Source organism: Mesobacillus subterraneus (assembly GCF_023715485.1).
Taxonomy (GTDB): Bacteria; Bacillota; Bacilli; order Bacillales; family Cytobacillaceae; genus Mesobacillus; species Mesobacillus subterraneus_B.
The window spans coordinates 1-56265 of the sequence record NZ_JAMBOF010000012.1 but is presented as its reverse complement, the minus strand read 5'-3'; the positions used below and the strand labels follow the sequence as shown (position 1 = coordinate 56265).

Below are 56265 nucleotides of genomic sequence, written 5' to 3'. Positions count from 1 at the left end.
ATTAATATTACAGCTGCCAAATTGGCGGCTGTTTTTTTGCTTGAAAAGCATAAAGCTGTATATTTAAGCAGGAATTCTCTTCCATTCTTTAGAATATGTGTAAGGATAAAAATAGAACTGGATAACCATGTAAATGAAAGATTGAATCTTGATAACCAATGTAATCAAGCAATTACAATAAAGTTTAAAGGGGCGGCCTTGTTGAAATATATTGAATTTGGCGTAGGGAATACTTGGTTAGTCCGAACAGAATTCGAATGTGATGATGGACATGAATTCGAAGTGAAGGGTGTAAGTGGAACGATTAATTTCCACTCAATTTATTTTAGAATTTGGATTGGAAAAACCGTCTTCATAATCGATTCAAAGGATGGTTTTAAGCGGGTAAGAAAAAGCTCTCGAAAGCTTAAATTGATTATGGGTATAGTCAGTAGATAGAACACTTTGTTATGGTCTGAAAATAATGGTTGTCCCAAAAAGAAATTTTAAAATCTTCAGACCAGTCAAATCTGAAGATTATATTGCAGGACTCATTAATATATCCTGCCATTAGTTAGTCCCGGCTGTTGTAAAGTAAATCTGATGTTAAAAAAACACCTGCTGGCGGTAAGGTTCCAGTGTAAATTGCCGGACCTGTAAGTACGGTGTCAGTCGTGGCGATCCAATTTCCATACTCACCGGCCTGTAAGGATGGTGGTTTCATCATAAACCGACCACTTAAAATTAAATGCCTGATTTTAATGGCTGCATCATCAAAGATGGATAGCTTACCAGTAAAAGAAGCATATGGTGAATCAAAATTTAATTGCTTTGTGTTTTCATTCCAGGATCCCTGAATCGGTATTGGTGTTCCGCGGAAATTTGCTGTTCCTATTACTGTATTACCTGAAATTGAGTTGATTGTAAGTATCCCTCTGACCATAGGTCTCCCGGCTATTTCAGCATCTAGTCCCCATCGAGAAGGGAAGAGTAAGCTGATTGAGGTGTTATTTGGTGTTTGCAAGACAATCTCTCCTTTTATCCACTTTTTAAAAGATTGGAATATCCCTTTTTAAGTTAATGGCCTAATAAGAAGTATATGCAGCATATTACTGATTGGGGAATAGAGGTTAAACTTTATACTTTAATAAGAAAGCGGCGATCCTAAATGTCAATTGTCGAAAAAGAAACCGTCTCATTACAGTTTTACAGTCCAGAATATAAAGGTTTATTAGAGAATTACAGTTTATTAAATGAACAGAAAAGGTACACTGCATTTCCATTGGATGCCTTGCAAAAATGCGAAACAGAACCTGATCGCCATCCTGTTGTGATTCTTTACGGTGCTTACCCTGCAGGATTCTTTGTTCTCCATGGCTGGGAGGGTGTAAAGGAATTTAGCGATAATGAAAATGCGATTCTTTTAAGAGCGTATTCGATCAATTCGACATTCCAAGGAAAAGGAATCGCAACGGATTCAATGAGGTTATTGCCGTTGTTTATAAAAGAGAATTTTCAACAAAAAAATGAAATCATCTTAGCTGTAAACCATGCGAATTTGATTGCCCAAAAGGTATATAAAAAGGGCGGATTTATTGATAAAGGGATAAGGGCAATGGGAAGAGAAGGGGAAATGCTGATCCTTCATATGGATTTATAGGTTTAATTAAAGAAAAGAATATTGAGAAAATGGCATTTAGTAATTTTCCATGGATGGGCAGATCCTAATAATGTAGATGTTGAACTTTTGGATACTGTTGACACTGAAAAAGCAAATTAAATATTTCGAATCTTTTCTGGTGTTCTACGTAAACATTAATAAGATTTCTAATGATTATTTCAACAGTAATTTGTTACTCTGAGGGGAAGGGATATTATGGTTGAAGCTCTGGGAGACTTTATCATTTCCTGAAATTCTTCTCCGACCTCAAGGAATGTGAAGAGCGTAGCCCAATGAGTAGGTGGAAGATAAATGTCGGTTGGCATTAGCCAAAACAGACCCTGCTATAGTATAATGGGAACATACATTCCCAGTGTGTGAGGTGTGTGGTAATGCGAGTCAAAAAGGCATTCAGGTTTCGCATCTATCCTACAAAAAAGCAGGAGATCCTCATTGCCAAGACCATCGGGAGCAGCCGTTACGTATTCAATCATTTCCTGGAACAATGGAACAACACATACAGGGAGACCGGGAAAGGACTAACCTACAATACCTGTTCTGCTGGTCTGACACAGTTAAAGAAAGATTTGACGTGGTTAAAAGAAGTGGACAGCATCGCCCTCCAATCCTCACTGAAGAACCTGGCTGACTCATTTGCAAGATTCTTCAAGAAGCAGAACAAAGCACCACGGTTCAAATCCAAAAGAAACAAAGTGCAGTCCTACACAACCAGACAGACAAACGGGAATATCGCCCTTGCTGGAAACAAGATCAAACTGCCCAAACTTGGCCTTGTCCGGTTCGCCAACAGCCGCGCGGTAGAAGGACGCATCCTTAATGTGACGGTCAGACGGAATCCAAGCGGAAAGTATTTCGTCGCCATCCTTGTAGAAACTGAAGTGAAGTCCTTTGAAAAGACAGGTTCTTCCATTGGTGTTGACGTTGGACTGAAAGACTTTGCCATCCTGTCGAATGGGACGATTTTCAGGAATCCTAAATTTTTCCGTACGATGGAGAAGAAATTAGCGGATGCCCAGCGTATCCTTTCCAGGCGTGTGAAAGGTTCTTCCAATTGGGACAAGCAGCGCATTAAAGTGGCAAGGATCCATGAAAGCATCACAAACGCACGGACAGATTACCTGCAGAAAATCTCCACTGAGATCATCAAAAACCACGATGTGATCGGTATCGAGGATCTGCAGGTAGCGAATATGCTGAAGGATGGCAAGCTAGCCAAAGCCATCAGTGAAGCATCATGGTCACGGTTCCGTGCGATGCTAGAATACAAAGCAAAATGGTATGGCAAAAAAGTGATTCCTGTAAGCAAGACATTCGCCAGTTCCCAGCTATGTTCGTGCTGCGGATACCAAAACAAAGACGTCAAGGACCTGAGCCTCCGGCAGTGGGATTGCCCAACTTGCGGCACCCAGCATGACAGGGATCTGAACGCAGGACAAAATCTGAAAAATGAAGCGATAAGACTTCTAACCGTAGGGACTACGGGGTTAGCCTAATCAATTAGGAGCCGATAGGCTTCCGTACTTAGGAATCTCCCACTTCAAAAACACCCGTAAGGGTGTAAAGTGGTGAGTAGTTCAAGTTTACGGCTGTACCAATATTTATCGGCATCATTTTTTTCTTCGTAATCGGTCTGATTATTTTTCCGATCATTAAAGGAATTTCAATATGGAGCAATAATAACCAGCAGCCAAGGGTGAATGCCCAGGCAAAGGTAGTGACAAAAAGAACGAGTGTGCATGGCGGGGGCGAAACAAATGCACACAACAGCTATTTTGTTACCTTTGAATTTGACAGTGGTGACAGGCTTGAATTGCAGGTCAAAGGCCAGGAGTATGGACAGTTGGTAGAAGGGGATAATGGAGAACTGCAATTCCAGGGGACGAGGTATTTGGGCTACACCCGCTATCGGAATTATATTTAAGATAATTAAATGAATGGGGGAGTTGCACAAGCAGCTCTTTTTTATTTGGAAATTTTAATGGTGAAGGTTTTTTAAGGCAATACTAAATAAAAAAAGGAGAAAGAAGGTGAGATCTTGCCACGGAAGACAGCAGCAAATAATGGGGAATTAGAGAGTGACATTCAGGAAGGGCAATCGGTTCCGGATATTAAAAGGGATGAAATAGAAAATCTGAATCGGTTATTAGGGGCTGTTCTGAATTATTTATCTGATGATGAAGTTGAGGTAATCGATATTGAGTATTTATTAAATAACACTGAGGGGTTGCAAGAGTGGTGGGATCAATATCGCGAGAGGAACAGGAAACAGATCGAAGAGGAAATAAAAAAATCACTTGGAGACCTTTCCATTGAGGAGCTAGAAAGCTTGCGTGAAAAGATCAAGGGGATAGATAAGTAATATAGACGATTATGTATCAGAAAAAACTAGTAAAAGGGTATGCACATGATTGGACTAATAGTCTCAGTAATCATTTTCAATCTAATAGCATTCAAAACGAATAAACGGCTGACACCTAGCCAGATTGTGCAAATTTGGACGTTCACCATTGCGTTTCAATTGTTGTTTGATTTAATTGTGGAGTTCAAGTACCACAGCTATTGGTACTTTGACCAAGGTGTCGACTGGATTGGTTTGGTACCTAGAACAATCCTAATTCCGCCGGTGAATATCATATTTTTAAATTGGTATCCGTTTGAAAACAGTGTACTCAAACGGATTACATACTTCGTTGCTTTTGTCATTTTCATTTTATTATATGAACTCGCCGTGTTACTCCCTGAACCTTGGGGCTATTTTCATTACGGTTCGTGGAAAATAGAGTATTCTGCAATTGTTAATCCTATTATCCTCTATTGCTTGTTAAAATTTTATAATTGGATTCGCTGGCTTGAAACTAAAGCTGCACCTGAGAAACAAGGTGGTTAATAGTATGTATTGGGCACCATATCTTGCTTTAGCAGTTAATCTTCTTATTATTTGGTTTATGCCAAAGCGCCTGACAAACAAAGAAATTTATATAACTTGGTCTGTAATTGCATTAGTTAATTTAAGTACAGATGTAACTTTAAGTTTATATTTTAAATTATATGAGCTGGCTGGACCTGGAGTACAGCTTGGGGTTCATTTTATCGAAATCACACTTGGAGCATCGTTCGGAATTATTTTTCTTAATTTCATGCCAAAACAACTGCGCCCATTTTTGCTCTACCTGGCAGCTTGGGTAGTCTTATCCATGTTATTTGAACTGCTAATGGTCAAAGTCAAGTTTCTTAACTATATATCATGGGAGCCTTGGTATTCAGTACTGTATTATATTGCAGCATTATTTTTTATGAGATGGCATTTAAAATTCATTAGAGGAAAATGAGGTACTTCTCAAGCAGAAGCACCTCATTTTTTAATTTGTAAGGAATGAATGCAATAGGATTTGATCGTCTTTAAGGATGAATTCAAAATGATACTCTGCGGGCATTTCTGCATAACCCACAGTAATGATGTCATTCTCCAAATTATGAAATCGGTATTCCAGCTTGCTGAAGTTAATCGTTTGGAGGAAGTCCTGGATGTATCCATCTTCGAATTGAAAGGAGCTTGTATCTTTATTGATGGTGACATTTGAATCGGCAATGGATTCGAGGTACTCGTAATCCTTTTCAGCCATGGCGGCAAATGCTTTCAACGAGAGATTCATTGTTTCCCTGAGCTGGTCTGCATTTAGAGGCGGTCTTTCGTCCAGTTTATCTTGGAGTAATGTGTTTTCTTTGACTAGCAATTCCATTTTCGGATCGACTGAATCCTGGTCAGAAGTACAGCCTGCAAGCATAAATAATGCAGATAAGGTTATTAAAATCTTTTTCATCTCGTCATCCACCTTCCATTAATTGGATTTTATCATTTTTAAATGGAAATTAATAGATAGATAGGAGGGGAAGGAAGGGGAAAAGGAGAATTTAATTTTAGAAAGGTGTGGAAGCGATGAAAAATCAACTCTTAAGGGTAGGGACAATTTACATCCCTGTACAGGACCCAGCACGATCTTCCGAGTGGTATTCAGACAAGCTCAGAGCCAAATTAAAATACCTGGATGAAGACAAAGCGATTCTGGACTTAACCGACATAAGCTTGTTTTTAGTTAAGTCTATAAATCAGAGCTCGAATTTTTTTGATTCAAACGGTAATGAGCGATTTGTCCTTACATATGAGGTGGATGGCTTGGAGGCCCTCCTTTCGATTCATAAAGATTTTAAAGAGCGAGGAATCAAAGTCGAGGAAATCGAGAACAGAGGGCATGCAGGGCGGAACTTTGTGTTTTACGATTTGGACGGCAATCAATTCGATGTATGGAGTGAGTTGAGCAGGAATTTTAAGGAGGAATTATGAAGTTTGTTTTGATTTTTGGCCCACAGGCTGTCGGTAAAATGACGGTCGGGCATGAGCTGGAAAAAATAACGGATTTAAAGCTGTTCCATAATCATATGACAATTGATCTTGTAAATCCGTTTTTTGATTATGGCACGAAGGAAGGGAAGCGGCTGGTTTCTCTGTTTCGCCAGGAAATCTTTGAGGCCATGGCAAAAAGTGATCAATACGTATTGATTTTCACGTATGTCTGGGCGTTTGATCTGAAGGAAGACTGGGATTACGTTGAAAAGGTCAGCCGGATTTTCGAATCAGAGGGGGGAACGGTGTATTTTGTGGAGCTAGAAGCAGATATCGAAGAAAGGTTGCAGCGGAACATAAGTCCCCATCGTCTTGAACATAAGCCGACCAAAAGGAATCTGGAATGGTCGGAAAGGGACTTAGTGATGTCCATGGAACAGTACAGGTTGAATTCTTTTGACGGTGAGATTCAGAGGGAGAACTATATGAAAATTACTAACACCAATTTGAGCGCGGCTGAGGTTGCAAAGCGCGTTAAAGATCATTTTAATTTGTGATGAAAAGGGGAGAGTTCACTTGGTTTCTATTAAACAATTAGAACAGGAAATAGAGAATAAAGAGCAGGAACTAATGCGGGTAAAACAAGAATTGGCCGCGTTACGAAAACAGCATCCTGCTTTTATCGTTGAAGATTATTCACTCACTACAACAGAAGGCGAAATGGTCCAATTAAGTAAGCTGTTTGGGGAGAAGCAGGAATTGATCGTGATACATAATATGGGTAAATCCTGTTCTTACTGTACTCTTTGGGCGGATGGATTCAACGGATTCACGGAGCATCTTGAAAATAGGGCAGCATTTGTCTTGACCAGTCCGGATGATTATCAAACTCTTTCGGAGTTCTCAAAGAATAGAGGCTGGACATTCAAAAGTGTTTCTACTAAGGGTACGACTTTTAAAGAGGATCTCGGTTTTAAAGATGAAAAAGGCTTATGGCCCGGAGTCTCCATTTTACTTAAAGAAGAGGATGGAACAATTAAGCATTTTACAAAGGCTGCTTTTGGGCCTGGTGATGATTACTGCAGTATTTGGTCATTGTTTGAATTGTTGCCTGAAGGAACGGACACCTGGGTGCCCCAAAAAAGATATGAGGATTAGTCAGAATTTGCTTCAGGATATAGTTGGAGAGCTTATCACGCTAGAAAAACTGCCTGAACAAGGGTGGACATCGGAAGTAAGCCGGATTGTTACCAAAAACGGTACATACCTGATAAAGAGTGCTTTTAAGGAAAAGTATCGAGACTGGCTAAGGGCGGAAGCGAAAGTGTTAATGAGCCTGGCGGATGGAAGAGAGATACCAGTTCCTGCATATAAGGGTTTTATTGAGGAAGACGAGACAAGCCACTTAATTATGTCTTTCGAAAAAGGAATCACCTTAACCGCAGCATTAAGGGAAGCCATGCATCTTTCCGATAAAGAAAGGCTGGTCCGCAGTTTTGGCTGCTTTATTCAAAAGCTCCATGAACAAGAGCCTGTTTCCAATAGGGAAGGTGACTGGCTGGACACACAGCTTAACAAAGCTCAGTTATATGCTGAGAAAGGACAATCAGAGGGCAGCCTGGAATTATTGGAACAGCTGAAATCCTGTAATCCTCAGGTTGTAAAACAAACCATGATTCATGGCGATTATACAACAGATAATGTCCTGGTGATTGATGGTGAAGTTCAAATGTTTATCGATGTTGCTGGAATGACTGTAGGTGATCCGCGATATGATGAAGCATTGGCAATTCGAAAGTTCAGACACCATCCTGAATTGTTGGCTGCGTTTTATAAAGGGTATACTCGCTACCGGGTTTCGCAGGAGGAAATTCAATATTTTGAAGGTTTATATGAGTTCTTTTAGGAGGGTTATAAGATGTGCCAAATTGTCACGAAGGAATTTAAAGTTGTCGGATTGAAAAATAAAGGACTATTTGAAGACTATGCAGAACTAGTGCCTCGGGCTGCACATCATTTTTTACAGAATGCAAATCGCATTCAGCACAATACAGGAATAGAAGTGACGGTATACGAACCAAAAGCGAACGAGAGTCATGCAGAGGGAACCTTTTATGTAGGCTTATTAGTGAATGAACAGATGGATACCTTGCCAGAGGGAATGGAGTACCTTCATTTTCAACATTCGTATGCAATGATAAAAGGAAAGGGTAATCAAATAAGCAGCTTGTATTCGACGTTGGATCGGTGGATTGAAGACGAGGGGTATGAACGGGATACGCCAAAGCATTACATTGTTGAAGTGTATCATCCTCTCGGGAATGATGTAGAGGATATAGAAATACATATTCCGGTAAAGAATTAGGGGCAACGTTGATACGTTGTCTTTTTTTGTAAAAATAGTTATTTTATTAAAATGTATGTTAAAATATTGAAGATTTGCGATTCTTTAACTGTTGGAGGGGATAGGGATGGAGCTCAGAGGTGCGTCAGCTTATGATGAAGGCGAATTTTTCGAGAATTACATGAAGCGGAGAAACCGCCCGGATAGCCCAAATAATATCATCGAAAAACCTATTTTGCTGGAGTTGCTCGGTAGTGTGGATGGGAAAAGGATTTTGGATTTAGGCTGCGGTGATGCTGCGATTGGAGTTGAGCTTCTAAAGCAAGGAGGAACTTCTTATCTTGGCTTGGAGGGTTCGGAGAATATGGCGCGTGTAGCAGCTGGAAATCTGGAAGGTAAGGCCGGACAAGTCCAGCAATCTTCGATGGAAGAGTGGGTACCGCAACCAGAGCAATATGATTTAGTGATCTCCCGTTTTGCTTTACATTACCTAGCCGATTTAGCGAGCGTTTTTAAGAAGGTGCACCACTCATTAGCACCAGGCGGAAACTTTGTTTTTAGCGTGCAGCATCCCGTACTGACTTCATCTGCCAAAAGTGCAGAAGGTTCCGGCAGGAGGACGGATTGGATTGTCGATGATTATTTTAATCATGGAGAACGAGCTGAACCTTGGATCGGTAAAAAGGTGATCAAATTTCATCGAACAGTAGAGGAGTATTTCCAGCTCCTATTGCATGCTGGTTTCAGGGTGGATGACCTGCGAGAAGGTACCCCGAAAGCCGAAAACTTCAACAGCCAAGAGGAATATGAGCGGCGGATGAGAATTCCTCTGGTTCTGATGTTTGCATGTACGAAGGCAGGAGAATGAGAGGATGGAAATTGCTTTAGCGGAGCAAAAGGACCTTAAGGATATTCTTAAGGTACTAAATGGCGCGGCCTTGGCTTTACATGAACCAGATGGAATTTTTGTATGTCATTATAGTAGACAAACAGGTAATTGGAACATTTGGGATTAAAGATATTGATTGTTTAAATGAATACTTGGTTGAGCCCAGCAGCAAATATTTATATCAAATAGCTATTGTACCGGAGTACCAGGGTAAGGGGTACGGACCGGCGATTACATCCTGGGCTCGTGAATATGCGAAGGGTCTGGGTAAACCATTGTATCTGGATTGCTGGGCAGGGAATCCGAAGTTAAAAAGCTTTTACCAGGAGAATGGCTTTGATTATGTCGGCGATTTTCCTGAAGAGGATTATTACATCAGTATTTTCAGATGTGCTCCGGAAAGGTGATTAGGTAGGGAGTCGTTATTAGAGACGAATTTTGCCTCATTACTATAGGGAATACCGTATAAAGTTTACAAAATAGACGTATTTCATTTAATCCAGCTTTACAATGCTATGTTAAATTAAAGATGTAAGGGAACTCTTGAAATAAGGAGTGTTGACGATGATCTACAAAGTCATCATTAATTTCTTATTGGTATGTACCCACTTCTATCTGCTTTAACGAACATTAAAAAAGCTTTAACATTTTCCGGCAATAATCTTAATATTTATCTATTAATATAATACTAGGCAGGATAGCAGGTGTGGCTATCAGGGCAATCGGCGAAGGTGGGGCTGGTTGCTTTTTTTTCATATTTATTGGACAAAACGGAGCTAGGAAACGAGAGGAATGTCCGATAGAAGGTCTCTAACGGACAAACCGAGGCAGGAGTACGAGAAAAATGTCCGATAGAAGGTCTCTAACGGACAAACCGGAGCTATGACAAGGAAATAGTGTCCGATAGAAGGTCTCTAACGGACAAACTGGAGCTATGACAAGGAAATAGTGTCCGATAGAAGTTCCCTACCGGACAAACCGAGGCAGGAATACGAGAAAAATGTCCGATAGAAGGTCTCTAACGGACAAACCGCAGCTATGACAAGGAAATAGTGTCCGATAGAAGGTCTCTAGTGGACAAACTGGATCGAGGTTACGAGAAAAAATTAATTAAAAAGAGGTATATCTATATACAAGATGAAAGTTGTTAGGTCTTTATACAAACCATCAAATACTTTTATTTATAACTAGTCCATTTTCTTGAACCTTCTATCTCAAGATGTTTTACCAGTATTCTTCTAATCCTTTTACTGTTCTTAATCACTACACACCATTCATAAATTGCCTGAGTTGTGACTTTTCTTTCCGGAAATAGAATTATAAACTCACGGACATTCCGCATAACAGCTGTTTCTACAACCTCTTTACTCCCACAGGCGTTACAATCTAAATACTTATGTGTAACCGTCACCGAAAAAGAATCGCATTCATTGCAGGTGATTCCTTTCTTTAGTTGATTGTAGTCAAATTGAGGCGATTTATTGAAGGACGAATCTGTCTGATGCAGTTCTACGAGTTTGGATGCCAGTTTTTTATGACCAGTGTTTATTTTCCCTTGCTGTGAATTGAGTTCGTTGAAGAGTCTTTTAAGTTGTGTGGGAAAAATGAAGGGGAGATCTGGTGGTGTTTGGTAAAGGGTGAATTCGGGGTTGTTGAATACAACATAAGCTTTAAATGGGAGGTTATAGCCAATTTTACTAAGTAGTTTTTTGAAAAGAATTTTGCTGCGGTTCAGTTGGTCGAGGGGATTTTTGATTACTGTATCCTTGGTGATTGATGTCAGACCGTCTGCTTTGTAAATGTAATCTCCTGAGTTATGCTTTATTTCGAAAACATACATGGTTTCGGCGAAGATAATCAACGTATCGATCTGGAACGTAGTTTTTTCTACTTCAAACAATAGTTCGTTTAAAATGAGACAACTAGTTGTAAGTTTCTCTGTCAGCAGGTCAAATTGGACCTCTCCTTTATATCCTTTGTCCAATGAATGGAAATACCTGTTTTCTTCCTCCGTGAGTTTCATTCTTTTTTTCAGGATTCTTAGTTTCGTCAGAACGATAGGTTCAATTCTCTCTTTAAAAGCCATTCTTAACATCCTTTCTATAAAATCTACCAGTCAATGTTAATCATACTATTTTCTCAAATCAAAAATAATGAACTTTTAACGAATATTGGCGGGTCTCAGCAATACAATGATAAAACCACTTATTTTCAGACAGGAGGAGAAGGGATGTCATTGAAGCACTCTGCAATTTTGCTGAAAGCCTTTGGTCTTGCTATTTTCCTTGTGCCGCTGTTTATGAAGGGGATGGGTTATCTCGCGGCGATTTCTCATGGGATTGTCATTGTGTTGATGATCATCGGGGTGATTTTGCTGATTATCGGGAATGTGTTTGAAGCGAAGGCGATGCGAGCGGATGCAGCTGCGGAAAAGGGTAAAAACTAGTTTCAGCTGCTGAAACTTGTTTTTTACAAAGAACGAAACGAACCAGTACAACAGGTAGCCTGCAAGAGTGAAGATTGCCCAAAGTGCACCAAGCTTTAATTGCGCTGCTAAAACTTTGAATTCATTTGTATCCACTGGTTGCCGATACTGTTAATCAAACTAATCATCGGTACAGAAATAGTTAAAAGGATGGCAATCATAAACATTGTCATTCTTCTTTTTTTAATTACGGAGATAATTGCTGTGGTAAAAATCAATAAGATAAATAAGTAGTATCCAACCCAAAGCCAAGCCGAAAGTGTTTCCCAATACATATTTCTACCTCCCAAAGTTATTCTATCATTTTTACGCAGGAAAGTTTCTAGAATGTGGTAAAATTGGATTTGAGGTGATTTCGTGATCGTTAACAGTCTATGGCTAGCAATCATATTAGGAATTACTGCTTTAACGGGAATCGGGCATGGATTAATACTAGAATCATCATGAAAGATTTGGCTGTAATTAAAGCAAGTTTAGGGATCAACGATGAAAGAAAACCATCAGTATTTGATAATGATCTTGATAAAGATTGAACAGGGTGGAAGACAGTGACAAGAATACATATAATCGGTGGACCCGGCAGCGGGAAATCATACCTTGCAAATAAACTATCAAAAATGCTAAAAGTGACTAAGTACGACCTGGACAACATCTTTTGGGACAATGAGTCGGAATACTTTGGTTCCCAGACTCCTGCCGTGAAAAGAGCAGAAATCCTCAGGAATGTTTTAGTTCAGGAAAAATGGATTATCGAAGGTGTCTATTACAGCTGGTTGGAAGAGAGTTTCCGCCAAGCCGATTATATATTTGTGCTTAAAACAAATGTTTATGTCCGCGACTGGAGAATCGTGAAGAGGTTCATCTTAAGAAAAGTAAAACTGGCTTCCTCTACAAGAAAAGAGAATCTTAAGACCCTTGTCGATTTGCTTAAATGGAACCATAGCTATGACGGCAACAACCTGGTCGAAGCAGTAAAACTAATGAAACCATACAAAGATAAAGTCATCATCCTGACTAAGAATGATGACGTTTTCAGGCTTTTTAAGAAACGGAAAAGAAAGAAGTAAGTCTTAAAGAGGGAAAGAGTAAATAAAAAACTGCCTGTTCAAAGGCAGTTTTAAAATAAACTCTCAAATGGTCTCGTACTGATTTGTAATTCAGAAAGCTTTTTTCGTAAAAATTTATGGTCACGCTTTGGAGTTGCCAGGATATAACCGCGGATGACAAGTTCCTGGGTGATCTTGTCCGCTTTTTCCTTCAGCGCAAGCTCGCCGATTTTTCCGGCTATTTTATGTCTCGCCACATCCCTGAACAATTCAGGAACCGGGCTGACAAGATCCTCAAGCAATGACTTCTGGTCATCCGGCCATAAATGCAGCGTCTCTTTCACATAATACTCTTCCCAGTCCATATCCGATTTCCCATCATTCTTCGGAAGCTTTTTCAAAAACTTGCGGAACATGAAAAATCCACCGATCGCGAATAATCCAACCAGAACAACGACCCAAAATAAAATAAACCACAAAAACCAACCTTCAAGCTGATACATGAACCTTCACCCACACTATTCTAATATCTTTCCTTATTATAGTATCAGCCATCAAGGGAAGACAAGTCTTGTGACAATTTGAGTAACTCTCTTGTAAAATAGACAGCTTGTAAGTATAATAGACCTTGTTCTTCAATACGGGGCTGAATGGGGTACTGGTGTCCTCCACGGTCTTCAAAACCGCTTGTGACCTGCGTGCCAGGTTAGCTGGGTTCGATTCCCAGGCGGTCCCGCCAATATACATAGTTAAACCACACAGGTGAGTAGTCATTTGTGTGGTTTTTTTATTGATAACTCCAAAAAAATCTAAAAAATACACGTGCCAGTGTTTCTTATACATATTCACAGTGGCTTTCCATTACCAATGGAAGTAATAATCCTGGGAATTTGTACGTACCAAATGGGTCTTCTGGAAACGAAATTGGGTGAGCCTTCTGGGTATATGATGATTTAGCGAGGACTGAAGGGAGACTTGATGATTATAAGGCTCCTGGCACTTCAACAATTGTCTGGTATTCAGGTTCTACTCTAAAAGCTCAATATAGTCATGGTGGCAAAATAACTCTTAATGACAGGTCCGCTAATAGCCCATACTGCTATTCATGAATTAGGTCATAATTATATGTATAACCTCTATGGTGGAAACTATCCGCCAACTGATTGTTCTTCTGGCCATTGGAATGACGGAGAGTCAGAGCCAGGTTGTGCGTGGAGTGAAGGCTGGGGACATTTTCTAGCCCTTTATATGAATAATAGTCCTGTATATACTTACACTGATGGATCAACCTGGAATGCAGAAAACACTACCGGCTACCCTACAGGAGATGATTGTGAGGGAAGAGTAGCAGGTGCACTATGGGATGTGTATGATAATGTTAATGATGGTTATGATACGTATACCTATTCTTTCAGTTCTATTTATAAAGCAATGTATTATACTGTAAATGATACCCTTAAAGGCTGGTGGAATGATTGGGTTGCTAACGGTTATTCCTCTTATGCCAAGAATTGCTTAAGACAAAATTCTATTATTTATTAAGTCTTGGAATGCTGACTAAATACGATTCTTCGTTTCGTCAGCATTTTGCATAGGTTAGAATGTTGCAAAGAGGGGTGAAAAGCAATGAAGAAACACCGATATCTTATTTCGCTCATTATTTTTATGTTTCCCTTTCTCGTTTCATGCAATGTGCCCAAAATAGTTGACCAGGATTATAATAAAGTGATCCTTTACAAAATAAGCAATAATAAAAGTGAAATAGTTTCTGAACTAAAAGATAAAAAGAAAATAGAAAAGTTATCTGATTTAATAAATGATAGTGAAAGAAAAGATGCAAAGAAAATAGCTTTTGAAAAAGGGCCGGATGGCATACTTGTGTTTGAAAAGAAGGATAAAAAACTTGAATTGAATATTTTTACCGATACGGGTGACATTTTAACTGAAGAGTACTACTTGACTTGTAATATTGATTTGGCAAAATACTTTGATTTCTAATTATGGTAATAACCCTGAATAAGAGATTCAACTCTTTTCCCTAATGAAAAAGGCAGCAAATTTAGCTGCCTTTTTCATTACCTTAATTCCGTTTAAACTCTTTAAAAGTCAACTGGGACAGTTTATTTGCTACCTTTACTATCATCATTTAAGTTTTTAACAACAGTTATTTTTTGGTTTAATCCCAGGTCTATTACTAACTTGGGGATTTATTATTCCATCCATATAATCAACGTATTTAGCGTCACCTAGAGGATATATACCTCCGAACTACAGTATAGAAAGCTGTGGGTCAATTTATTATTTAAGTGCTTTTGGTGCCATGCTTGGTGCCCAAATTTTTAAAATTAGAAATCACAAGGAAACATCAGAAAGTAAGAAACCTTGATTTATCAGTATTTCTGCGTATATGAAGGTACTAGAATTACAGATGCTAGCAAACTTCAAAACCGCTTGTGACCTGCGTGCCAGGTTAGCTGGGTTCGATTCCCAGGCGGTCCCGCCAATAAAAATTAGTATTATCAACGGTTTGAACAGTTTTTGTACTGTTATTTGTATCGTGATATGTTTTGATAAAGTAATAATTGTTTTTTCGGAAAATCACATAATCCTAGTGTGACCGAGTGTCGGTATACTATAAATCCACTAATTTCTGTAAAAGAAGGGTGGATTTTTTTATACAATCTCTTACTGAGGTTTTTTATTTTTCCAATGGGGTATTAACATAAGAGACATAAAAGGATGGGGGATTTTCATTTATCATGAAAGTACTTTTGATTTTGGCAGTAATTGCTGTTGCATACATAGCATATAAGAAATTTGTAAAACAAAGATAGAAGGTTCAGCTCCTGCAAAGGGGCTTTTTCTTTTAGGATGAATTTTAGGATAAAAACGATGTTTATTTATAATTATTTTGAGAACTGAAACCTTTCTTGATTTTGCTTCGTATGACATATGGAAAGCAATTTAAGGAAGGAGGTCCGGGTATGAAAAAATTACATTTGCTTTTTATAATTGCAGTCTCAATGATTCTAAGCGCATGTTCATTTCTAGGTGAAGTTAATGAATCAATTGATTATGTAAATCAAGCTACTGACCATATAAATAGATTGAATGGTTTTGCAGAAGAAGCTCCTCAATTGATCGAGAGTGCTGCCAATGATTTAGAGAGACAGAAAGAACTCGAAACTAAATTGGTAACTCTTAAGCAAGATATAGAGGACTTTATTAAAATTAAGGATGTCCCTTCCATAGCAAAAGACATACATCAAGAATTAGTTGTAAAAAATGAGCTATTACTTGCTGAGATAAATGAAGTGTTACAAAACGGACATTTGGCATTGGATAAGTTAGAAAACTCACAAATATTTAATACGGTTAATGAAGTAACAAATTTATTAAATAGAATAGAAAATCTAGGACAATAAAAAGGAGCCTATAAATGAAGGGAACCAAAAGTTAGACACTTATTTTAGCGATGGTGTTGGACATGAGTTTGATATTCTACTGGACTCATGTCCTTTTACTTTTGTTTCGTTCTCTTATTGTTGTAGTAACCGATATAGTCGTTTAGTTACTTTATTAAATACTCAATATTGTCGAATTCCTGGAAGTAGAGAAGCTCTGTCTTTAGGATATCAAAAAAGTTCTTCCCTGGCGGTCTCGCCAACTACACATACTAAACCGCACGGTGAATTCACTCGTGCGGTTTTTTGTGATTTAAATAAGGTTTATGCTTTCATTGGCATCAAAGCATAGGTTTTAACTATCTAAAAACTCATTAAGTGTTCTTCTATTCTCATCCAAGTCGACTTCTAGAACTTCACCTATGTCTTCATAACGTTCATTTGTAAAGCTGCCATCTTCAGGGATTCTTAAAGTCTGGATATCCTGGGTTTTGTTTGTCAAAAGGTCTTTTCCGATTGTTAAAAGTGTGGAGGTGTCGATATCTGTATCGACATATGTATTTAAAAGCTTCAACAATTCAGGGAGTTTCCCTACACTTTCTATACTTACAGCTTCGTCTTTCAATTTTGTAATCACTTCTTGCTGCCTTTGTACCCGTCCGAAGTCACTTAAACGGTCCTGGCGGAAGCGGACATATCCTAACAGTTCTTCACCATGCAGCTGCTGCTGACCTTTCTCTAATGTCATTCCTATACCATCAGACATCTCGTATGGTATATCTACTTGTATTCCATTGGGAGCGAGGATATCTACTGCTTTTTGGAATCCTTTAAAATCAACAATGGCATAGTGGTGAATATTTAGTCCGAGATTCAACTTAATGGTTTTCCTTAATAATTCTGGGCCTCCATAAGTATAGGCAGCATTTAATTTTTGCTGTCCATGTTCAGGGATCGAGACGTACATATCACGCATTAGTGAAATTAACATTACCTTATTGGTTTTTGGATTATAATGTGCAACCATGATCGTGTCTGTCCGAGATTGTTTTTCTCCTCGAGTGTCACTTCCAAGTAAAAGGACATTGATTGAATCAATTTTATTCTTCTCTCCCTGAAACGAGTGTTTTGCTTCTACATTTTTAAGTGGCTTGTTAAATGCTTTTATACCGTTTTCTATGTACTGAACTGTATTGAAAAGCCCGACCAAAAAGATTCCTATTAGTAGAAGGGCGCTAAATACTCTCCTCCATCTTATTCTTTTCCTTTTTTTACTTGTCAAAATTTGCACCACCTAGACTGAAAAAATGAGCATAACTAGTAATTTTTAATAGATTTCAATGTATAACTTGAAGTAGCCATTATCCCATAATCAGATTTCATTCCTTGGAATATTATGTTACAGTTGTTTGAAATTCTCTTAACAATCTTTCTCTTTATTTGAGCCAAAATGATAGATTCCCTGAAACCATTCGTTTTTTCTCTCCGAGTCAAAGTGGAGAGGGCTGCCTATACATATTCACCACTCAGGGAATTCTCAAACCTGAGTTTTATTATAGTAAAGATTTATGTGTTTATAGAGATCCACTTTCAATGTTATAATTCTTTATGTTGAAAAGAGGTGTAACATATGCGTAAAACAACGATTGGCAAATTTCGCACGATGGGTTTAATAGAGGGTGCGTCATTGTTAATTCTATTATTCATTGCAATGCCGCTTAAGTATTGGGCAGGGATTCCCGAGGCTGTGCGTCTAGTGAGTTCTTTGCATGGTTTGTTTTTCATTTTGTATGTGCTCATGATTGTATATACTACGTATAAAGTTAGATGGTCGTTTATTTGGGTGGTCAGTGCGTTCGCAGTGGCGTTTATACCTTTTGGCAACATCATTTTGGATCGTTTTTTACAACGGACTTATTCGGTAAAGGAAGTTTAATTCATGAATATGATTCAAAAGCTTTTCTCCAAAAAGAAGAAAGCGAAAATCGAATTCTGCCAGCGGAATCTTGAGCAGTTTTTACAGGAAGAGAATTATGCTTCTTATAATGAATTTTTGAGCCGCAAGAATGTGACGTATAAGGAATATGAATGCCAGAGCAGGTGCAAGGAATGCCGCATGTCTCCATATGCAGTGGTGAATGGGGAATATGTGACGGCTGAGGATTCTGGTGTATTGCTGAAGAAAATGGCTGAATATATAGAATAAAACCGCTCATGGATGACTCCAGAGCGGTTTCTTTGTATTATTTTGATGTGCTAGTTTTACCGAAAAACTTCAATAACTCTGAGAGGACCTGGCTGTAGCTGGTCAGGCGTTCCTGGATTCGGCCAGGATAGGCAGTTTCTATGAAGGCGAGTGTGTCATTCTTAGTGTGCCAAACACCGCCGTACTCTTCAGTCTGTTCATAGCCATCCAAGTCGCCAATTTCCCAGTTCGTAGATTCAAAGTAAGCGAAGGGAATTCCCAGTTTGTTAAAGGGTGCGTGGTCGCTCCAATCACCTGTTGTTCCTGCTGGATAATCCGGGTGAAGGCCAGGATTCATGCCGATATCAAGTTTCTTCTTTTCAGCGATGTTCAAAGCTTGTTCACGGATGAAGCCTGCCTCACCAGCACTGCCGTGTACATACATTTTGTCACCGACTGCAAGGCTGTCGAGGTTGATCATTCCGATTGTATTTTTAACTTCTTCTTCTGACATTTGACTTGCATAATGATTTGATCCGTTCAATCCGCCTTCCTCAGCGCCAAAAGCGATGAAGACGATCGAGTATGGAGTTGAAACCTTTTTCAGCACCTCAGCGACTTCGAGCATCACGCCAACGCCAGATGCGTTATCATCAGCACCTTTGCCGGCAGCGACTGAATCATAATGGGCGCCAACAATGATTTGTTTATCGGATTTTCCTTGTTTGTATGCAATCACATTTGCAGATTCAAAAGTTGTTCCTCTTCTTGTAAAATGAAACTCCTGAATGGATGGGGTATATCCCATTTGCTCAAATTGCTGTTCGATATAAACTTTTGCCAAACTTTCTCCTTCAGTTCCGTATACACGGCTTCCAATTTCCTCAGATAGATACTTAGTATGTTCGTATGCCATAGTTCCTGTCTTATGTACTAAAGATGGTGAATAGGCAGAAGCACTTGCTGCAGTTGAGATTAATAGAACGAAAATGGTCACCATAGTCCAAATAGATTTTTTCATAGTAATGTCCTCCTTTTATATAAAAATTCAACAACATGTATAATTATAAATATAGATTAGTAGTTTTAAAACAGACTATTGTCCTGGATTTGTATTAAAACTCCTAATTAAAACATATTTTGTTTTAAGGGAGGCGAGTGGATTTGAACTTCGAAATGCAAAAAGCAAACCTGCTGGCGGAAAATATCAAGGCTTTTGCCGATTTTGTTCAAAAATGTCATAACCAGAAAACGGGTTTGATTTTAAATCATGATAAATTGTATCAAGTCAAACTATGGGTGGAGGAGTACAAATTTCAATCGCTGGCTGATGAACTTTTGAGGATCAATATGTTTGATTGGAATGAAAAATACACGCTTTTGCTGGTAGGCCGCTTTTGGAAGGGGTTGTGTATCATTGATGAATTTGTGAAACACAACTATGCAGAGTTATTCATCTTAACTGCGAGAATTCACACGTTGAAGAGTTTAAGTGCTCTTTTTATTAAATAATAATAATTACAGTTTTTACCCTTGTTGGCATTACTTTAGAATCCTGCCAGTGATTAACTAGTGTGTTCTGCTTGTAAACCTGTTAGCCTATTATAGGGCCTGTTGCTTACTAATAAAATAAACAGGAGGTTTACATTGAAAAAAATAATCTTGTTAGTCACTACCGCACTTTTACTAATTGGTTCTTATACAGTTTTTGCAGAAACAACGAAAACGAATCAGACTGTTGATACTTTAAAAACGAAAAAAGTTGATGACAATACGAAGGAATCTTCTTTGACTGATAAACGATTTATAAAGGAAGAAGAAGTGAAGCTGCTTGCTCGCCTGGTCCACGCGGAAGCGAAAGGTGAGCCATATGAAGGAAAAGTAGCGGTGGCAGAAGTTGTGCTTAACCGCGTCGAGCATGAGCAATTCCCAGACACTGTAAAAGAAGTCATTTATCAAAAAAATGCATTTGAACCAGTCCAAAATGGAGCAATTCAAGAGCCCGCAGATCCAGAAGCAATTGAAGCAGTGGAAGATGCACTGGAAAATGAAAATAATGTAGATTGTCTATATTTTTTTAACCCTGATACAGCAACAAGTGATTGGATTTTCACTCGTGATGTAGTCAAAACAATTGGGAATCACTCATTTGCTATCTAAAAAGCGCGAACAGCATTGCAGCTGCGCGCTTTTTTGCGTTTAAGAAGGTTCGGATTTGATTTTATAGCGAAAAAATGAAATTTATAGCGAAAATCAACTTTTTATTGCGAAAATCACTTTTTTATAGCGAATTGGAAATTATGAACGAAAATTCCCAATTTCGATTACAGCACATTGTCATAGTATTATCATTTTTATTAACCGGAAAATTATTATAAAATAAAGCTTACCAATTAGTGGAACAGGGAGTGGTCAGGTGAGGAAGTATTCTGTTCAAATGACGCTGATTTTTTCAGTGCTTTCATTTTTATTGATGATGTTCGGTCTCGGTTGGACGATTCAGAATCAATTTTTCAGTAATGGTGCTGCTGAAGTCATTGAAAAAGCGAAGCCTGAGAAAGAGGCATCCAAGAAAGATGGTAAAGTGGTCGTTGCCTTGGGGGATTCACTGACCCGAGGGACCGGGGATGATAGCGGAAAAGGGTATATTGGATATTTGGTTGATGAGCTTGAGGAGAAATCTAAAGAAAAAATCACTCTGCACAACTTCGGAGTCAAAGGGTACCGTTCGAATCAACTTTTAAATCAAGTTAAACAAAGTGAGATCCAAAGACAAATTAAGAATGCTGACTACATACTAATTACGATTGGCGGAAACGATCTCTTTCAAAGTGGACAGGCATTTGTTGACATGGATGAAAAAAAGATTACTCAAGCTAGAGAGAGCTATTTGAAAAATCTGCAGGCTGTTTTGGTGGAACTTAGATCATTAAACGATCATGCTGCCATCTTCCATATCGGTTTGTATAATCCGTTCATTGATTTGAATGATTCTGAGCAGACAACGAAAATCGTCCGCGACTGGAATTACGAAACAAACAAGCTGCTCGATCAGCAGAAGCAGGCGATTTATGTGCCTACTTTCGATTTATTCCAGCTGAGTGTGAATGACTATTTATACACAGATAAATTCCACCCGAATGCGGAAGGCTACAGGCTTATCGCGGAACGGGTTGCATCTTTGATCACATGGTAAGGGGGGGAGAACAATGAGTGATATCACGCTTTCTGTCAAAGGCCTTAGGAAGACGATCGGTAAAAAGGAAATCATCAAAGGACTCGACTTTGATTTAAAAAGAGGCGAAGTTTTTGGATTTCTTGGACCGAACGGAGCTGGAAAAACGACAACGATCAGGATGCTTGTAGGATTGATAAAACCAAGCTCCGGTTCTATCGAAATCGGCGGGTACAACGTTAGAAAAAATTTCACCAAGGCAATGTCTCAAATGGGCTGCATTGTTGAAAATCCAGAATTGTATTCTTATTTAACTGGCTGGGAGAATCTTGAACACTTTGCGAGGATGCTACCTGAAGTCGACCGAGCATATATGGAATACGTTGTTGATCTTGTTCGCCTGAATGAACGTATTCATGACCAGGTAAAAACTTACTCCCTGGGAATGAGACAGCGCCTCGGTATCGCCCAGGCATTGCTCGGAAAACCTAAAGTGCTGATTTTGGATGAGCCGACAAATGGGCTTGATCCGATGGGGATCAGAGAAATGCGAAATTTCATTAGGTATCTCGCTGAGGAAGAGGGTCTTACCGTTCTTGTATCCAGCCATCTCCTTAGTGAAATTCAACTCATGTGTGATCGTGTCGCGATCATTTCCAAGGGTGCCGTCATTAAAGTCGACTATGTAGAAAACCTTTTAGCGATGCAGGAAAGGGTCATCTGGCAAGTCGAACCGCGTGAGACAGCGAAAGACATTTTGAGTGAGGTTACTAGTGTCGTGGAGGGGCCAGATGGGGCGCTGATTACTCCTTATATTGAAAATGCAGCTTCTTCCTGGAATCGCCTGCTGGTTGAAAAAGGCGTCGAAGTGAAAGAAATGAACAGAAAACTTCCGGCACTTGAAGATCTTTTCCTAGAACTCACTGGGGGTGAATCGATTGATTAACCTCGTTAAAAATGAAATGCTCAAAATCGTCCGCAAGAAAAGAATCCTTGTTGTTGCGGGAATCATTGCTGTGCTTGTTGCTCTCTTTACATATTCGCAGTTCAGAGAAATTGAGAGAAGGCTGGAGCGATTTGGAGATGTCGATTGGCGCACAACATTGCAGCAGCAAATCATCGACACGCAAAACAGGATTACGAGCAGCGGGATTAGTGATGAATGGAAGAGCGAGCTCCAGCTGCGAATCCAGCAGCAGCAATACTACTTAGATAACGACGTTAATCCAATGGAACCTGGCGCGCCGACCTTTGTGCGGACGTTCGCTGAGCACTCAATCAATCTTTTCCTTCCCTTGATGGTGATGGTGGTGGCCGCAGACATGGTGTCATCAGAGCGAAGTGCCGGAACGGTAAAATTATTGCTGACAAGGCCGGTGAAACGCTGGAGGGTCTTGATGAGCAAATATATCACTCTGATTCTATCCGTTTCGGTCATCGTCGTGCTTTTCGGTTTACTGTCCTATTTGATTTCAGGTCTGATTTTCGGCTATCAGGGCTGGACAGCACCCGTAATAACGGGGTTCAATGTAGAGGGAAATGAGTTGAACACTAACACTGTGCAAATGATTCCACAATGGCAGTATCTGCTGATGGAGTTCAGTCTAGTATGGTTCGTGGCGCTAATCGTCGGTACAATCACATTCATGCTGTCAGTATTGATCAGAAATACACCAGCTGGGATGGGTGTAATGCTCGCTGCCCTTATTTCTGGAGCAATATTGAGCAGTATGGTATCTTCCTGGGAATCGGCAAAATACCTGTTCATGATCAACTTGAATTTAACCGGCTACCTTTCAGGCCAGGCACCGCCAATTGAAGGGATGACACTTGGATTTTCGCTTTTGGTATTAACCATCTGGGGGATTGCAGCTTTGATTGTTTCATTTGCTGTGTTTATTAGGCAGGATATATATTAGGATGTAAGACCCTGGCCAATTCGGTCGGGGTTTTTGTATTTTATTAGATAGAACTATCGGTAAAAGTCGTTTTCATACAATTCAATCCAAAATAATACCGATTGGGACAGATTTTTTTACGGTAAGAGTAAATATAATAAAGGTTGGAACAGATTATTTCTCGGTTAGAGCAAAAATATCAACGGTTGGAGCAAAAATATCAACGGTTGGAGTGAATATATCAACGGTTAGAGTAAATATATAAACGGTTGGAGCAAAGATATCAACGGTAATAGCAAATAGATCAACGGCTGGTGCAAATATACCGGTTGGAACAAATTTTATTAACGGCTGCATCGGAATTATTACCTGAAGCAGATACTTGGTTTTAGCAAGGTAATACCAGTTCGAGCAGATATAATACCGGTCGGACACCTGGCAGGATTAGCTGGTTCATTTTTTTCATAAAAAAGCTGAAACAATTACGCTTTAAAAACGTATTAAAAATCGAGGTGATCTTCATGTTTAAAATCACGCCGCAGTGCTCGGAATGCGAGAAAGAAATACAGGAAATTTACGTTAAGATGAGATACCCGGACGCGAGGGGGATGACGGAGATCAAAGCTTTTCTTCAGTATGAGGGTAAAATCATTTGTGAAGGGTGTTATAATAAATAATCTTTACATACTTGCGGGAGGAGCTAGACGATGTTAGTAGAAAAACGGGCAGAAAAAAGAAGGATGAAGAAGCAGGATGGAAGTTATAATTTTTGGGATTTTGTGTTTGATGTGCTGTTTTGGATTCCAGAGTTGATCATTTTTCCGTTCAGGGTGCTTTTCATTTTGTTCAGATTCCTCGTAAGGTCGGTTTTTGATGGTATATAAAAATCCTGCGACCATTCTAATCGCAGGATTTTTTCTTTATAGCTTTTTAGCTCTAAAATTATTTTGAAGCACTGGCCAGTTTTGCGGGAAAGGGACTCCAAGCACCCAGAAGCTTACGCCGCGTAATCCGTATTCTTTCACCGTGTTATATTTGGCTTGAACACTTCGGGCATCTTCGTACCAGACTTCGTGCTGCTGTCCCTCTGCGTCTGTATAGCGGAAAAATGGTGATTGATAGGTGTTATGATATTCGATGTTCACACCGTATTGGGCGGCGAGGTTCACTGCAGCTTTTGGACTGACTGTTTTCGCATAGGTTCCCTGTACCCAGGGGATCCGCCAGTCTCTTCCGTATAACGGCACACCCATCATGATTTTTTCTGAAGGAATAGCAGTTACGGCATAATCGAGTACTTTTCTAACTTCGTTTAACGGTGCAATCGCCCATGGTCTCCCACCGGACCAGCCCCATTCATACGTCATGATGACAACGAAATCGACTATCTCTCCATGGGCATCATAATCATGTGCTTCATATAGCAGGCCTTCCTGGTCGGCTCTCTGTTTCGGTGCGAGGGCAGTCGAGACCGTATAGCCCTGTGGATGCATGCGTGCAACCGCTTTTCGTAAAAAGTTATTGTAATTTTCCCGGTCTTCAGGATAGACATATTCGAAATCAATATTCAGTCCGGTATAGCCTTTTTCCTTCATTTTAGCGAGGATATTGGTCAGTAATGTATCCTGCACCGCCGGATTCCTAAGCACGGCAGCTGCCCGGTCAGAGCTGAACGATCCATCAGCGACATTTGTGATTGTCAGCAAAGGAGAGGTATTGGTTGGTCCTGCGGCCTGGAGCACAACGGAATCCTGCAAATTAAGGAGAGAACCGTCTTCGCCCATTCCATAAGAAAATGGGGCGAGATAGGTAAAGTGTGATCCCAGTTTGAGGGCCTCCAGACGGCCTGATTCATTCATCCGAGTAATATAGGCATTTACTTCAATGGCAGGTTTAGATGGCCCAGGGATTCTCAGTACACGCCCAGGATAAATGAGGGCTGGATTTGAAATCCCATTTGCCTGGGAGATTTGGTTAACTGTAACGCGGTACAGTTGGGCAATCGACCAGAGCGTTTCACCAGATTGAATGGTATGAGAGAAATATGGAATCTGAAGCATTTGCCCAACAAAGATTAAAGACGGATTTGAAATGTTATTGTGACTTGCCAGCTCCTGAACTGTTACCCCATAACGAGAAGCAATCGCCCATAAATTATCTCCCTGCTGCACTATATATTCGCGATTCGTTTCAGGGATCACAAGCGATTGCCCGACAACCAAAACATTCGGGTCATCAAGCTCATTCACTAAAATGATTTGATTCATGTCTGTTCGGTAATTCTGTGATATGCGCCAAAGGCTATCTCCAGTTTTAACCACATGGATTTTCATGATATTCACCCTCCAAGTAAAGATCCCTTTTATCATGTTATGCTGGAAAAAGATGTCCTAACTGCAAAGTTTCATCAGTTATAATTTCTGAATATTCAGAATAAAGGGTATACGTTTTGTCAAAAATGTATATAATAGATAGAAAAACTATTAAACAAAGGGGAAAATGGTATGGTTACGTACGGTACTTTTTTACGTTTAGTAGAAGAGGCGGAGAAGTTGAATTGCAGAGTGATTTACGATTCCAAGAAAAAAATCAATTTTAATCCTAACATGTCTATAACGATTCCTTTATCGACCACTTTGGAAAATATTTATGCTTTTGCCCATGAGATTGGCCATTTAATAGACTTCGTCAATGAAGAGCTTGATTATGAAAAATGGCTGAATGACTGGTCCTATAGGATTACCGCAGAAATGAGCGCCTGGGTCCACGCCTATAAAATATTAAAGACACTGAATGTTCCTTTAGATGGATGGAAAGATCATGTCGATTCCAAACTCTCGACTTATTTTAAATACCATGAGGTTATTGCGTAACTGGACTGGCTAATAGGCTGGTCTTTTTTAATGAAAAAATAAAATTTGTATAGTTTACGAACATCTGTTCGGGATATAATAGCTGTAACTACTCCCGAAAGGATGGTCAGCATGAGAATCAGAGATAGAGGGAAAATCAAGTTTATGCCCGCACACTTCATGCCGGAGCATCGATCCTTGCTGCGCGAACTGGCACGTGAAGAACTCCGGAAAGCCAGGCCGCTGCTGGATGAATACGAAATCGAAGAGCTGGAAAACAGAATTTGCTACGCTATGGAATATACATATCCAGTGAAGATTACAAAGTGGGATGATGGATTTACATATGAAGAGAGAGGCCACGTCCATTATCTTGACCCAATCAGGAAGGAGGTACGGATGGTAGCGGCGGATGGGAGTGCAGTGGCAATGAAGTTCGAAGATATTGTCGCTGTGGAGGTGGAAGAAGTCAGATAGGAGGTTTCTATCACTTCGAAGATGGAGTAAGAGCCAGAGAAAGGTCACATAGCCAAGTTCTATAAGCCCGAAATACATGTTTGAGCGGAGAAAGATCCCATAGAAAAATTCTATAAGCCCGAAATACATGTTTGAGCGGAAAAAGGTCCCATAGAAAAATTCTATAAGCCCGAAACGCATGTTTGAGCGGAGAAAGGTCCCATAGAAAAATTCTATAAGCCCAAAATACATGTTCGAGCGGAAAAAGGTCCCATAGAAAAATTCTATAAGCCCTAAACGCATGTATGAGCCAAAAAAAGTCTCATAGAAAAGTTCTATAAGCCCGAATTGCTGTTTGAGACAGAAAAAGGTTCCATAGATGAGTTCTATACGTAGTAAAACTTGCTGGTTGGTCAGATATTGCATAAAAGAAGATTAGCTGATCCTTTTTTGGGTAGAATATCGGCGTTAGTTGGTTGCACAAGAAGATGCAGGAGTGATCATAGTGAATGAAAAACAACTGGTTGGTGAAAAGACGGTTGAATATATTAGTGATGGAATGGTGGTTGGATTGGGAACAGGATCAACCGCTTATTATACGATCAAAAAATTAGGCGAGTTAGTGAGAAAGGGTCTAAACATAAAAGGTATCCCGACATCGGAGCAAACTGCCGCGCTAGCTGTGGAGCAAGGAATCATGTTGGTAGATTTTAAAGATGTGAAACAGATTGATGTCGCGATTGATGGAGCGGATGAGTTTGACGCTGATTTGAACTTGATTAAAGGCGGGGGAGGAGCGCTGCTAAGGGAAAAAATCATCGCCAATGCTGCTTCTACTTTCATTGTCATCGCAGATTCATCCAAAGGATCGGTGAAATTAGGAGCCTTCTCGCTGCCGGTTGAGATCGTAACGTTTGGAGCCAAAATGACCTCGCAAAAAATTGCCGAGCTTGGCTGTGAACCGAAATTAAGACTAAATGGAAACCAGCCATTCATCACTGACAATGGGAACTATATTCTAGACTGCGATTTTAAACAGATTGAATCACCTGTGGAACTGGAAAGGCAGTTGAATATGATTCCAGGCGTGGTTGAAAATGGCTTGTTTGTGAATATGGCTGAAAGGCTGATCACGATTGAAAATGGCGTGCTGGTTGAAAAAACAAAGAGAATTTTTAACGGTGCTTCTGGATGAAGTACCGTGTTTCTTTTTATGGAGAGGGAATTGGTGGTTAGTTATAGAAATACAATGTAGACCATTAGTTGAAGGAGCTGTCTGAGTTGAAGTATTACAAAATAAAGACTTATGAAGAAGCGATTCAGGTCATCGAGGAAGTTGGCTTTCTCCCGCTCGCGCCTTTGGTACCTGAATTCCCGGCGTTGAACACCATTACTGCTCCAGAGTCATGGCATTCGGATACGGAATATGATCCATGGATTTGGAGGACAAGGTTTTCTGTTGATGGCGTTGCTGGCTATGGGAAATTCATGAAGAAAAAGTCCAGCCTGATTTCGCGTGATTTTTTACCATGTTTTAAGGCGATTCTTGGCAGCTATGAAACAGTTGAAGACAGGTACCAAAAAGGACATGTATCGAAAGAAGCGTTGAGTCTCTACCGGGTTATTAGTGAAAATGGGGTCATCGATACACGAGAGTTGAGGACTTTAGCGGGTTTAAGGGATAAAGAGTATAAAAAGGTTTTTGATAATGCCCTAGTGGAGCTCCAAGGAACAATGGACATTGTCATTTCGGGGATCAAGGAAAAAGTAAATGCAGTTGGCGAAAAGAATGGCTGGAGCAGTACATCCTTTGAAACATACGATTCTTGGGCTAGCAGAAATAATATCGAAGCCAAGACCGTGGAAGAGGAAATGGCAAGAGAATACCTATTGAATCATTTTAACCGTGTTGCCAGTGAAAACGCCGTAAAGAAGCTGGAGAAACTACTTTCATAGTATAGGAGAATAAGAATGAAAAACAAAGCATTACTTGTCATCGATGTTCAAAATGGGATGTTCCTCGAAGGAGAGGAAGTTTTCAATGGGAACAGACTGCTGCAAGGTATCAAAGAACTGATAAAGCAGGTCCGTTCGGCCAATATGCCAGTACTATATATCCAACATAATGAATTGGCTGGATATCCCTTGGAAAACGGGACACATGGATGGGAGATTCATTCAGATATTAGTCCTGAAGAGGGAGATATAATTATTCAAAAAACCACACCTGACTCCTTTTTAAAAACAACCTTAGACCAGGAGTTAAAAGAAAAGGGTATCGAACATCTCTATCTCGTTGGCATTCAAACGGAGGTTTGTGTGGATACAACATGCAGAAGCGCATTCAGCAAAGGATATAAGGTTACTTTAGTTTCTGATTTACATAGCACGTGGCCTGGAAATGAACTAACGGCCCAGCAAATCATCAATCATCACAACGGAACTTTACGCTGGTTTGCAGATGTGAAGTCCAGCGATGAGATTCGACTTAATTAGTTTTAGGGAAGCGAATTTGGCTTCATGCATCCGAAGACGGTAGCTTTTATATGGAAGATGGGCTTTGCCTGTAAATGACATCGAAATGGAATTGTATATTTAAAGAGATTAGGAGAAATGGAATGTATACGACAGAGGAGCGAAACACTTTTTTTGATAACACGATCGAGAGGTTGAAGCCCTCCAGTTTGGTGGAGGGGATTGTTCAACTGGGGTCCGGGGTCATTGGATATAAAGATGAATATTCCGATATTGATTTAATGATCGCTGCCTCTAATGCGGAGGATGTGGAAATAACCAAGGACTTCGTCCGGCAAACGCTCGGTGAATTCAATCCGGTCTACATCAAAGAAAAACAATTAAGGGAGAATGTCTATCTTTTAATTGCTTTCATGGAAAATTCTCTAGAATTCAATGTATCGATCGTTCCACTGGATTCATTGAAAGTCAAATCACCTCTCTGGAAAGTGATTGTCGATAGAACTGGATTTGTATCTGAGAGAATGAAGAAGGAAGAAAACCGATTTAATAATCGTACATTAAAGTATGAAGTAAATGAGGATGCGGTTTTTGGTTTTGTTTATTGCGCTCTGAGAATGGAAAAAGAGCTGCGGCGGAATAACTTCATCTACTCACTGAAAATGCTTGAAATGATGAGGGACTACACCTTACAAGTGCAGGCAATGAACGAGGGTAAAAAACTTCATCAGTTTAAAGCCTACGAAACAATGGATCCGCATTTTGTGAAAGCCTACCTTTCTACCTATCCAAATGAAATGAAAGTTCAGCATTTGGCTGAATCTGCAGACAATTTAAAGGAGCTATTTATAGACACAGTCAAACAAAGCTCATTTTTTTCCATAAGCGAAGACTTACTTCAGCTTTTGAAACTAGCTGAACATACTGAAGCTTAGAGACTATCTCTGAGCTTTTTTTATGAAAAAATCATAGAGGGAATCTTGACCATTAAGCAGAATATAGTTCTGTAAAAGGGAGGGGCCGTTTTGGAAAAAACAAAACTTCATCCATTCATGTTCATTGTACTTGTCGTTGTCACTACTTTTCTCATGGGCTCTTCTTTTACCGTCGGAAAGGTTGGATTGAACTATGTCTCTCCATTATTATTGGTTGGTTTAAGATTCACGATTGCCGGTTTGCTGATGGCGGTACTTGTAAGGAAAAAGCTTAAGCCAGAGGAGCTGACTGACTGGGGAAGAATTTTCATCATTGGTTTGGTGCAGACTGCGGGCGTTATGGGCTGTATCTTCCTCAGTTTACGGACGATTACCGCTGGAGAGTCGTCGATTTTAACGTTTACCAATCCATTAATGGTCGTTATGATGGGAACGGTGTTTCTTGGGATCCGTTACAGACTTCTTCAATGGATTGGCGCATTCGTTGGGTTTTTCGGAGTGTTCATCACATTGGGTTTCCACCTGCAGCTGACAGTCGGAACACTATTCGGCTTGGGTGCTGCTGTGTTTTGGTCGATTGGGACGATCCTGATCAAACAATGGGGCAGCCGCTTCAATGTCTGGGTGCTGACGGCTTACCAAATGCTATTTGGAGGCAGCATCCTATTATTGATGGGCCTAACGCTAGAACCACCGAAGTTGACGATCACCCCGATATCGATTTCGATTATTTTATGGCTGGCAGTCATGGCCTCAATCGTTCAGTTTGCGATTTGGTTTTATTTGATCAATCAAGGCGATCCAGGGAAGACGAGTGCTTTCTTATTCCTCGCGCCATTTTTCGGCGTGCTTACAGGATGGGTGCTGCTGGGTGAAGTCGTGGAATGGTATGTCTACGCAGGAGGGGGCCTGATTTTTACAGGGATCTTCTTGGTTAATTGGACATTCAAAGAGAAAATGAGTTTATCATTAAAGGAGAATGGGTAAAAAGACCTTAATATTAATTGGTTAAATAAACCTTTAAACCTATATTTAGGTAAAAATATTTAATTAATAACCATTCTCAAATATAATGAAAAGTATGGAAAACTTCATCAAACCAAAGTCTTATTGGCTCGGTGTAATTAATTGTATTTTTAAAACAGGAAGTGATGGTCCTTGTCTTCAAAAATTATATTCAATATTAATGGGGTCAATAGCTCAGTTTCAGGTTTGAGTCACACGATTTCCCGATTGCAAAGTATCCAGAATAATGTGGCAGGTGTGAGGAATAGTGTGGATCCGCGAATTCTCGCACGGAGCGGGATTAACGGCCGGTTCAGCCGCGCTGCATCATCCTTTGACCGAATTGAGATGAAGATGAACCAGCTTAAGGCTTTTACAGCCAATTCAGCTGAGCGATATGCGAATTCCGATCAGCGCGTGAACCGCCAGGCTGACGCGGTGAATAAAGCGATTAATGCTGCAAGGAAACAGATTGATGAGCGTTTCGCCAGCAATTTATATGAAACATACAATAATACCTATGGCAGATGGGTGGATTTCCTGCATGGAGCACAGTATGCTGCCGGTGCAGGTTTCATGCATTTGCTTGGATTCAGATTCACGGATATCGATGGAGTATTGCGCAAGTTCCAGGTAGTCGATGATGTTTTACTGGGAAAAATGCGTCTGCCAGTCGCTAGCATGATCAATAAAATTGAAAGTTCAAGAATGAATATGCTTGCTCGTTTGATGGTGAGCCCTACAAGGGCATTTAGCAAAAAAACGTTGTCTGAACTAATATACAAGCGGGCAGCCAATTATTTTCCGAAGGATATCGCAGGCCTCAGCAACAGCGTTCAAAAATTGCTTGTTGACGCAAAAAATGGGCCAATATTAAATGCAGTGAAAAATCATTCTGGGAGTATATTGAAAAACGGGCTGAGGCTCGGAAAATCAAATGCAGCGCTGGCCGTATTGATTACTGCAGGTGCAGAAACAATTGGCGCTGGAATCAAAATTACCGAAAATTATAACATGTATAGCGGTGAGAAGTTGAAGGAAGAAAACGCGAAAGTGGTTGGCAGTGCTGTATATAAAACTGCGGTTGTATCCGGGACGTCTGTAGCCGGAGCTGTGGTAGGTGGAATGCTTGGGAGTATAGTCGGACCTGTAGGAACAGTTGCCGGTGCTGCGGTCGGCGGTTTTGTGGGAAGCTGGGTCGGCGACAAGATAGCAAATAAAACCCCTGCATGGGTGGATAAAACAGCTTTGCACTTTAAAGATGGAATTCATAAAGGTACTGAGGCAATTGCTTTTGGTGTAAGTAAGGTGAAGGAAGGCTTTAATGATGTGAAAGCTCATGCTTCGAACTTATTGGGCGGAGCGAAATCAATCATTGGATTTGGAGGCTAGGAGGGGAACATGAATAAAATTTCACTTTCAATAGAGGAGTTAATCTATTGTTTTTACAACGAAGGATTTTTTGAACATGGTAATGCTTTGAAGCAAGTTTATTTCGGGGACTTGGACGATGAGAAAATGGACCTTTTGCTTCAAGTCACGACTCGCTCGCTCCTGTCTAAAAGTCTAATGGTATACGAAAATCACAAATTTACTCTGGTGGAAGAGCTGGCGGAGATTATCTCCATGCTGAATTACTCAGAACAGTCCATCAAAGCCTCCCGTCACGCGGCGAATGGCGGAGAGCAGTCTGTCTCCTTCCATTTTAACGGAAAGACGGTACTACAGCATTCTATGTTATACGATGATCAGGTCCATGTTTTTGAAAAAGTATCTGTAGATGCAGCTGCAGAGTTTATTTCGGGATTTTATCGGGTTAGTAATCGAGGAAACGGCAACGGATTTGAACTAAGCAATGCTGAATTTGAACAGTTGCTTGACTCACTTGAAGATAATCAAAAGCTATTTGATCTCCCTGTGCTGCATGGTGAAAAACAGCAATTCTATGAAACTCTGAAAGCAACAAATGGGTTATTAAATACGTTACTATTTCTGGAATTTACAGAGCAAAAGGAACCCGTAGCAAAAAATGTTGTATTATTTACAAATGATTTAAAGAATAACTGGATCATTGAAAAAAATGAGGATTTCTTTTATTTGAATCAGTGTGATCGCAGAGAAATTTACCAATTAATCAAAAACAATGTCATAGACTCATTGGAAAAGGTGCAATATGGAAAATGAAATGCAAGAGCATAATATAAAAGTTTACGATAATCGTGTCGAAGTGGTCTATACAAGTGGAGGTGCAGGCTGCATGCTGATTGGCGGTGGATTCTTGTTGGTGGCCACACTCTTTATCTTATTTTACATAGTTCCTACTTCAGGGTTCGTCAGGGCTTTTATCGGGGTTATAATTGGTAGCTTTGGAATGCTGTTTTTCGGTACAGTTATGCTAAAGGTTGTTGGGGCATTGCTGACCGGGAAGGCAGTTTATACAGTGCAGGATGGGTATTTCAAAGGAAAGAAACAGGCTGTGAGGATTAGTGAAATTAAAGATATGAGATGGGCTGGAAGTTCATTGAAATATCTCGCCATCAAGACAACAAACAATAAAACAGTCAAGCTGTCCTCCTATAACCTTGTGAATGAAGAAAAAGTGAATCAGGTGATTACACAATATGTCGTTCCTCATGCGACTCCTGAATTTCAGGAGAACTGGGATAGGCGTATGAGCAATAAAGGAGCTTAAATTTATAGAAGCTTGCAGAGATATTCGTTTAGCTCTGCAAGCTTTTTCTTTTAAAATCGATTTGAGAGGTGACCCTTAAATGGAAGAGCATAATATCAAAATATTAGATGACAAGGTGGAGGTTGTATACACAGTTCCCGGTGCAGGCTGCATGGTATCGTCAGCGCTATTTGGCACGTTCCTTTCGGGATTTGTCTTAATGATCGTAGCTCCAGACTCTGGTTTAATAAGAGGCTTTTTCATCGTGATAGCCGGGCTGGTAGGCTTGTTGTTCAGTGGAGTGATTTTATTAAAACTGATTGGAGTTTTATTAGGAGGACGTGTTTTGATTTCTATTGAAGACGGGAAGCTAGCATCGCAAAAAATCATTATTCCCATCGAGGAAATAACCGATATTGAGTGGGCTGGGAGCAGTTTGAAATACCTTGCTATCAAAACAAAGAGCAACCAAAAAATGAAGCTATCAACTTATAACTTAGTCAGTGAAGATAAGATTCAGCAAGTAATAAAACAATATGTCATTCCCAATGGCAATGACGAGCTAAAGGCAAACTGGGAAAAACGTTATGGAATTCATATGTAAACTTTGCTGGGGTATGATACCCAGGCATTTTTATTTTATATATCCATTTCAGGTCTTGTGGTGTAATTTGGGAAATAATACATATTCCACTAGTAAAGCTAAGGAGCCGTTTTCTATGAAAAAAACAGGATTTTTATTACTCGCTTTATTTTCGTTCGTGTTGATGGGTTTTGATGAAAGTAAAATGGAAAACCGGGCTCCCGCTGAGGTGGAGGGGTTTGCGGAAGAAAATTATAGGAGTTTTATCCTCGATATTGTTAGTGACAGTAATGCTGCTGCATTTAATTTTACCAAGGGAGATCAGGATTTGAAACTTGGGAGGTTAATTCCTGAAAATAGACTTGTTATTGATAAGCATCTGAATATCACGGTCGAAGCTCCCGCACATTGGGTTGCTCCCGTCTATCAAAGCGGGGAGCTGAAGAATGCTTTTGATATATATAATCCTTCTAAAGGAAAGATAGCGATTGCAGGAATTTCCTATTCAGGTGGGTTTACAAGAGAAATAGCCTACTTGGAGGAAGAGGAATTTTATCTGCACAGTAGACCATTTGAATTCGATTTCGCGTATTCACCTTCAAAAAATAAAGTACGACCATTGGGAGATAGTTCTATCAGGCAGTTTGAAGAAATTGGACTAGATCCGAATGGGATCACCAAAACAGAATTTATTGCCTTTGTTAAACAACATTTGAAGAATAATTACCCTGATCAATTCAATGAGGAGGGTGTAAACAGGTATCCATATATACTAGGAGGAATTGCGCTGCTCATCCTTATTTTAGGATTCCTTTTGCTCAGAAGGCAAAAGCGTTCGATGAATGGGTAGTATAAAATCACTCGTGCATATAATGAATTCATCGCGAGAAAAAATTTTTCGTAGGGCCGTATCTTTTCTTCTCCCAAAATCCGTTTAAAGGGCAGAGAGGTTCAAAGGAGTGAACAGGATGTACACTGATAAACGAATGAATGCTGCGGAAGCTGGAAAGCTGGAAGCAGTCCAGGAATCTGGGATTATGCAATTTTACCGTGGATTGCAGCAGTATTGCCGTTTTCTTACCCAGAGCAGCTGGGATGGCGACGACCTCGTGCAGGAAGTGATGGTGAAGGCCATTCCCCATTATGAGCCTTCCCAAATCAGCTCGGCTTTACTGAAAAAAATCGCTTATCACCACTGGGTTGATACGATCAGAAAGCAAAGCCGTGAGATAACAGGATTACCTGAAAATCTTGCCTCCTGCACTCCAGGAAGCGTGAGGGATACTGTCGAGATGGTTATTTCCAATTTGACGCCGAAGCAGGCAGTGATCTTTATCCTGAATGAAGCGTTTCACTTCAAATCACGCGAGATTGCCGATCTGATGGGATCAACTGAAATGGCCGTCAAGGCTTCAATCCACCGCGCCAGGAAAAGGCTACAGAGGGAAGGAAGCCTGCGTGAAGTGGGTCAGGATCTGGACGAGGACGAAGAAAAGCTGCTGTCAGACTTGCTTTGCGAATCGCTTCAGTCTGAGGATCCGACTGTATTGCTTGAAAATATCCAGGAATTCCCGTCACTTGCTTCATGCTCACCGCAAATGTCGTTGCACTCCCGTTCACCTCTCTCTAGTTTCAAAATGGCTGCGTAAGCAGAAAAGGGAGGACCCAAATGAGTACAATTCCTTATGTTATCGAACAATCGAACCGTGGAGAGCGTTCATATGACATTTATTCACGGCTGTTAAAAGACCGCATTATCATGCTTGGAGATGAAATCAATGACCAGGTGGCAAACAGTGTTATTGCTCAGCTTCTATTTCTTGAAGCAGATAATCCCGATAAGGATATCTCCATCTATATTAATAGTCCTGGAGGTTCAACCACAGCAGGCTTCGCAATTTTTGATACGATGGAATACATCAAGCCCGATATCAGCACAATCTGTATCGGAATGGCCGCATCTTTTGGAGCGATGCTGCTGCTGGCAGGTACAAAAGGCAAGCGCTTTGCCTTGCCAAACAGTGAAATCATGATCCATCAGCCGTTGGGAGGTGCAAGGGGCCAGGCGACGGAAATCGAAATTTCAGCGAGACGAATCCTCAAGTTGCGCGACCACGTGAACCAACTCATATCCGAGAGAACTCGGCAGCCTGTTGAAAAAATCGAAAAAGACACCGACCGCGATTATTTCATGAGTGCCCAGGAAGCACTCGAATATGGGATTATCGATAAGATTATCACACAAGCATAGTGTAAGGGCTGCCTTGGCAGCTCTTTTTGTTTTTGGGAAATTAAACAGAATTGGTTAAAACGCAAGAGGATATCCACATCTTATACTCGAATTTAAATTGAAAGGTATTTAAAAAATTGTGCCGAGAGACACTCTAATTTCGTGTTGTTGTGAATAGAGTTTTATATAGGTACAACTTCTATCGGTAACTAGAAGAGCAAAAGAATGCTCTTCTCTTACAAATAATCTGAATTATCAAATAAAGGAGGAAATCATGTGCAGAACAACCCAGAAGTGAAGGCCGGAAAACAGCCGGAAATACCATCATCAACACTCAGTATGATGAAGTTTTTCATATTTAGTGCGATAGGCATCTTCATGTTTTTTGTTCCAATCACTGTTGGTGAAAAATCATCAATCCCGCTCGACCACCTAGTTACTTGGGTTAATAACACTTTTTCTGCAGCCGTTCCGTATTATGCATTCATTGTTATTTTATTGGGAGCCATTTATCCTTTTTACAGAAAGACGTGGAACAAGAATTCAACGACCATAATTTTTTCTTTGCTAAAGGTACTTGGAGTAGTAGTGGCGTTGATGCTGCTGCTGAAGGTCGGGCCAGCATGGTTATTTGAACCTAGCATGGGACCCTTCCTCTATGAAAAACTAGTCATACCAGTTGGTGTCCTTGTACCGATCGGATCTGTATTTTTGGCGTTGCTTGTTGGCTATGGTTTGCTTGAATTTTTTGGAGTATTGCTGCAGCCAATCATGCGGCCAGTCTGGAAAACACCAGGTAGAGCGGCGGTTGATGCAGTGGCATCCTTTGTAGGGAGCTATTCAATCGGACTTTTGATCACCAACCGTGTTTTCAAGGAAGGCAAATATACAATTAAAGAAGCGACCATTATCGCGACAGGTTTTTCTACCGTTTCTGCTACCTTCATGATCGTAGTCGCGAAAACGTTAGGATTAATGGAGGTTTGGAATACGTATTTCTGGACGACACTAGTCGTTACCTTTCTTGTAACCGCTATCACGGTCAGGTTGCGTCCTTTACGCACGGTTAGTGATGAATACTATGAGGGCAAAGGCTTACCTGAGGAACCTGTGACGGAAAATCGTTTGAAAACAGCGTGGGCTGGTGCAATGAGCGCTTCGAACAAAGCACCTTCTCTTGGAAAAAACATTCTGGATAATTTAAAAGATGGATTCATCATGACGATGGGGATTTTGCCATCGATTCTTTCAGTAGGATTGTTGGGACTTGTTCTAGCGGAATTCACACCGGTGTTTGATCTTATTGGCTACATTTTCTATCCTTTCACATTGATCCTCCAGATACCAGAGCCAATGCTGGCAGCTAAGGCATCCGCTATCGAAATTGCTGAAATGTTCCTGCCTGCTTTGCTTGTAACTGAAGCCCCTATGATCACGAAGTTTGTCATCGGCGTTGTTTCGGTTTCAGCCATTATCTTTTTCTCAGCGCTGATTCCTAGTATTATGTCGACTGAAATTCCGATCAGCCTGCGGAAATTGGTGGTTATCTGGATCCAGAGGACCATCCTGACGCTCATCATTGTAGCGCCGATCGCACATCTTTTGTTTTGATATGGAAGTTATTTAGTGGGCTGCTTAGCAGCTCATTTTTTTATTTTTTTCTAGAACTGAAACCGCGACACTGTTATAATCGAATTTATATTTTAAAAATTTAGAACAATCAACCTCTCTGAAGACAACATGAAAAAATCAAAAGTAAAGGGGAATATCCATGAATCTCTACGGATCAGAAAAGATAAGAAGAATGACCTCCAGTATTTTTCAGGAAGTGGTAGACCGGAAACAGGAAGCGATGTTGAAAGGAAAAGATGTCATCGACCTGAGCATAGGGAGTCCGGATTTTCCGCCGCCTCCATTTGTCGTTGATACTCTGGTTGAATACTCGAAGGATCCAGGCAAATACGGATATACTTTAAAAGGAATAAGTGAATTTAATGAAGCGGTCAAATATTTTTACCAGCAGCGTTATGCTGTTGATCTGGACGATAAAAGGGAAGTCCTTCAGCTGATGGGTTCCCAGGATGGGCTTGCTCACCTCGCGACAGCAATCATTGATCCAGGTGATTATGTTCTTGTGCCTGATCCTGGCTATCCAATCTATGAAGCTAGCGTAACGATCGCTGGGGGCAATATATATCCAATGCCATTGTTAGAGGAAAATAAGTTCCTTCCGCAGCTTCAGGAAATCCCGGTTGAAGTTTTGCAAAAGACGAAAATGATGATTTTAAGCTATCCTGGAAATCCAGTCACAGCGCTGGCTGATCGTCAATTTTTTGAGGGAGTTGTAGAGTTTGCCAAGGTACATAATATTCTGGTAGTCCATGATTTCGCTTATTCGGAATTGATTTATGACGGGAACCCGCGAATCAGTTTCCTATCCGTACCTGGCGCAAAGGAAGTCGGGGTAGAGTTCAACTCACTCTCAAAAACTTTCAATATGGCAGGCTGCCGCATTGGCTATGTGGCTGGCAATTCACAGGTCATTGATATTCTGGCATCATTCAAATCGCATATCGACTATGGAATCTTTTATCCTATTCAAAAAGCGGCAATCGCTGCACTGACTTCTGATTTCTCGTTTCTCGAAGGTCAGCTGAAGCAGTATCAGTCCCGGCGAGATGCTTTGGTGAGTGGTTTTAGAAATAGCGGCTGGGAAGTTGCCAATTCCCCGGCAACAATGTTTGTCTGGGCAAAAATCCCGGCTGGATGGAGTTCCCGCGAGTTTGCGTTCAAGCTCATCGACGAGGAAGGGATTGCAGTTGTTCCAGGAGATGCTTTTGGCAAACAAGGTGAAGGGTATGTAAGGATCGCAATGGTACAGCCGCCAGAACGACTTACCGAGGCAGCCCAGAGAGTGAACCAATTTTTAATGGAGTTTTCAGTGGGTATTTAGCGCTTAAATGAATATCCGTCAGCGAGGCTATCACAATAATCGCTTGCAAAACGGAATTACTGTCCGTCATCCAATCAATGAAGGACAATAATTGATTAGAAAAAGTAAATACCGTCCTTCGTCAGGGCTACACTGAATTGCCTTCCACTATACAAAAGCCAAAGCATTAGTAAGAGGGAGCGGGGCGAGTAAATGACCGGGATAATTATATTAATTGGCAGTATTTTCAGTGTTATTGCAGTTGCTTACGGAAGTAAGATTTGGGGCGGTAAGAAATAATATTGTTTATCATTTGAATATTTGGATAAAATTTGAAACTTTTCAATGGGATTCCCGTATTAAATAGAAACAATTAAGGGGGAGTCTGAATGAAGAAGTTATGGTTTATCCCTATAATCTTAGTGTTATTGCTCTTTGGCTGCCAGCAAAAACAAAACGGTGCTCTCGACACTAGTAAACTGGAGAAGGTTGAGGAAACAGGGGATGCGACGGAAGAGCAATTAAAAAGTATACCGATCACCTATAATGTGCCTTCTTTAAAAGAGGGTTTAAAAGCACTGCCTTTTGAAGTTACACCACCTGAAGATCTCCCTTTTGAAGCTATGCCTTTAAAGATGACGATTGAGGATTTTTCACATGATGGAAAAGAATTAAGAGTCAACTTTGATAGTGTTTCGAAAAAGAAAGATGAATCTATCATATTAATGATCACTGTCCATAATTTTAAAGTGGAATATGCGGAATCATTAGGACAGGAAGTTCAATTATCTGATGGAATAGTTGGATATTATAACGGAACTCTTACCTTTGAAAAAGACGGGCTTTATTATAATATTGGATACACCAATCAAAACATCTCAGCGGAGCAGATTAAAGAAGATACCATAGATATGGCCAATCAAATGTTATAGAAAAAATAATGTAAAAATGCTCAGCTAAGCTGAGCATTTTTAAGTTAATTCAGTTGTTGGGCTTTTAGAATTCCTTCGATTGCCTTCCGGGTCTGAATGCCTTTGTTTAAAAACATTAACCGGAAATAAAGTGATTTCAAAAATTGATTTAAATTGGTGTTCTTCCTAAAGAAGGAAGGGGAATAGCCACTTGTATTCTTCATTTCAATGACTTTATTTGATAGATTAATAACCCATTTTTCTAATAAGATTTCATCCATTCCCTTTTCTAAAAGGGAAGTAATCGCAAAAATAAGTCGTTCATCTTCTTCATCGATATAAGCTTTTTCTTTTAAAATACACCTTCCAATAGTATCAAGGCATTCATTTGCTAAAGTTAGTTCAAACAACGGATGCTTAACCGCTTCATCCAACAAGTCCGCTCCGTGTGCTATACTGTGCGCCCAGCCTTTTTCATCCACGTATCCACGAGTATCTTCTTCTTTATGCAAATATTGAATACTGCTATCGATTGCTTGCAGGACGGTTTCTTCTGAAAGGAATCGAGCTTCGCGATCTTTCCCCAAAATGAGTGCAATAACCAATGTTGAAAAAGCCCTTGTGAATACCGAATCATCCTTAGTCGTACCGATACCTAAAAATAAATGGTTCTGGTCAAGGCAGGTTTCGATTAAATATTTCATTTGTTTATGGTTAAGATAATCCTGTTTAATTAGATAATAAAACGATGTATAAATAAGTTTGTCCCTTAACTCAGGGTCGGTAGAGCCGATATGTTGAACCATTTGTTTAATGAGCGTATTAAGATCCTTGTTTTTTATCGTTTCAGGTATTTTAAAATCCAATTCTTTCATTTCGATCTTTAATTGGTCAGCAGAAATCACTTAAACCCATCCTTCTTTTTAATATAAATACATTTTAACATATTTTACCTTTCGTAATCCCAAAAAAAATAACCATACAATCCCTTGTTAAGAGTAAATTTATCTTTCTTCCATAAACTACGTATGGGTGATAATAATGAGTAAATTAATGTCTGTTTTTCTGTGGATCAGCTGCATCGTGTTATTGTCTTTTGCATATGAAGATTACCTTTACTCGGAATTTGCGGTGGAAACTGTTCAGGGAGTTGTGGAGGATAAGGGAATAGCAAAAACGATCAAGAATACATATGGGAATTTTACTGAGGAATTGGAATATTGGATTCAGTTTAACGGAGAAAAAATTGTTGTCAACAAAGTGGTTTTCGATGGAGTTGAAGATAAGAAAGAAATCAGGGTGAACCGTACAAAACATGGTGTCGTGATAGAATAAAAAAACTCTTGCAGGGCAAGAGTTTGGAGTTAAAGGATTAATTTAGAGGTTTAGCTTCTTTATCAGAAGTGAGTAAAAAGAGGATTGTCCATTCGATGCAAAAAAGGGTGATTCCTAGTATGATATCCATCATTTTCTCTCGCATTTTCACCAGCTCCTTGATGTGGTTACATGCAAATTATAAGGCTAATACAGGAGCTGTGCTTGACTGGAAAGTGAGGATTAGATGAACAAAAAAAGAATAATCGGTGAACAAAAAGCTGGCCCTCAACTCTGAGGGCCAGCTGTGTATTTTACCAAGTATCGCCACGCTCTTTTTTCAGTTCTTTCATTTTAGCTACCCAGTCATCGACGCTTTGCCTGATTTCTTTGCTCTTAGCATCGGCTTTTTCACGGTTCGCTTTGGACATGGCATAATGGAGCTCTTTCATTGCTTCGCTTCGCTCGAATCCCCAGTCTCTTATCTCGGAGTATTGTTCGTCAGTGATCCATTTGTTTTCAGCCATGATTGAGGCTGCATCGATGATTCGATGGGATTCTTTTCTGCCGATAGTCCATAATTCAAGTGGATATTTATCCGCAGTCTTGTATTCTGCGACCATGTCCCATCCGTCCGGAGCCATTGTAAAGGCAAATGCAAGATCTAGGGTGGACGGCAGCCATTCGTACTGAATCGTATTCTTAAGCTCCTCAGGGTTATCAGCTTTAAAATATTCCCCGTTTCCAGCCGCAGCTACTTCTTTCAATTGGTTATCTGCTTTTTCATCTACGTCGAAGCCGATAATGTTCACTGTATTATTGGGGTTCTTTGCAGCAAGATCCTTGCTTGCCTGGACAGGGTCGCCATCACAAGTTTCGGCACCGTCACTGACAATGTAAATCGTTGTGCTTCCCTCATAGCTGCTGCTCATTTCCGCTGCTTTTTGAATGGCACCCGCAAGCGGAGTCCAGCCTTTGCCTTCAAACGCATCGACTGCTTCGTGAAATTGTTCCTTGGAGTATTTGTCCATTGGATAGACCTCTTCAACTCCAGAACAAGAAAGGGTCTTATCAGCATCCGAATCTGAGCCTTTATGGCCATAGACTAGAAGCGAAACCTCGCTTGACTGCCCGATGGTTTTCGCAAAGCTCTTGACAGCATCTTTCGCGATATCCATTTTCACACGGCCGGCTGACTGTTGCACCATGCTCGAGCTTGCATCCAACAGGATGATTGCCTTATCTGCTGCCACTGACTGTTCTCCGTTTTCAGACTTTGTCGGATCAGGCAGATAAGGCTCTTCAAAATAAGGCTCATAAGCAGTTGCACCTTCGATGATTTGTTTATAGTGGGGACTGGCAAGCAATGAGATAAGACCCTTTTTTATCGTTTCAAGGTCATCAGTTTCACTTGCCAATTGTTCAAGCTTTTCAGGAAGCTTGCTCTTCAGTGCAGGATCGAGCTCTGGTGTGTTAAAGCCGATATCCTCAATATCCTTTTCATAGGTCAGGTCAGACATCATCGTCCCCGGCTGCAAGCCTTTCAAGCTTTCCTCGGAAACCTCTAAACTTATATCCGTTAAACCATCAAGTTTGCTTTCCTGTTTTTCTTCCTTAGCAGCCGTTTCCTTTTTGGGTGTTTGTGCTGTCGCTTCTTCCGGTTCATCACTGCACGCCGAAAGAACAAGCGAAATAAGTAACATCATGAATAGCGAATGTCGTTTCACGAATTTCCTCCTCATCTCGAAGTCGGGTATGTATTTAACATCTTTATAGAGTTTAACATGCTTGAGGGATAAATTTGAAGTAATTACCATGAGAGCATTCTATTTGACTGGATCATCTCTCTAACGGACAAAACTAGATGAGAAGAAGCGAGGGAAGGCTATTACGAATAAAAACCGGATCAAAATTATCCATTTAAGAAAATATTGTTTCATTATTACTTTAATGGATAAATGGTAAAATAGAGGTAGCACTCATGTCTTAAATAAGGAGGGATGTAACATGCATCCTGTGATTTTATTTGACGGGGTATGTAATTTTTGTGATGCGAGTGTACAGTTCATCCTGAACAGGGATAAAAAAGAGACGTTCCATTTTGCTTCCCTTCAAAGTGAAGCGGGTCAAAAGTTGCTGGAGAAATACAACGTCCCTGAAAATGTGGACAGTATGATATTGGTTGAGAATGATAAGGTTTATTATAAATCCTCTGCAGCGCTGAGAATCAGCCGCCATCTGGATAGTGCCTGGAAGCTGCTTTATATTTTTATGATTGTTCCAGCGCCGATCAGGAATATTGTGTACGATCTGATAGCTAAAAACCGTTACAAATGGTTCGGGCAAAAGGAAAGCTGCATGCTTCCGCCGCCAGCTGTGAGGAAACGATTTTTGTAATAGTCTGCGTTAAAGTTCATTGTTGATTTTAAGCTCTGTTGATTGGAGTGGAAGGTGCGAAGACTCCTGCGGGATGAACGGGTCAGGGGAGACCCCGCAGGAGTGAAGCGACGAGGAGGCTCCCCGGGCCGCCCGCGGAAAGCGAAGCGCCTGGAACGCAAATCAACAGTCAAGTTTAACAGAGCCTTGTAATAATGAATGGACGGAATTATCCAGAAAGAATATGGGCTTAAAGGGTCCGAATCAAAATACGTGTAATTAATAAGCCCAACTCCTATACTATAAAAGGAAATAAGGAATTGGAGGTAGAAAACATGCATATTGAAATGTGGACAGATTTTGCTTGACCGTTCTGCTATATTGGCAAAAGGCGTCTGGAGGACGCCATTAAGCAGATTGACCATCCAATCGAAGTAACGTACCGATGCTTCGAACTGGATCCAACAATGGGTCGGGAAATAAAACAAAACATATATGAAGCTTTAGCGAAAAAATATGGGATGAGCATTGAGCAGGCAAAAGCAAGCACGCAAAATGTGGTGCAAATGGCGAAGGAAGCTGGATTGGATTATAACATGGATACTCTCATTTTAACCAATACCTTCGATGCACATCGTTTGACGATGTTTGCCAAAACAAAAGGATTAATGCAAGAGATGACTGAACGAATTTTGCAGGCATACTTCACTGAGTCCAAACATATTGGAGATCATGAGACATTAACGGAGTTAGCTGTAGAAGTTGGACTGGAACGGGAAGCAGTAGAAAATATGCTTGCAAGCGATGAGATGGCTGATGCCGTTCGCGCCGATGAGCAAACAGGCAAACAGTATGGCATCACAGGTGTGCCGTTCTTCCTTATTAATAAAAAATACGCACTTAATGGTGCACAGCCAACAGAAGCATTTGTCCAGGCATTGAAAAAAGTCATTGCAGAAAGTGAAATCACTGTCTTAGGCAACCAAGACGGAGAGATTTGTGACGACGATGGATGCGAAATTCCTAAGAAGTAGGAAAGCTTGTTGACTGTTAAAATAACGTCTATAAAAAGAACTAGTCTCGATTTCCAAAATTAATGGAACATGAAGACTAGTTCTTTTTTGAGGTTTATAAAGGCGCTTAAAATAAAGGGAATCACCTTAAAGATTATTCCTGAAATCCAAAAAAGCTTATGGTTACCTGACCATTTCCAATGCCTGCGCCAGCTGTATTGACTTGGTTGGTGCCATTATTTTGGGAGCCGCCACCACCGCCACCGCCAATAAATTCTTCATTGCCGCCAGCGCCACCGCCGCTAAATCCTCCAGCGCCGCCGCCTTCAGCAACCCCGCCGCCACCACCGCCGCCGAAGCTGCCATTGGAATCATTAATTCCGGCACCGCCAGCGCCTCCATTAAATATCGATTGCCCGCCTTCTCCTTCAAAACTGCCGCCATCGCCCAAAGGACTTGGTAAGATTCCTGCGCCGCCGCCAGCGGAGAACGCAGCGGAGGAGCCACCTCTCCCACCTGAACCCCCGTTTCCACCCGGATTTCCGGCAGTGCCATTGCTAGTAAGTGATGCGTTAACTCCAGCGTTTCCTACTACGCTGCTAGCACCGCCGCCACCCCCGGCTGCAACCAAAAGGTTAGCAGGAGTGACAGGGCCATCTCCACGCCAAACAAAACTGCCGCCACCGCCGCCTCCGTTAGAATTACCAGGAGAAGATGAGCCCGTCTGTCCCTGTTGGCCAACTAATATACTCAGCGTATCACCAGGCGTAACCTGGAAATCACCCTGGATGGATGCACCGAGTCCATTGGCTGAAGATCCAATTCCTCCTGCAGCTCCAATTGCCCGGATTGTGGCGGTAGTTGCACCTGCTGGGACAGTCGTTGTGACCACTTCCCCCGTAAAGTTAAATGTTTGTTGTTCTAAAAGCATAGGTGCTGGAAAAGCGGCTATGGGAACGAGATGATCTATTACGGTTTCAAGTTTGAATTCAAGAAGCATTTCCTTCTTTATGACATCCCGAAGAGTTCTTTGGATACTTGAATTAACCTCAAGAAGATCAGCTACAGAAACCTCCGCAGGAGATAACGCAATTCCTGCACCTGGTAATGTTCCGAGAATGAATTGAAGCTTTTCTGCTTCAGCGTTCATGAGATGAGCAAGCGCTAATTCTTCTAAAGCAATCGAACTTAGAAGTAAAGGAACTGTTTGTGCACCATTAACTGAAATCAAGGGGGTAATGTTGGGGATATTTGGGAAAGTCAATTAAAAATTGCTCCTTTCTTATTCTTATCAAATCATGGGTTAAGTTCGCATTGGTTACCCCCTATAGACTATTCAACTATTTATCGATGAACTAGTTATTGCACCTATTGGACAAACAAATTAATTATAAGACTCTGCCCATTCGATTCATAAACAAGCCACTAAATGCAAAGTGAAACATTAAAGGGGGGGGAGAACTGGCAAAAAAGGGGGTTATTTACATTGGTGGTGTTCACAAACAGGACAGTGTTCTAACAGGTGATTGTATACTTGGAATGCAGAAAACCCTACCTTTCTATGCAGATAGGTAGGGTTATTCATGAGGGCATTTAAACTAAAATTTACAAACGGATTCATAAATCATGCAATTGTTATTCAAAATTTGTAATGAATTTAACCTGCTGCCGGAGCAGTAGTTGTATTTGTCCTGGCACCTAATTCCTGATCTATCTGTATGAGAGCAGAAGAGTTATTGTCAGCAAGTTTAAGACGATCAATAATTGTCTTAGCCTGTGCTTCTTCGTCTATTTGTTCCCGCAAGAAGTCTTGAATAATTAAAGCAGCCTGAGGATCCGTTTGATTGGCGTAATTATAGGCTTGGCGGTAAGCATTAGTAACAAATTGTTCATGAGCTAACACCTTTTCAAAGGTCTCTAATGGTGTACCAAAGTCACTAGGCTGAGCTGGCAGGCTAGTGAGTTGTACAATGCCATCCCGATTCACGACAAAATCAATCAAGGTAAGCATGTGAGTTCTTTCTTCCTCTGATTGCAGCCGCAGCCAATGTGCCATACCTGTAAAGTTTAATCTGCCCATGTAAGCGGACATAGCAAGATATAATGTTGTTGAAACATGTTCAATTTGTATTAAACTATTAAATAATCTTTGAAGATCCAAATTCATTTTTCTTCACCTCTAATTTAAAAAAATCCTTCCCGTTTAGTGTAAAAAAAATGATTAGGAAAGTACCTTGTATACATAATTTAAGGCATAGTGCGTTCACATGATGATTATACGTGTGTTATTAATGCCATTACCCAAAAGAAAAAGTAGTTGTTGGATATTTTTTTCAGTCTTTGTGAAGCCGTATTGATTTTTTGTGCTGCCTGCAGGCTAAAAGGTGCGTACACTACAATAAGTAAGACCGCTTTATTTTAAAAGATTTCTAATTAGCGTTAACCCTATCATTTTATAGAATTAAACCAGTACTTTTCATAAAGAAGAGACCATCAAAAACGATGGTCCTCTTTTGTGTTAACATTTATTTTGTAAAGGTTGAGTAACGCCAATAGTGGTTTGCCATTGTGTTTGCCATCATCTCGAGACCTTTGCTTTCTGCCTGATGGATTACTTGCCAGTTTTCGGTACCGGGTTCCTTAAGATAGATTTCGTGATTAGGTGCCTGGTCGTGGATGCCTACTATATCAAATTCGCTATCTTTATAAAATGTTCCGCATAGCAGATAATCAATCGCAGGGGAGACTACTAATGGATTGCTGACAGAATGGCTCAGGTAGAACATGATTTTTCCATCGTCAGTAAGTACTTTCTCCAATTTTATATCTTTGTCCGATGCGCTTGCATCTTCAATATGCTGATGATTTTTGGTAAAAGCTTCGGTTTTGCCAGTCTCCTTGCTTAGCAGTGCAGAGGGATTCAACGAATCGATGAACACATCAGCTCTCGTTCGGAAGTTTGGAGATTCGGGATCAAATGAGCGATGATCGCCTTTGAAATATTGGTCTGCTGAAGCAGAATTTGGATTTTTTAAGTATTCCTCCTTTAAAAAAGTTGTATAGCGCAGCTGCCATAGGCCTTCACTGTTTTTCTGGTTTGAATCTATTGGCTTTAGTAGTTGATTGATAGCCCCGATCTTCTTGGTAATTGAAAACTCTTCTTCAGCGGCCATTTCAGTAGAAGAATCTTTCTTTATCGCACCTACGGCGTTTGCCACAAGTGATTTGACTTCCCATTTCAATTGATCTGAACGCTGAAGTGGCCGCTTGGCCTTGATTGTATAAGTGAACTCCTCATTTTCATCCAGGTTCTGGTCGGTAAATGAACAGCAATGTATCGTTTCAAGTTTCACGCCATTGCGATAAATCGTATATTCTGATACTCCTTCAATTGGCTCCCATTCTAGACCAACCTGGTTTTTAGCAATAATGGTAGTTAGGAGCAGGTCTTGTAAAATGTTCTCTCTTTCCTTGTAATCAACTGATGTCGTCGTCTGGATTTTCATTCTTTCTTCCACATTCCCATGTTCATCGAGCTTTTCGATACAGTAGGTGTATAGAGTGCCAGGAACAAGATTTTGATCGACCAGCTTTGGTTCAAGCCCTTCGTAAATAAGTTCATGATCCCTAAACGCACGGTAATGGCCGCCATGTCCCGGCCATGCTAATTTGATGGTTTTGGCACTTAGCTTTATCGCTTTTAACAATCTCGAATGTGATGATCCAGCCGTCTTACGCCGCCGATTAAGCGAAACGGCATAAAGAGTTCCTGCGATTCCTAAAGCAGTAAGAGGCAAAGCCATACCTGACCTTCTGTTCTTCTTTGTTTTTACCTGTCTTTCAGTCTTCATGAATCCACCACCTCCAGATTTTTCAAACTAACCCATGCCAATTGTTTACCCGTTATACGTAAGGAGAACACTCGATAAAATAGCTATCCAGAATATGACAAATAGACTATAGGATTCAATCCAATTCATAAAATGAAATGGGGATATGGAAACATTTTCAAAAAATAAGCAGGGGACAAAGTATCAAAATATTCAAAAAATATTGATTTAATTCGATATCCGTAATATTATAAGCTATCGATTTGGAAAGGGGGAGAGAGCACTTATTACTATTGCATTACATAAATGAACGAAGGAGGAGAAGTTCCGTGAAAGCAAAACATTGGTCAATTATTTTAGCATTCGCAATTCTGCTCGTTATCTCGGTATCTATGTTCGATTTTAATGAATCTGCAACCCAGGTGGCAAAACCGGAAGAAAATAAGATAAAGGAAGAGACGAAGGAAAAAGAATTATTGGTAGAGGAAGAAGGATTTGTAGAAAAGGGTCCAGGCAAACGCGATGATTGGTTCATGACCCAAAAAGGCTATGAAGAAGAAGCTATACCTCGAGATGCTTTTAGGAAAGCGACTGAAGAAGCAAAAGCTTTAAGAGCTGTTACCTCTAAGGAAGCTCCAGGCGCTCTTAATCAAAAATGGTCATTCAATGCCCCTAGTAATATTGGCGGAAGGGTAGTAGATGTTGTTGTAGATCCAAAACATGACAATACCATTTATATTGCTGCCGCTTCTGGCGGAGTTTGGAAAAGTACTGATGCAGGCGATACTTTCCAGACAGCATGGGATGATGATAACTCACAAGCTATGGGGGCCCTTGCAATCAGCAGTGACGGGACTTTATTTGCTGGAACCGGTGAAGCAAATCCAGGTGGAGGAAGTGTCGTTTATGGAGGGACTGGTTTGTTCCGTTCCAAGGACGGTGGTCAAACATGGGAATCCATTGGTCTAAAGGAGTCCGGTTCAATTGGACGGATTTACATTGATCCTGAAAATCCAAATCAAATTTTTGTTGCAGCTGCTGGTCCATTGTTCTATGGTGGCGGTGAACGCGGATTGTACAGGTCTCTTGATGGCGGTGATACTTGGGAACTGGTACTTAAAGGAGAAAACGATACAACAGGCGTAGTGGATGTAGTGATAGACCCTCAGAATACGGACCGAGTATACGCAGCTGCGTGGGATCGAATCCGCAAGCCTAACCATAGACAATATGGTGGAAGTGGATCAGCAATTTATTATTCTGAAGACGGCGGAGAAAATTGGACCAAATCGGAGGAAGGACTTCCTTCAGAAGAAAAAGGAAGAATTGGACTGGCAGTATCATCAACTGAGTCAGGAAAGGTATATGCGACAGTCATTAAGCCGGACGGGTATTTCGAGGGTTTTTATACAAGTAATGACTACGCGCAAACATGGACAAAGGTACCGCATCATGCCCAGCTTGCGAGTTCTCAGTCCTCGTTCGGATGGTGGTTCGGCCGTAATTATGTAGACCCTCAAGATGGTAATCACATCTTCGTTTCTGGTGTCAGCCTTATGGAATCCAAAGATGGAGGCAAAACCTGGGCTCCTTCGAACGGCAGAGCAGTCCATGCTGATCAACATTCCATGGCATGGGATCCAAAAAAAGCGGGACGTGTCTACTTAGGTAACGATGGTGGAGTTTACCGTTCTGAAGAAAATGGTCTTGTAACTGGAAATTGGCAAAAAGCTACGTATGAGCCATATACACAATTTTACACACTTGATGTAAGCCACCAGGATCCAACTAGAATTTCCGGTGGGACACAAGACAATGGTTCCAACCGTTCATGGGGAAAAGATGGGTGGAACAATTATTATGGCGGTGATGGTCTGATGAATGCCATCAATCCTGAAAATCAAGATATTGTTTTTGCTTGTTACCAATACGGAAACTGTGCCCGTTCAGACAACGGGGGAGACACAATGACATCGTTCACAAAACAGACAGTCTCAGATAGACGAAACTGGCTGACACCATTAGTGTTTGATCCAAGCGATCCTTCTATTATGTATTACGGTGGAAATATCATTAATCGTTCCACTGATCACGGAAAAACATGGGAAGCAATCAGTCCAAGCCTCTCGGATGGTGTAAGCAATGATGCCTACCCATACGGTACCCTTACTACAATAGCAGTCTCTAAATCTGACAGTAATGTAATCTATGCCGGAACAGATGATGGCAAACTCTGGACGACAAAGGACCTAGGAAAAAACTGGACAGAGTTAAAGGATAAGACCCTTCCAACAAAATGGGTTACGAGACTTGCTGTTGATTATAAAAATGAAGATATCGTCTATGCGGCATTCTCAGGATTCAGGACTGGGGATAATGCGGCACATGTTGTAAAGAGTAATGATGGAGGGGAAACATGGCAGAATATTAGCAGCAACCTGCCTGATGCTCCGGTAAATGACATTGTGATTAATCCGAAAAATCGTAACACATTATACGCTGCGACAGATGTAGGAGTATTTGTATCACCAAATGGAGGAAAAAAGTGGTACGCTCTTGGAGAAGGAATTCCAACGATTCCGGTTACGGATTTATCTTATCATGAAGCAACAGGTGTGTTATATGCTGCTACATTTGGAAGAGGGATATATCAGGTAGAATTGAAAGGCTGGTAAGATATTGTGGAACCCAGGAGTACTGATCCTGGGTTCTTTAATTTGGATTAAAACGAGTCTATCATTCACAGAATAATTTTCGTCGGTAAGGCCTGTTTTTATATGGTAGAATAATAATTAGTTAAAATTAGGAGATGGTCACATGGAAACTAGCAAACACTTATATAAAGAAGGAACCTACCGCTTTTGGCTGGATACAGAGACAGGCTCTCTTCGTATTAAATTTGATGGGAATAAAGAGCTGTATACGATTCCTAAAGATTCGAAACTTTATGACCGGCTTATCGCTGACTTTTTCAGTCAAACTGCTGATCAGGAAAAGTAGTACGGTTATAATCGGTACCATAGTTGCCTACATATGAAAGGTTAGGTGATTTTTTTATGCTGCGATTAAAAGGGATACTTATGATTGTGCTTGGGGCTATGTTGTGGGGGATGACCGGGTCAATTACTGAATGGGTTTTGGCCAATACTGATTTGTCGGTACCTTTTATCCTTACGGTTCGATTAATCATAGCTGGAGGCAGTATTTTGGCTTACTTAGCTTTTAAAAAGGAAGATATTTTCACTGTAGTAAAAACGCCATACTGGAGGAATCAGGTGATTCTTTTCAGTGTTTTCGGGATGGTAGGCTTGCAGTTCACCTTCTCGATGGCGATTGAAACGAGCAATGCAGTAGTCGCTACATTACTGCAATTTTCGGCTCCAATTTTTGTTGTGCTGTACGTATCCTTCTCCCATAAAAAATGGCCGCCGCGTTTTCAAACGATTGGGATAGCGGGAACTTTGGTAGGTCTGTTTTTATTATTGACGAACGGGTCTTTAAGCAGCTTATTGGTCAGTACAGAGGCATTGTTATGGGGTGTGGCAGTCGGTCTGACTTTTGCATTCTATACATTATACCCATCGCGGTTAATGAAGGAATATAGCGTACTGACGATTGTCGGCTGGAGCATGCTGATTGGCGGTATCATGCTTGGTATTGTAAATCGGGTTTGGCAGTCTGCTGAATGGTCGATTATAGGGCAGCCAAAAATGATTTTCATCATGGTGATCTTAATATTCTTTGGAACATTAGCGTTTCTATTGTTCTTAAGCAGCATGAATTATATCAGCGCCGTTGAGACCAGCATCCTTTCAAGCGTGGAGCCGTTGACTGTGATGATCATTTCTGTCATTTGGTTCGATACGATGCTGCAGAATGTCCAGATGCTTGGTGCGATGATCATGCTGACTTTCGTTACATGGCTGTCGATCGGCGGAAATAAAGTAGCGGTAGAAGGAAAAAACACTTCTGAACGTTTAAATTCTTAAGCATTTAGGGAACCAGCAGTGGTTCTCTATTTATATTAAGGTTTAGTTAATGGGATAAGTGGCGGCAAAATATTATTTAGTAAATCTCAGAGTTTCTTGTGTTGATTATTAATCCCTTCTATGAGTAATAAAGGGATAAATGACACTTAATAAGGGTAATGATAAAAGAATAAATGCATGAATGCAAAATCTCATAAGTGACATAGGAGAATGATAATGGAACAATATGAAATCAAAAACATGATCATTGATGATGAATCCAACGGACAGGAACATGTAACCGTCGAATTCACTCTCGAGGAAAAGCAATACAGTATCACTTTTGATAAATCAGACCTGGAAATCATCAATGCCTGGTTGTTCGAGAATGGATCGTCGGTTCCGGCAAACTTATCCGAACAAATCATCGAATCGGTAAGAGAAGAAGTAAAAAAGAAAATCTAGTCACCTGGACTAGATTTTTTTTGATTATGTAAAATAACCTGCGCAAATTAAGCCGAAATAAGTTGGTGCTTCATATGACAGAAATTCGATTTTTCTTTCTTCAGGAGGAATCGCTCCTGCAAGGATGAGGGTTTGCCAGATTCCATCTGGTTTAGCAGCGTCTATAAAATTCTCTTCAAAATCAGCCATTTTTTCTAACCTGTTTGATTTTATGAGTTCAACTGCTTGCTCATCAAATTGCTTTGCAGCTGGGTGAAAACCGTATGGACCTCGTTCATCATGAGCATGTGCCCAGTCGCAGCTTGCAATCAATCCAACTCGCCGGCCTGTCTGCTCGACAGCCTTTCGAAGGGAGTTTCCAAAATCGAGATGCTGTTGAAAGCTGAGGTCTCTAGATGGTGTAATGACAACAATCGGCACATCTGGCATAAAGCGAAGCGGTACGATTGCACCCCAGTCCAGTGGCAGGCACGAAATCGGTCCCTCGGATGTTCCGTAATTTATCGTCGAAGACGGACGTCCATTTTTACTGGCTTCCTCATTAATTCTTCTCGCTAAATCCCGTGCCACACGTCTTTCCATTCGAAATGATGCCTCATTTTCCTCAACGAAACCTGCCATTCTTTCGGAATCGGCAATGGAAAATCGCCCATTAATTCTTGTCCCATGTGGGGTAAGGAGGATAATGCAATCTGGCTTAGCATCTGCCATGTATTGGCCAAGCTTAACCATACTTTTTCTCGTTATAGCCATCCTGTCGGGCATGGATCCTTCTAATTCAGGAATAATCTCACCGCCATGCGGAGCAATACAAGCGAAAACAAATGGATTCATTTCCAAACCACCTTATGTTGTTTACATTGGTAATTGGATGCCAAACAATAAAATTCCTTCTGAAAACGAAATAGTTTTAAAAAACATTATATTTATTAAATATTCTAAATTCTCCAGTGTTAAAAGTGTTATAATTTTAAGAGAATGCATAAGGGAGGGTAATAAATGATTAATAAAGTCGGCCAAATTATGTTGTATGTACATAACCAGGATGAGGCAGTTAATTTTTGGACGGAAAAAGTAGGGTTTAGTATAATTTCCGACGAAAATAACGGTCAGGGAATGAGATGGATTGAAATCGCGCCATCAAAGGATGCAGAGACAAGTATTATCCTGCACAATAAGGAATTAGTAGCACAAATGTCGCCTGGATTAAATCTTGGTACACCTTCGCTAATGTTTTTCTCGGAAAACCTTGATCAATTACATAGCAAATTATCAGATAAAAACATCACAGTCGGTGAAATTGTAAATATGCCTTCTGGAAGAGTATTCAACTTTGCAGATCGCGAAGAAAATTACTTTGCCGTAATGGAAAAAAAGTAGTCATAAATAAATTGGGAATAATATATCCTGAATTTGCGCTGCTGCCCTTTAAGGGCTTTTTTAGTTTGTTTCACAAAATAAAAAACAAAGCAAATCCAAATGGAATCACTCTACTGATTTTTTATTTACAGCTCCGCTTATTCTCCTCTTCCCAATCCTCTCCTAAATGCCTGCAAGTGATTTTTAGTGGCGTCGCCTAGCTGAGTGAATACAGTTTTGACATCCTCTGGAAGGGAAGGTATCGCTTTTAGCTTGTCATACATGGCTATATTGTCGACTTCGCCTTCGACTCCTTGCTGGAAGGCTTCTTTTAATGTAGCTGGCGCGGAAGCATACTGGTTAGCATTATCCTCGGGTACATTGACATTATACTTTTTAAATAACGGCAAAAGTGCAGCGATATGCCGCTGTTCGGCTACGACAATATTGCTAAAAGGCCGGATCGATCCGAATTTATTCAATATGGCACTGTATCTAGCCTTTGCAAGGTACTCATCCTGGATGGCATAAACAAGTGCCTCCTCCAAAGTGATCGAGCTGTCCTGAAGTGCACCTTTTGCGCCGAAGTCTGCCGGAACCTCGGTTTCAGCTAGAGCAGCACTGGTGAATGCATGCAACAAAAATAAACTGGCCAAGATTATAGTAAGTTTCCTTTTCAATTAAATCTCTCCTTTTAACGAATTTGCTTGTTATTTTTTCCAAAATAGTTTGTTTAATGTGTGAAAGTAAGAACAGGAACTAATAAAACAGAAATACGGGCAAGAGGGATTTTTGTTGCATAAGTAATAGTAAGTTAGGCGATCAATTTCGTTATGGGTTCAATTTCAATTCGTTTTTCGTTATAATGGACGTATCTTTTCAATAGGAGACGATTTAATGCTTTCAAATATAGGTTTTCCAGGACTAATCCTTATTCTAGTGATTGCGCTGATTATCTTTGGACCGAACAAACTGCCCGAAATTGGGAGAGCAGTGGGGAAGTCCATGCGTGAGTTCAAAAAGGCAACAGAAGGTATCACTGATGATATAAAGAAGGAAATTAGAGAAGACGTTAATGATACAAAGAAATAATAATTGTTGCCGATTTGTTTAACGGGATCTGTTTTCGTGTACAAAAACAAAATTATTCACCATTTAGCAGTCCAATTCTTCACTGAATTGGACTGCTTTTTTTTATTGATATAACGGGAATTTTAAGTAAGATAAAGATAAATTAGAATACCAATTATCATTCTTTATTCACAGGAGAACAGAAGGTTTTTTGGATATTTATGTTAAAATGAAAAGAAAAACTTTATTCAGCTAAGGGGCAGGTTAGCATTCCTGTAGATCGCTATTTTTGAGCTTTGAAAAAAATAGGGCTCCTCAGTAAGATATGAGTAAGACACGACTCTAACTCAAACTTAGGAGGAACCCTTACTATGAAGTTTAAAATGCAGGA

General features: G+C 40.4%; 69 protein-coding genes and 1 tRNA gene (1 of these 70 only partly in view). 54 read left to right on the top strand and 16 right to left on the bottom strand.

Annotation, left to right across the window (positions count from 1 at the left end):
* Positions 1–438, top strand: partial view of a DUF3977 family protein gene (locus M3204_RS23990; protein WP_435367732.1) — the 3' portion only. 48 nt of this gene lie to the left of the window's left edge; the window shows 438 of its 486 coding nt (coding positions 49–486); its start codon lies off the left edge, out of view; the stop codon is at positions 436–438.
* Positions 439–553: 115 nt separating this feature from the next.
* Here M3204_RS23990 and M3204_RS16910 read toward each other — a convergent pair whose 3' ends face one another.
* The gene (locus M3204_RS16910) at positions 554–1003 is read right to left on the bottom strand and encodes a hypothetical protein (RefSeq protein WP_251484456.1); all 450 of its coding nucleotides are present in this window, start codon (positions 1001–1003) and stop codon (positions 554–556) included.
* Positions 1004–1147: 144 nt separating this feature from the next.
* Between M3204_RS16910 and M3204_RS16905 the strand changes: the two genes are divergently transcribed.
* The 6 genes from M3204_RS16905 to M3204_RS16880 all read left to right on the top strand — a co-directional run bounded on the left by M3204_RS16905 (position 1148) and on the right by M3204_RS16880 (position 4989).
* The gene (locus M3204_RS16905) at positions 1148–1639 is read left to right on the top strand and encodes a GNAT family N-acetyltransferase (protein WP_251484453.1); all 492 of its coding nucleotides are present in this window, start codon (positions 1148–1150) and stop codon (positions 1637–1639) included.
* Between the two features lie 392 nt (positions 1640–2031).
* Positions 2032–3153, top strand: coding sequence for an IS200/IS605 family element RNA-guided endonuclease TnpB (gene tnpB / locus M3204_RS16900; protein ID WP_251484450.1), 1122 nt, complete (start codon positions 2032–2034; stop codon positions 3151–3153).
* A gap of 101 nt (positions 3154–3254) precedes the next feature.
* A complete protein-coding gene (locus M3204_RS16895) occupies positions 3255–3581 on the top strand; it encodes a DUF2500 domain-containing protein (protein WP_251484724.1) in 327 nt (108 codons plus the stop codon).
* A gap of 114 nt (positions 3582–3695) precedes the next feature.
* Positions 3696–4019 (top strand): hypothetical protein, encoded by a 324-nt coding sequence (locus M3204_RS16890; RefSeq protein ID WP_251484434.1) that lies wholly within the window; start codon positions 3696–3698, stop codon positions 4017–4019.
* 45 nt (positions 4020–4064) lie between these two features.
* Positions 4065–4547 carry a hypothetical protein gene (locus M3204_RS16885; RefSeq protein WP_251484430.1) on the top strand — a complete coding sequence of 161 codons (483 nt, stop codon included), beginning with the start codon at positions 4065–4067 and terminating at the stop codon, positions 4545–4547.
* A gap of 4 nt (positions 4548–4551) precedes the next feature.
* Positions 4552–4989, top strand: a complete 438-nt coding sequence (locus M3204_RS16880; protein ID WP_251484428.1) for a hypothetical protein — start codon at positions 4552–4554, stop codon at positions 4987–4989.
* Between the two features lie 30 nt (positions 4990–5019).
* Here M3204_RS16880 and M3204_RS16875 read toward each other — a convergent pair whose 3' ends face one another.
* Positions 5020–5481, bottom strand: coding sequence for a lipoprotein (locus M3204_RS16875; protein WP_251484425.1), 462 nt, complete (start codon positions 5479–5481; stop codon positions 5020–5022).
* A 116-nt stretch (positions 5482–5597) separates the two neighbouring features.
* On the opposite strand from M3204_RS16875, the gene M3204_RS16870 reads away from it, so the two are divergent.
* The 7 genes from M3204_RS16870 (at position 5598) to M3204_RS16840 (ending at position 9642) form a co-directional block, all read left to right on the top strand.
* Positions 5598–6002: a VOC family protein gene (locus M3204_RS16870; protein WP_251484411.1), complete on the top strand. Its 405-nt coding sequence runs from the start codon at positions 5598–5600 to the stop codon at positions 6000–6002.
* The gene (locus tag M3204_RS16865; RefSeq protein ID WP_251484407.1) at positions 5999–6559 is read left to right on the top strand and encodes an AAA family ATPase; all 561 of its coding nucleotides are present in this window, start codon (positions 5999–6001) and stop codon (positions 6557–6559) included. Before M3204_RS16870 ends, M3204_RS16865 begins: the two co-directional genes overlap by 4 nt.
* A gap of 19 nt (positions 6560–6578) precedes the next feature.
* Positions 6579–7160, top strand: a complete 582-nt coding sequence (locus M3204_RS16860) for a DUF899 family protein (protein WP_251484403.1) — start codon at positions 6579–6581, stop codon at positions 7158–7160.
* Complete coding sequence (locus M3204_RS16855) at positions 7150–7908, top strand: phosphotransferase (RefSeq protein WP_251484401.1); 759 nt, start codon at positions 7150–7152, stop codon at positions 7906–7908. The genes M3204_RS16860 and M3204_RS16855 overlap by 11 nt, the downstream gene beginning before the upstream one ends.
* A 12-nt stretch (positions 7909–7920) precedes the next feature.
* Positions 7921–8367, top strand: a complete 447-nt coding sequence (locus M3204_RS16850; protein ID WP_251484399.1) for a GyrI-like domain-containing protein — start codon at positions 7921–7923, stop codon at positions 8365–8367.
* A gap of 106 nt (positions 8368–8473) precedes the next feature.
* Positions 8474–9214, top strand: coding sequence for a class I SAM-dependent DNA methyltransferase (locus M3204_RS16845; RefSeq protein ID WP_251484398.1), 741 nt, complete (start codon positions 8474–8476; stop codon positions 9212–9214).
* 59 nt (positions 9215–9273) lie between these two features.
* On the top strand, positions 9274–9642 hold the full coding sequence (locus M3204_RS16840; RefSeq protein ID WP_251484396.1) for a GNAT family N-acetyltransferase: 369 nt from the start codon (positions 9274–9276) through the stop codon (positions 9640–9642).
* A 770-nt stretch (positions 9643–10412) separates the two neighbouring features.
* Here the strand turns inward: M3204_RS16840 and M3204_RS16835 are convergent.
* A complete protein-coding gene (locus M3204_RS16835) occupies positions 10413–11321 on the bottom strand; it encodes a nuclease-related domain-containing protein (RefSeq protein ID WP_251484394.1) in 909 nt (302 codons plus the stop codon).
* Positions 11322–11465: 144 nt separating this feature from the next.
* On the opposite strand from M3204_RS16835, the gene M3204_RS16830 reads away from it, so the two are divergent.
* On the top strand, positions 11466–11681 hold the full coding sequence (locus tag M3204_RS16830; protein WP_251484392.1) for a hypothetical protein: 216 nt from the start codon (positions 11466–11468) through the stop codon (positions 11679–11681).
* A gap of 107 nt (positions 11682–11788) precedes the next feature.
* On the opposite strand, the gene M3204_RS16825 is transcribed toward M3204_RS16830, so the two are convergent.
* Positions 11789–11995, bottom strand: coding sequence for a hypothetical protein (locus tag M3204_RS16825; protein WP_251484390.1), 207 nt, complete (start codon positions 11993–11995; stop codon positions 11789–11791).
* Positions 11996–12268: 273 nt separating this feature from the next.
* On the opposite strand from M3204_RS16825, the gene M3204_RS16820 reads away from it, so the two are divergent.
* Positions 12269–12787: an AAA family ATPase gene (locus tag M3204_RS16820; RefSeq protein ID WP_251484388.1), complete on the top strand. Its 519-nt coding sequence runs from the start codon at positions 12269–12271 to the stop codon at positions 12785–12787.
* Between the two features lie 50 nt (positions 12788–12837).
* Here M3204_RS16820 and M3204_RS16815 read toward each other — a convergent pair whose 3' ends face one another.
* The gene (locus M3204_RS16815; protein ID WP_251484386.1) at positions 12838–13269 is read right to left on the bottom strand and encodes a DUF2621 domain-containing protein; all 432 of its coding nucleotides are present in this window, start codon (positions 13267–13269) and stop codon (positions 12838–12840) included.
* 139 nt (positions 13270–13408) lie between these two features.
* Here M3204_RS16815 and M3204_RS16810 point away from each other — a divergent pair.
* From M3204_RS16810 to M3204_RS16795, 4 genes are all read left to right on the top strand, one after another.
* A tRNA-Sec gene (locus M3204_RS16810) sits at positions 13409–13505 on the top strand.
* 332 nt (positions 13506–13837) lie between these two features.
* Positions 13838–14308, top strand: a complete 471-nt coding sequence (locus M3204_RS16805; protein WP_251484383.1) for a hypothetical protein — start codon at positions 13838–13840, stop codon at positions 14306–14308.
* An 84-nt stretch (positions 14309–14392) separates the two neighbouring features.
* Complete coding sequence (locus M3204_RS16800; RefSeq protein WP_251484379.1) at positions 14393–14764, top strand: hypothetical protein; 372 nt, start codon at positions 14393–14395, stop codon at positions 14762–14764.
* 986 nt (positions 14765–15750) lie between these two features.
* A complete protein-coding gene (locus tag M3204_RS16795; RefSeq protein ID WP_251484377.1) occupies positions 15751–16191 on the top strand; it encodes a DUF6376 family protein in 441 nt (146 codons plus the stop codon).
* Between the two features lie 334 nt (positions 16192–16525).
* Here M3204_RS16795 and M3204_RS16790 read toward each other — a convergent pair whose 3' ends face one another.
* Positions 16526–17452, bottom strand: coding sequence for an LCP family protein (locus M3204_RS16790; RefSeq protein WP_251484373.1), 927 nt, complete (start codon positions 17450–17452; stop codon positions 16526–16528).
* 348 nt (positions 17453–17800) lie between these two features.
* On the opposite strand from M3204_RS16790, the gene M3204_RS16785 reads away from it, so the two are divergent.
* Positions 17801–18106, top strand: a complete 306-nt coding sequence (locus M3204_RS16785; protein ID WP_251484358.1) for a DUF3817 domain-containing protein — start codon at positions 17801–17803, stop codon at positions 18104–18106.
* Positions 18107–18109: 3 nt separating this feature from the next.
* Positions 18110–18376, top strand: coding sequence for a DUF1450 domain-containing protein (locus M3204_RS16780; protein WP_251484356.1), 267 nt, complete (start codon positions 18110–18112; stop codon positions 18374–18376).
* Between the two features lie 37 nt (positions 18377–18413).
* Here M3204_RS16780 and M3204_RS16775 read toward each other — a convergent pair whose 3' ends face one another.
* Complete coding sequence (locus M3204_RS16775; RefSeq protein WP_251484353.1) at positions 18414–19376, bottom strand: M20/M25/M40 family metallo-hydrolase; 963 nt, start codon at positions 19374–19376, stop codon at positions 18414–18416.
* 137 nt (positions 19377–19513) lie between these two features.
* Between M3204_RS16775 and M3204_RS16770 the strand changes: the two genes are divergently transcribed.
* The 5 genes from M3204_RS16770 to M3204_RS16750 all read left to right on the top strand — a co-directional run bounded on the left by M3204_RS16770 (position 19514) and on the right by M3204_RS16750 (position 23449).
* Positions 19514–19867, top strand: a complete 354-nt coding sequence (locus tag M3204_RS16770; RefSeq protein WP_251484350.1) for a hypothetical protein — start codon at positions 19514–19516, stop codon at positions 19865–19867.
* 135 nt (positions 19868–20002) lie between these two features.
* Positions 20003–20515, top strand: coding sequence for a cell wall hydrolase (locus M3204_RS16765; RefSeq protein WP_285857014.1), 513 nt, complete (start codon positions 20003–20005; stop codon positions 20513–20515).
* Positions 20516–20771: 256 nt separating this feature from the next.
* Positions 20772–21551, top strand: a complete 780-nt coding sequence (locus M3204_RS16760; RefSeq protein ID WP_251484347.1) for an SGNH/GDSL hydrolase family protein — start codon at positions 20772–20774, stop codon at positions 21549–21551.
* Positions 21552–21564: 13 nt separating this feature from the next.
* Positions 21565–22476: an ABC transporter ATP-binding protein gene (locus tag M3204_RS16755; protein ID WP_251484344.1), complete on the top strand. Its 912-nt coding sequence runs from the start codon at positions 21565–21567 to the stop codon at positions 22474–22476.
* Positions 22469–23449, top strand: coding sequence for an ABC transporter permease (locus tag M3204_RS16750; protein WP_251484342.1), 981 nt, complete (start codon positions 22469–22471; stop codon positions 23447–23449). Before M3204_RS16755 ends, M3204_RS16750 begins: the two co-directional genes overlap by 8 nt.
* A 153-nt stretch (positions 23450–23602) precedes the next feature.
* On the opposite strand, the gene M3204_RS16745 is transcribed toward M3204_RS16750, so the two are convergent.
* Positions 23603–23785 (bottom strand): hypothetical protein, encoded by a 183-nt coding sequence (locus M3204_RS16745; protein WP_251484339.1) that lies wholly within the window; start codon positions 23783–23785, stop codon positions 23603–23605.
* A 350-nt stretch (positions 23786–24135) separates the two neighbouring features.
* On the opposite strand from M3204_RS16745, the gene M3204_RS16735 reads away from it, so the two are divergent.
* Positions 24136–24312: a hypothetical protein gene (locus tag M3204_RS16735; RefSeq protein WP_251484333.1), complete on the top strand. Its 177-nt coding sequence runs from the start codon at positions 24136–24138 to the stop codon at positions 24310–24312.
* Between the two features lie 36 nt (positions 24313–24348).
* Here the strand turns inward: M3204_RS16735 and M3204_RS16730 are convergent, their stop codons facing one another.
* Positions 24349–25761 (bottom strand): LysM peptidoglycan-binding domain-containing protein, encoded by a 1413-nt coding sequence (locus M3204_RS16730; protein WP_251484330.1) that lies wholly within the window; start codon positions 25759–25761, stop codon positions 24349–24351.
* Between the two features lie 171 nt (positions 25762–25932).
* Between M3204_RS16730 and M3204_RS16725 the strand changes: the two genes are divergently transcribed.
* The 17 genes from M3204_RS16725 (at position 25933) to M3204_RS16645 (ending at position 40499) form a co-directional block, all read left to right on the top strand.
* Complete coding sequence (locus M3204_RS16725) at positions 25933–26301, top strand: hypothetical protein (RefSeq protein ID WP_251484317.1); 369 nt, start codon at positions 25933–25935, stop codon at positions 26299–26301.
* 111 nt (positions 26302–26412) lie between these two features.
* Positions 26413–26757 (top strand): YolD-like family protein, encoded by a 345-nt coding sequence (locus tag M3204_RS16720; RefSeq protein ID WP_251484315.1) that lies wholly within the window; start codon positions 26413–26415, stop codon positions 26755–26757.
* A gap of 484 nt (positions 26758–27241) precedes the next feature.
* On the top strand, positions 27242–27931 hold the full coding sequence (gene rpiA, locus M3204_RS16715) for a ribose-5-phosphate isomerase RpiA (RefSeq protein ID WP_251484313.1): 690 nt from the start codon (positions 27242–27244) through the stop codon (positions 27929–27931).
* 86 nt (positions 27932–28017) lie between these two features.
* Positions 28018–28692, top strand: a complete 675-nt coding sequence (locus M3204_RS16710; protein ID WP_251484290.1) for an AlkZ-related protein — start codon at positions 28018–28020, stop codon at positions 28690–28692.
* 15 nt (positions 28693–28707) lie between these two features.
* Positions 28708–29232 (top strand): cysteine hydrolase family protein, encoded by a 525-nt coding sequence (locus tag M3204_RS16705; protein ID WP_251484285.1) that lies wholly within the window; start codon positions 28708–28710, stop codon positions 29230–29232.
* Between the two features lie 122 nt (positions 29233–29354).
* On the top strand, positions 29355–30146 hold the full coding sequence (locus M3204_RS16700; RefSeq protein ID WP_251484283.1) for an aminoglycoside 6-adenylyltransferase: 792 nt from the start codon (positions 29355–29357) through the stop codon (positions 30144–30146).
* 117 nt (positions 30147–30263) lie between these two features.
* The gene (locus tag M3204_RS16695; protein WP_251484707.1) at positions 30264–31133 is read left to right on the top strand and encodes a DMT family transporter; all 870 of its coding nucleotides are present in this window, start codon (positions 30264–30266) and stop codon (positions 31131–31133) included.
* A gap of 171 nt (positions 31134–31304) precedes the next feature.
* Positions 31305–32543 (top strand): glycine zipper domain-containing protein, encoded by a 1239-nt coding sequence (locus M3204_RS16690; protein ID WP_251484280.1) that lies wholly within the window; start codon positions 31305–31307, stop codon positions 32541–32543.
* 9 nt (positions 32544–32552) lie between these two features.
* Positions 32553–33335 carry a hypothetical protein gene (locus M3204_RS16685; protein WP_251484267.1) on the top strand — a complete coding sequence of 261 codons (783 nt, stop codon included), beginning with the start codon at positions 32553–32555 and terminating at the stop codon, positions 33333–33335.
* Positions 33325–33843: a DUF5381 family protein gene (locus M3204_RS16680; protein ID WP_251484265.1), complete on the top strand. Its 519-nt coding sequence runs from the start codon at positions 33325–33327 to the stop codon at positions 33841–33843. Before M3204_RS16685 ends, M3204_RS16680 begins: the two co-directional genes overlap by 11 nt.
* 79 nt (positions 33844–33922) lie before the next feature.
* A complete protein-coding gene (locus M3204_RS16675; protein WP_251484262.1) occupies positions 33923–34426 on the top strand; it encodes a DUF5381 family protein in 504 nt (167 codons plus the stop codon).
* 163 nt (positions 34427–34589) lie between these two features.
* On the top strand, positions 34590–35255 hold the full coding sequence (locus M3204_RS16670) for a hypothetical protein (RefSeq protein WP_251484261.1): 666 nt from the start codon (positions 34590–34592) through the stop codon (positions 35253–35255).
* 118 nt (positions 35256–35373) lie between these two features.
* A complete protein-coding gene (locus M3204_RS16665) occupies positions 35374–36054 on the top strand; it encodes a sigma factor-like helix-turn-helix DNA-binding protein (protein ID WP_251484259.1) in 681 nt (226 codons plus the stop codon).
* Between the two features lie 20 nt (positions 36055–36074).
* A complete protein-coding gene (gene clpP, locus M3204_RS16660; RefSeq protein ID WP_251484258.1) occupies positions 36075–36656 on the top strand; it encodes an ATP-dependent Clp endopeptidase proteolytic subunit ClpP in 582 nt (193 codons plus the stop codon).
* A gap of 318 nt (positions 36657–36974) precedes the next feature.
* A complete protein-coding gene (locus tag M3204_RS16655; protein ID WP_251484704.1) occupies positions 36975–38246 on the top strand; it encodes a YjiH family protein in 1272 nt (423 codons plus the stop codon).
* A gap of 160 nt (positions 38247–38406) precedes the next feature.
* Positions 38407–39588 carry an LL-diaminopimelate aminotransferase gene (locus tag M3204_RS16650; protein ID WP_251484256.1) on the top strand — a complete coding sequence of 394 codons (1182 nt, stop codon included), beginning with the start codon at positions 38407–38409 and terminating at the stop codon, positions 39586–39588.
* Between the two features lie 368 nt (positions 39589–39956).
* Complete coding sequence (locus tag M3204_RS16645; protein ID WP_251484255.1) at positions 39957–40499, top strand: hypothetical protein; 543 nt, start codon at positions 39957–39959, stop codon at positions 40497–40499.
* A gap of 44 nt (positions 40500–40543) precedes the next feature.
* On the opposite strand, the gene M3204_RS16640 is transcribed toward M3204_RS16645, so the two are convergent.
* A complete protein-coding gene (locus M3204_RS16640) occupies positions 40544–41383 on the bottom strand; it encodes a DUF2785 domain-containing protein (RefSeq protein WP_251484254.1) in 840 nt (279 codons plus the stop codon).
* A 136-nt stretch (positions 41384–41519) separates the two neighbouring features.
* Here M3204_RS16640 and M3204_RS16635 point away from each other — a divergent pair, with 136 nt between their 5' ends.
* Positions 41520–41813, top strand: coding sequence for a hypothetical protein (locus tag M3204_RS16635; protein ID WP_251484252.1), 294 nt, complete (start codon positions 41520–41522; stop codon positions 41811–41813).
* A gap of 293 nt (positions 41814–42106) precedes the next feature.
* On the opposite strand, the gene M3204_RS16630 is transcribed toward M3204_RS16635, so the two are convergent.
* Positions 42107–43519, bottom strand: coding sequence for a vWA domain-containing protein (locus M3204_RS16630; protein ID WP_251484251.1), 1413 nt, complete (start codon positions 43517–43519; stop codon positions 42107–42109).
* 280 nt (positions 43520–43799) lie between these two features.
* Here M3204_RS16630 and M3204_RS16625 point away from each other — a divergent pair, with 280 nt between their 5' ends.
* Together M3204_RS16625 and M3204_RS16620 are read left to right on the top strand one after the other, a co-directional pair.
* Positions 43800–44189 carry a thiol-disulfide oxidoreductase DCC family protein gene (locus M3204_RS16625; protein ID WP_251484250.1) on the top strand — a complete coding sequence of 130 codons (390 nt, stop codon included), beginning with the start codon at positions 43800–43802 and terminating at the stop codon, positions 44187–44189.
* A 359-nt stretch (positions 44190–44548) separates the two neighbouring features.
* A complete protein-coding gene (locus M3204_RS16620) occupies positions 44549–45202 on the top strand; it encodes a DsbA family oxidoreductase (protein ID WP_353056051.1) in 654 nt (217 codons plus the stop codon).
* 133 nt (positions 45203–45335) lie between these two features.
* Here the strand turns inward: M3204_RS16620 and M3204_RS16615 are convergent, their stop codons facing one another.
* The 3 genes from M3204_RS16615 to M3204_RS16605 all read right to left on the bottom strand — a co-directional run bounded on the left by M3204_RS16615 (position 45336) and on the right by M3204_RS16605 (position 49032).
* Positions 45336–46445 (bottom strand): hypothetical protein, encoded by a 1110-nt coding sequence (locus M3204_RS16615; RefSeq protein WP_251484732.1) that lies wholly within the window; start codon positions 46443–46445, stop codon positions 45336–45338.
* Between the two features lie 393 nt (positions 46446–46838).
* The gene (locus M3204_RS16610; RefSeq protein ID WP_251484249.1) at positions 46839–47348 is read right to left on the bottom strand and encodes a ferritin; all 510 of its coding nucleotides are present in this window, start codon (positions 47346–47348) and stop codon (positions 46839–46841) included.
* 358 nt (positions 47349–47706) lie between these two features.
* Complete coding sequence (locus M3204_RS16605; protein WP_251484248.1) at positions 47707–49032, bottom strand: DUF3238 domain-containing protein; 1326 nt, start codon at positions 49030–49032, stop codon at positions 47707–47709.
* Positions 49033–49340: 308 nt separating this feature from the next.
* Between M3204_RS16605 and M3204_RS16600 the strand changes: the two genes are divergently transcribed.
* From M3204_RS16600 to M3204_RS16585, 4 genes are all read left to right on the top strand, one after another.
* Positions 49341–51686, top strand: a complete 2346-nt coding sequence (locus tag M3204_RS16600; RefSeq protein WP_251484247.1) for a WD40/YVTN/BNR-like repeat-containing protein — start codon at positions 49341–49343, stop codon at positions 51684–51686.
* A 142-nt stretch (positions 51687–51828) separates the two neighbouring features.
* Positions 51829–52011 (top strand): hypothetical protein, encoded by a 183-nt coding sequence (locus M3204_RS16595; protein ID WP_251484246.1) that lies wholly within the window; start codon positions 51829–51831, stop codon positions 52009–52011.
* A gap of 56 nt (positions 52012–52067) precedes the next feature.
* Positions 52068–53000, top strand: coding sequence for a DMT family transporter (locus M3204_RS16590; RefSeq protein WP_251484245.1), 933 nt, complete (start codon positions 52068–52070; stop codon positions 52998–53000).
* A gap of 216 nt (positions 53001–53216) precedes the next feature.
* Positions 53217–53444 carry a hypothetical protein gene (locus M3204_RS16585; RefSeq protein WP_251484244.1) on the top strand — a complete coding sequence of 76 codons (228 nt, stop codon included), beginning with the start codon at positions 53217–53219 and terminating at the stop codon, positions 53442–53444.
* A gap of 24 nt (positions 53445–53468) precedes the next feature.
* Here the strand turns inward: M3204_RS16585 and M3204_RS16580 are convergent, their stop codons facing one another.
* Complete coding sequence (locus M3204_RS16580) at positions 53469–54278, bottom strand: extradiol ring-cleavage dioxygenase (protein ID WP_251484240.1); 810 nt, start codon at positions 54276–54278, stop codon at positions 53469–53471.
* Between the two features lie 165 nt (positions 54279–54443).
* Between M3204_RS16580 and M3204_RS16575 the strand changes: the two genes are divergently transcribed.
* A complete protein-coding gene (locus tag M3204_RS16575) occupies positions 54444–54824 on the top strand; it encodes a VOC family protein (RefSeq protein WP_251484237.1) in 381 nt (126 codons plus the stop codon).
* A 137-nt stretch (positions 54825–54961) separates the two neighbouring features.
* Here the strand turns inward: M3204_RS16575 and M3204_RS16570 are convergent, their stop codons facing one another.
* A complete protein-coding gene (locus M3204_RS16570; protein WP_251484234.1) occupies positions 54962–55483 on the bottom strand; it encodes a ferritin-like domain-containing protein in 522 nt (173 codons plus the stop codon).
* 217 nt (positions 55484–55700) lie between these two features.
* On the opposite strand from M3204_RS16570, the gene tatA reads away from it, so the two are divergent.
* The gene (gene tatA, locus M3204_RS16565) at positions 55701–55895 is read left to right on the top strand and encodes a twin-arginine translocase TatA/TatE family subunit (RefSeq protein WP_251484231.1); all 195 of its coding nucleotides are present in this window, start codon (positions 55701–55703) and stop codon (positions 55893–55895) included.
* Positions 55896–56265: the final 370 nt, after the last annotated feature.

Coding starts and splice junctions, on each gene's coding strand:
- M3204_RS16905 (WP_251484453.1), top strand. CDS start 1,148: ATGTCAATTGTCGAAAAAGAAACCGTCTCATTACAGTTTTACAGTCCA.
- tnpB (WP_251484450.1), top strand. CDS start 2,032: ATGCGAGTCAAAAAGGCATTCAGGTTTCGCATCTATCCTACAAAAAAG.
- M3204_RS16885 (WP_251484430.1), top strand. CDS start 4,065: ATGATTGGACTAATAGTCTCAGTAATCATTTTCAATCTAATAGCATTC.
- M3204_RS16880 (WP_251484428.1), top strand. CDS start 4,552: ATGTATTGGGCACCATATCTTGCTTTAGCAGTTAATCTTCTTATTATT.
- M3204_RS16875 (WP_251484425.1), bottom strand. CDS start 5,481: ATGAAAAAGATTTTAATAACCTTATCTGCATTATTTATGCTTGCAGGC.
- M3204_RS16870 (WP_251484411.1), top strand. CDS start 5,598: ATGAAAAATCAACTCTTAAGGGTAGGGACAATTTACATCCCTGTACAG.
- M3204_RS16865 (WP_251484407.1), top strand. CDS start 5,999: ATGAAGTTTGTTTTGATTTTTGGCCCACAGGCTGTCGGTAAAATGACG.
- M3204_RS16855 (WP_251484401.1), top strand. CDS start 7,150: ATGAGGATTAGTCAGAATTTGCTTCAGGATATAGTTGGAGAGCTTATC.
- M3204_RS16850 (WP_251484399.1), top strand. CDS start 7,921: ATGTGCCAAATTGTCACGAAGGAATTTAAAGTTGTCGGATTGAAAAAT.
- M3204_RS16845 (WP_251484398.1), top strand. CDS start 8,474: ATGGAGCTCAGAGGTGCGTCAGCTTATGATGAAGGCGAATTTTTCGAG.
- M3204_RS16840 (WP_251484396.1), top strand. CDS start 9,274: ATGGCGCGGCCTTGGCTTTACATGAACCAGATGGAATTTTTGTATGTC.
- M3204_RS16835 (WP_251484394.1), bottom strand. CDS start 11,321: ATGGCTTTTAAAGAGAGAATTGAACCTATCGTTCTGACGAAACTAAGA.
- M3204_RS16830 (WP_251484392.1), top strand. CDS start 11,466: ATGTCATTGAAGCACTCTGCAATTTTGCTGAAAGCCTTTGGTCTTGCT.
- M3204_RS16825 (WP_251484390.1), bottom strand. CDS start 11,995: ATGTATTGGGAAACACTTTCGGCTTGGCTTTGGGTTGGATACTACTTA.
- M3204_RS16815 (WP_251484386.1), bottom strand. CDS start 13,269: ATGTATCAGCTTGAAGGTTGGTTTTTGTGGTTTATTTTATTTTGGGTC.
- M3204_RS16805 (WP_251484383.1), top strand. CDS start 13,838: ATGACAGGTCCGCTAATAGCCCATACTGCTATTCATGAATTAGGTCAT.
- M3204_RS16800 (WP_251484379.1), top strand. CDS start 14,393: ATGAAGAAACACCGATATCTTATTTCGCTCATTATTTTTATGTTTCCC.
- M3204_RS16795 (WP_251484377.1), top strand. CDS start 15,751: ATGAAAAAATTACATTTGCTTTTTATAATTGCAGTCTCAATGATTCTA.
- M3204_RS16785 (WP_251484358.1), top strand. CDS start 17,801: ATGCGTAAAACAACGATTGGCAAATTTCGCACGATGGGTTTAATAGAG.
- M3204_RS16780 (WP_251484356.1), top strand. CDS start 18,110: ATGAATATGATTCAAAAGCTTTTCTCCAAAAAGAAGAAAGCGAAAATC.
- M3204_RS16775 (WP_251484353.1), bottom strand. CDS start 19,376: ATGAAAAAATCTATTTGGACTATGGTGACCATTTTCGTTCTATTAATC.
- M3204_RS16755 (WP_251484344.1), top strand. CDS start 21,565: ATGAGTGATATCACGCTTTCTGTCAAAGGCCTTAGGAAGACGATCGGT.
- M3204_RS16745 (WP_251484339.1), bottom strand. CDS start 23,785: ATGCAGCCGTTAATAAAATTTGTTCCAACCGGTATATTTGCACCAGCC.
- M3204_RS16735 (WP_251484333.1), top strand. CDS start 24,136: ATGTTAGTAGAAAAACGGGCAGAAAAAAGAAGGATGAAGAAGCAGGAT.
- M3204_RS16730 (WP_251484330.1), bottom strand. CDS start 25,761: ATGAAAATCCATGTGGTTAAAACTGGAGATAGCCTTTGGCGCATATCA.
- M3204_RS16725 (WP_251484317.1), top strand. CDS start 25,933: ATGGTTACGTACGGTACTTTTTTACGTTTAGTAGAAGAGGCGGAGAAG.
- M3204_RS16720 (WP_251484315.1), top strand. CDS start 26,413: ATGAGAATCAGAGATAGAGGGAAAATCAAGTTTATGCCCGCACACTTC.
- M3204_RS16705 (WP_251484285.1), top strand. CDS start 28,708: ATGAAAAACAAAGCATTACTTGTCATCGATGTTCAAAATGGGATGTTC.
- M3204_RS16700 (WP_251484283.1), top strand. CDS start 29,355: ATGTATACGACAGAGGAGCGAAACACTTTTTTTGATAACACGATCGAG.
- M3204_RS16695 (WP_251484707.1), top strand. CDS start 30,264: ATGTTCATTGTACTTGTCGTTGTCACTACTTTTCTCATGGGCTCTTCT.
- M3204_RS16685 (WP_251484267.1), top strand. CDS start 32,553: ATGAATAAAATTTCACTTTCAATAGAGGAGTTAATCTATTGTTTTTAC.
- M3204_RS16680 (WP_251484265.1), top strand. CDS start 33,325: ATGGAAAATGAAATGCAAGAGCATAATATAAAAGTTTACGATAATCGT.
- M3204_RS16675 (WP_251484262.1), top strand. CDS start 33,923: ATGGAAGAGCATAATATCAAAATATTAGATGACAAGGTGGAGGTTGTA.
- M3204_RS16670 (WP_251484261.1), top strand. CDS start 34,590: ATGGGTTTTGATGAAAGTAAAATGGAAAACCGGGCTCCCGCTGAGGTG.
- M3204_RS16665 (WP_251484259.1), top strand. CDS start 35,374: ATGTACACTGATAAACGAATGAATGCTGCGGAAGCTGGAAAGCTGGAA.
- clpP (WP_251484258.1), top strand. CDS start 36,075: ATGAGTACAATTCCTTATGTTATCGAACAATCGAACCGTGGAGAGCGT.
- M3204_RS16655 (WP_251484704.1), top strand. CDS start 36,975: ATGATGAAGTTTTTCATATTTAGTGCGATAGGCATCTTCATGTTTTTT.
- M3204_RS16650 (WP_251484256.1), top strand. CDS start 38,407: ATGAATCTCTACGGATCAGAAAAGATAAGAAGAATGACCTCCAGTATT.
- M3204_RS16645 (WP_251484255.1), top strand. CDS start 39,957: ATGAAGAAGTTATGGTTTATCCCTATAATCTTAGTGTTATTGCTCTTT.
- M3204_RS16635 (WP_251484252.1), top strand. CDS start 41,520: ATGAGTAAATTAATGTCTGTTTTTCTGTGGATCAGCTGCATCGTGTTA.
- M3204_RS16625 (WP_251484250.1), top strand. CDS start 43,800: ATGCATCCTGTGATTTTATTTGACGGGGTATGTAATTTTTGTGATGCG.
- M3204_RS16610 (WP_251484249.1), bottom strand. CDS start 47,348: ATGAATTTGGATCTTCAAAGATTATTTAATAGTTTAATACAAATTGAA.
- M3204_RS16605 (WP_251484248.1), bottom strand. CDS start 49,032: ATGAAGACTGAAAGACAGGTAAAAACAAAGAAGAACAGAAGGTCAGGT.
- M3204_RS16595 (WP_251484246.1), top strand. CDS start 51,829: ATGGAAACTAGCAAACACTTATATAAAGAAGGAACCTACCGCTTTTGG.
- M3204_RS16590 (WP_251484245.1), top strand. CDS start 52,068: ATGCTGCGATTAAAAGGGATACTTATGATTGTGCTTGGGGCTATGTTG.
- M3204_RS16585 (WP_251484244.1), top strand. CDS start 53,217: ATGGAACAATATGAAATCAAAAACATGATCATTGATGATGAATCCAAC.
- M3204_RS16580 (WP_251484240.1), bottom strand. CDS start 54,278: ATGAATCCATTTGTTTTCGCTTGTATTGCTCCGCATGGCGGTGAGATT.
- M3204_RS16575 (WP_251484237.1), top strand. CDS start 54,444: ATGATTAATAAAGTCGGCCAAATTATGTTGTATGTACATAACCAGGAT.
- tatA (WP_251484231.1), top strand. CDS start 55,701: ATGCTTTCAAATATAGGTTTTCCAGGACTAATCCTTATTCTAGTGATT.